The sequence below is a fragment of the Streptomyces rugosispiralis genome (genome assembly GCF_024505145.1).
Classification (GTDB): domain Bacteria; phylum Actinomycetota; class Actinomycetes; order Streptomycetales; family Streptomycetaceae; genus Streptomyces; species Streptomyces rugosispiralis.
In genome coordinates, this window is the sequence record NZ_JANIAA010000047.1 from 1 (window position 1) to 57,269 (window position 57,269).

The 57,269-nt window shown below is 69.7% G+C and carries 45 protein-coding genes, 1 tRNA gene and 5 pseudogenes (1 of these 51 running past the window's edge); 17 read left to right on the plus strand and 34 right to left on the minus strand.

The window, feature by feature from the left end; all coding sequences use genetic code 11:
- Positions 1–211: pseudogene (locus tag NP777_RS40500) on the plus strand (hypothetical protein); the annotation flags it as partial.
- Positions 212–612: 401 nt separating this feature from the next.
- On the opposite strand, the gene NP777_RS40505 reads toward NP777_RS40500, so the two are convergent.
- The 7 genes from NP777_RS40505 to lanKC form a co-directional block, all read right to left on the minus strand.
- On the minus strand, positions 613–1,407 hold the full coding sequence (locus NP777_RS40505) for an ABC transporter ATP-binding protein (RefSeq protein ID WP_256655185.1): 795 nt from the start codon (positions 1,405–1,407) through the stop codon (positions 613–615).
- Positions 1,404–3,554, minus strand: a complete 2,151-nt coding sequence (locus NP777_RS40510) for a prolyl oligopeptidase family serine peptidase (RefSeq protein WP_256655186.1) — start codon at positions 3,552–3,554, stop codon at positions 1,404–1,406. The genes NP777_RS40505 and NP777_RS40510 overlap by 4 nt, the downstream gene beginning before the upstream one ends.
- Positions 3,547–4,782: an MFS transporter gene (locus NP777_RS40515; RefSeq protein WP_256655187.1), complete on the minus strand. Its 1,236-nt coding sequence runs from the start codon at positions 4,780–4,782 to the stop codon at positions 3,547–3,549. The genes NP777_RS40510 and NP777_RS40515 overlap by 8 nt, the downstream gene beginning before the upstream one ends.
- A gap of 10 nt (positions 4,783–4,792) precedes the next feature.
- Complete coding sequence (locus tag NP777_RS40520) at positions 4,793–6,703, minus strand: FtsX-like permease family protein (protein ID WP_256655188.1); 1,911 nt, start codon at positions 6,701–6,703, stop codon at positions 4,793–4,795.
- A gap of 168 nt (positions 6,704–6,871) precedes the next feature.
- Entirely contained in the window at positions 6,872–6,961 is a 90-nt protein-coding gene (locus NP777_RS40525; protein WP_256655189.1) for a class III lanthipeptide, read from the minus strand.
- 44 nt (positions 6,962–7,005) lie between these two features.
- The gene (locus NP777_RS40530; protein WP_256655190.1) at positions 7,006–7,095 is read right to left on the minus strand and encodes a class III lanthipeptide; all 90 of its coding nucleotides are present in this window, start codon (positions 7,093–7,095) and stop codon (positions 7,006–7,008) included.
- A gap of 59 nt (positions 7,096–7,154) precedes the next feature.
- The gene (gene lanKC, locus NP777_RS40535; protein ID WP_256655191.1) at positions 7,155–9,794 is read right to left on the minus strand and encodes a class III lanthionine synthetase LanKC; all 2,640 of its coding nucleotides are present in this window, start codon (positions 9,792–9,794) and stop codon (positions 7,155–7,157) included.
- Between the two features lie 267 nt (positions 9,795–10,061).
- On the opposite strand from lanKC, the gene NP777_RS40540 reads away from it, so the two are divergent.
- The gene (locus tag NP777_RS40540) at positions 10,062–10,736 is read left to right on the plus strand and encodes a response regulator (protein ID WP_256655192.1); all 675 of its coding nucleotides are present in this window, start codon (positions 10,062–10,064) and stop codon (positions 10,734–10,736) included.
- A 99-nt stretch (positions 10,737–10,835) separates the two neighbouring features.
- Here NP777_RS40540 and NP777_RS40545 read toward each other — a convergent pair whose 3' ends face one another.
- The 3 genes from NP777_RS40545 to NP777_RS40555 form a co-directional block, all read right to left on the minus strand.
- A complete protein-coding gene (locus NP777_RS40545) occupies positions 10,836–11,822 on the minus strand; it encodes an ArsR/SmtB family transcription factor (RefSeq protein WP_256655193.1) in 987 nt (328 codons plus the stop codon).
- Positions 11,823–11,931: 109 nt separating this feature from the next.
- Positions 11,932–12,282, minus strand: a complete 351-nt coding sequence (locus tag NP777_RS40550; RefSeq protein WP_256655194.1) for a hypothetical protein — start codon at positions 12,280–12,282, stop codon at positions 11,932–11,934.
- 70 nt (positions 12,283–12,352) lie between these two features.
- Positions 12,353–13,645 carry a sensor histidine kinase gene (locus NP777_RS40555; protein ID WP_256655195.1) on the minus strand — a complete coding sequence of 431 codons (1,293 nt, stop codon included), beginning with the start codon at positions 13,643–13,645 and terminating at the stop codon, positions 12,353–12,355.
- Between the two features lie 820 nt (positions 13,646–14,465).
- On the opposite strand from NP777_RS40555, the gene NP777_RS40560 reads away from it, so the two are divergent.
- Positions 14,466–16,655 (plus strand): polysaccharide lyase family 8 super-sandwich domain-containing protein, encoded by a 2,190-nt coding sequence (locus NP777_RS40560; RefSeq protein WP_256655196.1) that lies wholly within the window; start codon positions 14,466–14,468, stop codon positions 16,653–16,655.
- Between the two features lie 269 nt (positions 16,656–16,924).
- Here NP777_RS40560 and NP777_RS40565 read toward each other — a convergent pair whose 3' ends face one another.
- From NP777_RS40565 to NP777_RS40580, 4 genes are all read right to left on the minus strand, one after another.
- Positions 16,925–18,004, minus strand: coding sequence for a glycoside hydrolase family 130 protein (locus NP777_RS40565; protein WP_256655197.1), 1,080 nt, complete (start codon positions 18,002–18,004; stop codon positions 16,925–16,927).
- 2 nt (positions 18,005–18,006) lie between these two features.
- Positions 18,007–18,840, minus strand: a complete 834-nt coding sequence (locus NP777_RS40570; protein WP_256655198.1) for a carbohydrate ABC transporter permease — start codon at positions 18,838–18,840, stop codon at positions 18,007–18,009.
- Position 18,841: 1 nt separating this feature from the next.
- Entirely contained in the window at positions 18,842–19,744 is a 903-nt protein-coding gene (locus tag NP777_RS40575; protein ID WP_256655199.1) for a carbohydrate ABC transporter permease, read from the minus strand.
- A 128-nt stretch (positions 19,745–19,872) separates the two neighbouring features.
- The gene (locus tag NP777_RS40580) at positions 19,873–21,147 is read right to left on the minus strand and encodes an extracellular solute-binding protein (RefSeq protein WP_256655200.1); all 1,275 of its coding nucleotides are present in this window, start codon (positions 21,145–21,147) and stop codon (positions 19,873–19,875) included.
- Positions 21,148–21,451: 304 nt separating this feature from the next.
- Here NP777_RS40580 and NP777_RS40585 point away from each other — a divergent pair, with 304 nt between their 5' ends.
- From NP777_RS40585 to NP777_RS40595, 3 genes are all read left to right on the plus strand, one after another.
- Positions 21,452–22,495, plus strand: coding sequence for a LacI family DNA-binding transcriptional regulator (locus NP777_RS40585; protein ID WP_256655201.1), 1,044 nt, complete (start codon positions 21,452–21,454; stop codon positions 22,493–22,495).
- Between the two features lie 236 nt (positions 22,496–22,731).
- Positions 22,732–22,875 carry a hypothetical protein gene (locus NP777_RS40590; protein ID WP_308405362.1) on the plus strand — a complete coding sequence of 48 codons (144 nt, stop codon included), beginning with the start codon at positions 22,732–22,734 and terminating at the stop codon, positions 22,873–22,875.
- A 576-nt stretch (positions 22,876–23,451) separates the two neighbouring features.
- Entirely contained in the window at positions 23,452–24,072 is a 621-nt protein-coding gene (locus NP777_RS40595) for a hypothetical protein (protein ID WP_256655202.1), read from the plus strand.
- Positions 24,073–24,301: 229 nt separating this feature from the next.
- Here NP777_RS40595 and NP777_RS40600 read toward each other — a convergent pair whose 3' ends face one another.
- The gene (locus NP777_RS40600) at positions 24,302–24,928 is read right to left on the minus strand and encodes a hypothetical protein (RefSeq protein ID WP_256655203.1); all 627 of its coding nucleotides are present in this window, start codon (positions 24,926–24,928) and stop codon (positions 24,302–24,304) included.
- A 176-nt stretch (positions 24,929–25,104) separates the two neighbouring features.
- Positions 25,105–25,542, minus strand: coding sequence for a VOC family protein (locus NP777_RS40605; RefSeq protein WP_256655204.1), 438 nt, complete (start codon positions 25,540–25,542; stop codon positions 25,105–25,107).
- Between the two features lie 605 nt (positions 25,543–26,147).
- Between NP777_RS40605 and NP777_RS40610 the strand changes: the two genes are divergently transcribed.
- Entirely contained in the window at positions 26,148–27,017 is an 870-nt protein-coding gene (locus tag NP777_RS40610) for an alpha/beta fold hydrolase (protein ID WP_256655205.1), read from the plus strand.
- Here the strand turns inward: NP777_RS40610 and NP777_RS40615 are convergent.
- Both NP777_RS40615 and NP777_RS40620 read right to left on the minus strand, forming a co-directional pair.
- A pseudogene (locus tag NP777_RS40615) lies at positions 27,012–27,185 on the minus strand (IS5/IS1182 family transposase); the annotation flags it as partial. The gene NP777_RS40610 and the pseudogene NP777_RS40615 overlap by 6 nt on opposite strands.
- A 317-nt stretch (positions 27,186–27,502) precedes the next feature.
- Positions 27,503–28,402: an NADP-dependent oxidoreductase gene (locus NP777_RS40620; RefSeq protein ID WP_256655206.1), complete on the minus strand. Its 900-nt coding sequence runs from the start codon at positions 28,400–28,402 to the stop codon at positions 27,503–27,505.
- A gap of 203 nt (positions 28,403–28,605) precedes the next feature.
- Between NP777_RS40620 and NP777_RS40625 the strand changes: the two are divergent.
- Positions 28,606–29,319, plus strand: a pseudogene (locus NP777_RS40625) (nucleotidyltransferase); the annotation flags it as partial.
- Positions 29,320–29,437: 118 nt separating this feature from the next.
- On the opposite strand, the pseudogene NP777_RS40630 reads toward NP777_RS40625, so the two are convergent.
- A pseudogene (locus NP777_RS40630) lies at positions 29,438–29,896 on the minus strand (transposase); the annotation flags it as partial.
- A 245-nt stretch (positions 29,897–30,141) separates the two neighbouring features.
- Here NP777_RS40630 and NP777_RS40635 point away from each other — a divergent pair.
- The 3 genes and pseudogenes from NP777_RS40635 to NP777_RS48725 all read left to right on the plus strand — a co-directional run.
- Positions 30,142–30,480: an ArsR/SmtB family transcription factor gene (locus NP777_RS40635; protein ID WP_256655207.1), complete on the plus strand. Its 339-nt coding sequence runs from the start codon at positions 30,142–30,144 to the stop codon at positions 30,478–30,480.
- A gap of 34 nt (positions 30,481–30,514) precedes the next feature.
- A complete protein-coding gene (locus tag NP777_RS40640; RefSeq protein ID WP_256655208.1) occupies positions 30,515–31,195 on the plus strand; it encodes an NAD(P)H-dependent oxidoreductase in 681 nt (226 codons plus the stop codon).
- A gap of 32 nt (positions 31,196–31,227) precedes the next feature.
- Positions 31,228–31,699: pseudogene (locus tag NP777_RS48725) on the plus strand (helix-turn-helix domain-containing protein); the annotation flags it as partial.
- 69 nt (positions 31,700–31,768) lie between these two features.
- Here the strand turns inward: NP777_RS48725 and NP777_RS40650 are convergent.
- Positions 31,769–32,191 carry a phosphotransferase gene (locus NP777_RS40650; protein ID WP_256655209.1) on the minus strand — a complete coding sequence of 141 codons (423 nt, stop codon included), beginning with the start codon at positions 32,189–32,191 and terminating at the stop codon, positions 31,769–31,771.
- 290 nt (positions 32,192–32,481) lie between these two features.
- Between NP777_RS40650 and NP777_RS40655 the strand changes: the two genes are divergently transcribed.
- The gene (locus NP777_RS40655) at positions 32,482–32,943 is read left to right on the plus strand and encodes a pyridoxamine 5'-phosphate oxidase family protein (protein ID WP_256655210.1); all 462 of its coding nucleotides are present in this window, start codon (positions 32,482–32,484) and stop codon (positions 32,941–32,943) included.
- A gap of 326 nt (positions 32,944–33,269) precedes the next feature.
- Positions 33,270–33,632, plus strand: coding sequence for a hypothetical protein (locus NP777_RS40660; RefSeq protein WP_256655211.1), 363 nt, complete (start codon positions 33,270–33,272; stop codon positions 33,630–33,632).
- Position 33,633: 1 nt separating this feature from the next.
- On the opposite strand, the gene NP777_RS40665 is transcribed toward NP777_RS40660, so the two are convergent.
- From NP777_RS40665 to sucC, 4 genes are all read right to left on the minus strand, one after another.
- Positions 33,634–33,718, minus strand: a tRNA-Leu gene (locus NP777_RS40665).
- A 133-nt stretch (positions 33,719–33,851) separates the two neighbouring features.
- Positions 33,852–35,396: an aldehyde dehydrogenase family protein gene (locus NP777_RS40670; protein ID WP_256655212.1), complete on the minus strand. Its 1,545-nt coding sequence runs from the start codon at positions 35,394–35,396 to the stop codon at positions 33,852–33,854.
- A 150-nt stretch (positions 35,397–35,546) separates the two neighbouring features.
- The gene (gene sucD / locus NP777_RS40675; protein WP_256655213.1) at positions 35,547–36,443 is read right to left on the minus strand and encodes a succinate--CoA ligase subunit alpha; all 897 of its coding nucleotides are present in this window, start codon (positions 36,441–36,443) and stop codon (positions 35,547–35,549) included.
- A gap of 13 nt (positions 36,444–36,456) precedes the next feature.
- Positions 36,457–37,725, minus strand: coding sequence for an ADP-forming succinate--CoA ligase subunit beta (gene sucC / locus NP777_RS40680; protein ID WP_256655214.1), 1,269 nt, complete (start codon positions 37,723–37,725; stop codon positions 36,457–36,459).
- A 214-nt stretch (positions 37,726–37,939) separates the two neighbouring features.
- Between sucC and NP777_RS40685 the strand changes: the two genes are divergently transcribed.
- From NP777_RS40685 to NP777_RS40700, 4 genes are all read left to right on the plus strand, one after another.
- Entirely contained in the window at positions 37,940–39,655 is a 1,716-nt protein-coding gene (locus NP777_RS40685; RefSeq protein ID WP_256655215.1) for a thiamine pyrophosphate-binding protein, read from the plus strand.
- Between the two features lie 12 nt (positions 39,656–39,667).
- Positions 39,668–40,915 (plus strand): formyl-CoA transferase, encoded by a 1,248-nt coding sequence (gene frc / locus NP777_RS40690; protein ID WP_256655216.1) that lies wholly within the window; start codon positions 39,668–39,670, stop codon positions 40,913–40,915.
- 2 nt (positions 40,916–40,917) lie between these two features.
- A complete protein-coding gene (locus NP777_RS40695) occupies positions 40,918–43,053 on the plus strand; it encodes an acetate--CoA ligase family protein (protein ID WP_256655217.1) in 2,136 nt (711 codons plus the stop codon).
- Positions 43,054–43,314: 261 nt separating this feature from the next.
- Positions 43,315–44,706, plus strand: a complete 1,392-nt coding sequence (locus tag NP777_RS40700; RefSeq protein WP_256655218.1) for an OFA family MFS transporter — start codon at positions 43,315–43,317, stop codon at positions 44,704–44,706.
- A 24-nt stretch (positions 44,707–44,730) separates the two neighbouring features.
- Here the strand turns inward: NP777_RS40700 and NP777_RS40705 are convergent, their stop codons facing one another.
- From NP777_RS40705 to NP777_RS40750, 10 genes are all read right to left on the minus strand, one after another.
- Positions 44,731–45,777: a sugar phosphate isomerase/epimerase family protein gene (locus NP777_RS40705; RefSeq protein WP_256655219.1), complete on the minus strand. Its 1,047-nt coding sequence runs from the start codon at positions 45,775–45,777 to the stop codon at positions 44,731–44,733.
- On the minus strand, positions 45,774–47,204 hold the full coding sequence (locus NP777_RS40710) for a nucleotide pyrophosphatase/phosphodiesterase family protein (RefSeq protein ID WP_256655220.1): 1,431 nt from the start codon (positions 47,202–47,204) through the stop codon (positions 45,774–45,776). Before NP777_RS40710 ends, NP777_RS40705 begins: the two co-directional genes overlap by 4 nt.
- Positions 47,201–48,379 (minus strand): metabolite traffic protein EboE, encoded by a 1,179-nt coding sequence (gene eboE, locus NP777_RS40715; protein WP_256655221.1) that lies wholly within the window; start codon positions 48,377–48,379, stop codon positions 47,201–47,203. The genes NP777_RS40710 and eboE overlap by 4 nt, the downstream gene beginning before the upstream one ends.
- A gap of 10 nt (positions 48,380–48,389) precedes the next feature.
- Entirely contained in the window at positions 48,390–49,274 is an 885-nt protein-coding gene (locus NP777_RS40720; RefSeq protein WP_256655222.1) for a TatD family hydrolase, read from the minus strand.
- Complete coding sequence (locus NP777_RS40725; RefSeq protein ID WP_256655223.1) at positions 49,274–50,077, minus strand: EboA domain-containing protein; 804 nt, start codon at positions 50,075–50,077, stop codon at positions 49,274–49,276. The genes NP777_RS40720 and NP777_RS40725 overlap by 1 nt, the downstream gene beginning before the upstream one ends.
- Positions 50,071–50,964: a sugar phosphate isomerase/epimerase family protein gene (locus NP777_RS40730; RefSeq protein WP_256655224.1), complete on the minus strand. Its 894-nt coding sequence runs from the start codon at positions 50,962–50,964 to the stop codon at positions 50,071–50,073. The genes NP777_RS40725 and NP777_RS40730 overlap by 7 nt, the downstream gene beginning before the upstream one ends.
- Positions 50,961–52,154 (minus strand): SCO3242 family prenyltransferase, encoded by a 1,194-nt coding sequence (locus NP777_RS40735; protein WP_308405364.1) that lies wholly within the window; start codon positions 52,152–52,154, stop codon positions 50,961–50,963. Before NP777_RS40735 ends, NP777_RS40730 begins: the two co-directional genes overlap by 4 nt.
- 71 nt (positions 52,155–52,225) lie before the next feature.
- Positions 52,226–53,431: an inositol-3-phosphate synthase gene (locus tag NP777_RS40740; RefSeq protein WP_391858675.1), complete on the minus strand. Its 1,206-nt coding sequence runs from the start codon at positions 53,429–53,431 to the stop codon at positions 52,226–52,228.
- Positions 53,432–53,690: 259 nt separating this feature from the next.
- The gene (locus tag NP777_RS40745) at positions 53,691–55,121 is read right to left on the minus strand and encodes a ThuA domain-containing protein (protein WP_256655227.1); all 1,431 of its coding nucleotides are present in this window, start codon (positions 55,119–55,121) and stop codon (positions 53,691–53,693) included.
- A 78-nt stretch (positions 55,122–55,199) separates the two neighbouring features.
- Positions 55,200–57,269 carry the 3' portion of a PQQ-dependent sugar dehydrogenase gene (locus NP777_RS40750; protein WP_256655228.1) on the minus strand. It continues 375 nt past the right edge of the window, so only the last 2,070 of its 2,445 coding nucleotides appear in the window; the start codon falls outside the window, past its right edge; the stop codon is at positions 55,200–55,202.

Consider the following 57,269-nt stretch of genomic DNA (forward strand, 5'->3'; position numbering starts at 1 on the left):
CACAGGCGGAGGCTCGGGGACCAGCGGAGGCTCCGGAACGGGCGGAGGCTCGGGGACCAGCGGCGGCTCGGGGACCAGCGGCGGCGGTGGCTCGCTGGCCAACACGGGTACGTCCGGCCTGCTGAAGATCGTCTCCCTCAGTGCCCTGCTGGCCGGTGCGGGCGCGGCAGCCGCGTTCGCGACCCGGAAGCGTCGCGCCGGGCAACACTGAGACAACACGGAAAGTCAGGTGATCTGCCCGCCCGCGATATCGCAATGACGCGGGCGGGCAGACCACACCTGCCGGATCTGATCAGGCTGCTGAGCTGGGTGTTTCCTATGGAGCGCGCTGTGCGTATCCATCGTTCGGCGAACGCGACGTTCACGTGGCTTGCGCGCTGTGGTGCGGGCGGCAGACCGAAGCGGCGTAGAACGCGCCGGATTGCGGCGGCGGCAACTCTATGACCGAGCCGTCGGAGCTCCCTTGGATTCTGACGTACGCCCAGGTCGGATTCTCTCGCGCGAGGCGCTGGATGAGCGCGACTCTTCTGGCAACGACGGACGACCGGGCGGCAGGTGCCGTGCGAGAGCGGAGAGCACCGCACGATCGGCCCACGAGAGCCTGGCCACGGGTCAGCGACCTGGGGCCCCGCCCGGGAGGTCGAACTGCTTCATGCGCTCCAGTACCTGATCCGTGTCGGGCTGCCGGATCTCGTCGACGATGCGACCGTCGGCCAGGAATACCACACGATCCGCGTAGGTCGCGGCGACCGGGTCGTGCGTGACCATGACGATGGTCTGCCCCATGTGCCTTACCAACTGGGTGAGAAGCGACAGGACTTCGGCGCCCGAACGGGAGTCCAGATTGCCCGTCGGCTCGTCCGCGAAGATGATCTGCGGGCGGCCGGCGAGCGCTCGTGCGCAGGCAACACGCTGCTGCTGCCCTCCGGACAGCTGACCGGGGCGGTGGGTGAGCCGTTGGGTGAGACCGAGTGCGGTGATGACCTGGTCCAGCCATTCCGGGGCGGGACGTCGACCGGCGATGACCAGGGGAAGGGTGATGTTCTCGGCCACGGTCAGCGTGGGCAGGAGGTGGAACGCCTGGAAGACGAATCCGATCCGCTCCCTGCGCAGCTGGGTCAACTGCCGGTCCGAGAGCCGGGACAGTTCCTGGTCGCCGATGCGCACCGACCCGGAAGTGGGAGAGTCGAGCCCGGCGAGGCACTGCATGAGCGTGGACTTGCCCGAGCCCGAGGGGCCCATGATGGCGGTGAACTGGCCTTTGTGGAACGAGACCGTGACGTGGTCGAGCGCCGTTACCTCGCCGGCGCCGCCGCAGTGGACCTTGGTGAGATCAACGGCGGCCGCGGCAGGCGGGAGCCCGTGTGGCGGATACCCGGTCTCGTGGCGGGAGTGGGCCGAGGTCATGTGGCGCTCCTCGTGGCCGGTGCGGGCGCGGGAGACTGTCCGGAGCACGGCAGAGGGGGTGCCTCGGAGCGGTGGCTGACGGAGAGACCGGTGTGCGCGGCCAGCAGCGCGAGGACGTGGGCGCCCAGGGTCCGGGCCTCGTCCGGGGCGCGTCCGTAGTGACCAGTGTCCTCCCGGTGGTCGAGCAGGATGGGCGCGCTGCCGGACGTGGCGTCCTGCAAGGCGGCACAGAGTTTCCAGGCGTGCCAGGGGCGCACCCGGGCATCGTTGCCGCCTGTGATGAAAAGGGTGGCCGGGTAGCTGTCGCCGTCGTGCACATGGTGGTACGGGGAATACGTCATCAGGGATCGCAGCGAGTCGGGGACGGCGGGATCCCCGTACTCCTCGAGCCACAGTTTTCCCAGGCCGCCCTGGTCGTAGCGAGCCATGTCCGTCAGTGGCGCCGCGCAGGCCACGGCGGAGAAGAGCCGGGGTATGCGCACCAGGGCGGCCGACACGACGAGACCTCCATTGCTGGCGGCGAGCGCGGCGAGTTGTCCGGGGCCCGCCTCGCCCAGTTCCTGGAGTGCCCTGCCCGCCGCGCACAGGTCATCGACGGTGTCGGACTTCCCTGCCCCGCGCCCCGCCGCTGCCCAGCCGGGGCCGTACTCGCCACCTCCCCGGGCGTGGACCCAGGCGATACGTCCGCCCGCGGCGAGCCATGCGGCGAAGATCGGGTCCCAGGAGGGTTCCAGGGGCACGCCGAAACCGCCGTAGACCGTGATCAAGGTGGGAGCCGGCCCCTGCCGGGTTCCGGATGACGGGTCGCAGACCGTGACGGGGACGGAGGTGCCGTCGCGACTGGTGGCGGTCACGGTGCGCAGGGCCGAACGGCGAGCCGTCGGTATCGCCGGGGCCGCCGCGCTGACGCGGTGGCCGAACGCTCCGTACTGGGGGTCGTCGGCGAGGATCCAGCAGGCGCTGCCGGGTTGTCCCGTGCGGTCGTAGGTCGTCGGGCCGAGGCGCAGCCGGGCGGACCAGGTGAAGCCGAAGGGCTCGCCATCGCGGGCGTTCGGCTTCACGGGGGCGGCCGGCATGTCGGTCACCTCGCCGTCCGTGGCGATGCGCCGGACTTCGAGTCGGCGGGTAGTACCGGACTGGCTGAGTACAGCGAGTCGGGGCTCCGTGTCCGGCCCCATGACGCGCAGCGCACGGATGTTTTCCGTCCCAGTGGCCGCCTGCCATGCCGGGGAGTCAACCGGTGCGGACTCGAACGGGACGGGGTGCGTCACGCGCCCCTGAGCGGCGCAGGTGAGGTCCAGTGCGGACAGGGCGAGAGCCTCGCCGGCGATGTACAGCCGTCCGGTGCCCAGGGCGAGGGCGGTGATGCGCAGGTCTTCGAGCGGGAGCTGTTGCCAGTCGGGAGTGTCCTGGCCGGTCCAGCGCGTGTACCACCAGCGTGTCCCGGACGCGTCGGGGGTCCGGGTCCGCAGCAGTACGTGTCCTCGGGGACCGGCGTGGAGGGACAGCCGTGCCGCCCCCACGACGGGGAGCCCCACGGTGCGGTTCCTGCCGTCGCGGAGATGGTGTGCGCGCAGGGTGTGTTCAGTGCGGGTGCCCGAGGCGTACAGCAGTGTCTGGCCGATGAACGCCACGCCGGTGTGCGGTGCGGCGTCAGGGAGTCGCCGTGGTTCCTCCGTGGCGTCGACCGGGACGACGAGAAGACCGCCGTTCTCGTGCCCGCCGTGATGGAGTTGCGCGACGACCACCCGACCCATGGGGTTGGGCTGCCAGCCCGCCAGGCGGTTGACCGACGAACCGCCACCGGTGTCCAGCAGCACCCGGTCGCGGCCATCGGCCACCGAGGCGGTCAACCGCTCACCACCCTCAGCGGTGAGTTCATGCCGGAAGATCGTCCCTCCTGCCTCGGCGGGAGGGGAGAGCAACCGGCCCGCCGAGGCGGCTTCGATGTCGGCCAGACAGTGTTCCCATGCCCTCTCCGCTGCCTTCTGCTGTCGGCTGCGCCGGTGCAGCAGTGCCTCCTGGGACGCCAGCCATGAGCGGGTACGCGGGGAGGACCGGTCCTCCAGCCAGCGGTACGGGTCAGGTGCGCGTTCGGTGTCCCGATCCGGTGTCCGATGGTGAGTTGTCGATACGCGGTCAGCCACGCCGTACCTCCACACGTCCCGCTTCGGCTGTCCGGACCTCGTCGCGCGGTGTCCCGTGCCGGGCCGCGACGAAGGCCCCGCCGATGGCGAGCAGGACGACAGCGGCAGCGGCGCAGGCCACGGTGGGCGTGAGACCGAAGGTGTGCGCGCTCGCCCCGGCCAGGACCGGTCCGAGGGGGGCGATGGCCTGCGAGAGGAAGCCACTGCCGCTGTGCACCCGGCCTTGGAGATACGGGGGAGTGATACGCATCTGTGTGGCGGAGATGACCACGGCGATCACGGGCCCGGCCGCCGCGGCCAGAGCCAGCAGGAGGGTGGTGGCCCAGGTGGTGCGGATTGTCGCGAACCCGAGCAGTGCCCCGGCGACGACAGCCGTGGAACCGGCGATGCCCGGCCCTGGCGGCAGATGCCGTGCCACCGGCGCCGCGGCGAGAGAGCCAACCAGTGCGCCGGCCCCCAGGGCCGCGGTCTGTACACCGACGCCGAGATCGCCCGCTCCTGAATCCTCGGCCGAGGCGATGATGACGATCAGGAGTCCGTTGAAGACCAGGTTGAGTACGGTCGCGTTGAGCGCCCCGTAGCGCAGGAACGGAGAGCGCCACAGGAAGCGGAGCCCTGCGACCGCGGCCTTCACAGGGGGTTGCTGGTCGCTCGTGGTACCGGCGCCCGCCGGCAGCAGGGCGACACACCACACCGCCACCAGGTACGTGCCGGCATCGGCGGCGAACACCCAGGCGGCATCGACCTTGAGCAGGACACCGCCCGCCAGTGGACCCGCGATCATCGCGACAGCCGCGCGGCTCTGGATCAGTGCCAGTGCCCGGGGCACGAGGTCGGCGTCGACGAAGTTGCGTACGGCCACGTTCTCCGCGGGAGCGAGTGTGCTGCCGACCGAGCCCAGCAGAAACGCGGCGACGAGAAGAGCGCTTGTCCCGGTGGCGTCGGTCGCTTCCAGGACGGCGAGTGCTCCGAGCACGAACGCGCCGATGGTGTTGCAGGTCAGAAGTAGCGTGCGGCGTTCGTACCGGTCCGCGAGGACCCCGGCGGGCAGCCGCGCCAGCACGATTCCGAAGGACAGTGCGGTGCTGATGAATCCCGCCTGACGCACGTCTCCGCTGTGGTCGAGGGCGACCACGGGCAGGGCGATGACCGAGGCGGCCGTCCCGATGGCGGAGGCCGACTCACCGCAGTACAGGAACCAGAAAAGTCTGCCGAACCTCTTCTTCATGCGGCCTGCCTCATGTGGTTCGCCTCGCGAACTGTTCCTGGACACCTGACAAGGGATGTGCCGTCATCACGGACGGCACGGCGACCGCGAGGGCGGCGGCGGCCAGTACCCCGACCGTCCAGGGGACGTCGAAGCCGGGCACCGCTCCGGCCCCCAGCACGATGGACAGTGGAACGAGACAGGCCACGGCTGTGATGGCCGCCAGGCCCACGCCCACGGCAGTCGCGCCGAACGCCTCGTAAAGGACGCAACGCAGCATCTGGAACCTGCTCAGGCCGAGGGCCCGCAGATGGGCGCGCTGAGCACGGCGGTCACGCTGAGCGAGTGAGCACGTGTTCGCGGCGGCCAGCAGCGCATAGCCCGCGACGACGGCCACGATCAGACGGGAGGCCAGGTCGTCCGCCGGGTTACGGGGGTTGAAGTCGGCCAGGTACTCGGTCCGCGAGGCGAACTTCTGACCCCGTTGAGGGGGCCAGGACCGAGTCTGGCCGGTGAGCAGGGTTTGGTCCGCGTACGGGGACGGGGTGTGGCCGAGCGCGGTGGCACGCGGGATCACAAACTCCGGGAAGGCCAGGTCGCGTTCGTAGACGGCGGCGAGCGTCAGCGTCCGGCGTGCGCCGTCCGCGAGGGTGAGCCGCACTTTCTGGCCGATGCGCCAGTGGTGCCCCTCGGCCTGCATGGCTCCGGCCGCGAAGGTTCCATCGCGCAGGGCGGAGAGCCGGCCCTCCCGCACCTTGAGGTCCACGACCTCGGCCAGCGGCGCTCCGTCCACCCCCCAGGCGCGGGTGGCGGCAGGCTGGTCGTCGTAGGAGGTCGGCGGGGCGGTCACCTCCGTCGCCACGAGCGCCGTGGCCCGTCCTCCGGGGAACGTCCGGGGGGTGACAGGGAGGCGGGTGCCCGGCTCGGCGGTGACCACCGCGTCGGCCCGCAACCCTTCGCTGGTCTGCCGGTCGATCGCACGCCCCATGGTCGCGCCCGTGCCCAGCAGGGAGGCGGCGATTCCGACCGCCAGGAGCACCGGTACCGCCATCGCCGTCGTACGCGCGGGAGTGGACCGTAACCCGGCGGCCGCGATGCGGCCCACGCGCCGGTCCAGCAGACACATCGTCCAGCACGCGGGACGGACCAGAACCGGCACGATCCACGGAGCGAGCACGGCGAGCGTGGGGATCACGACGAGGGCGAGTCCTGGCGCCATGGCGCCACGCACCGTCATGGGAAGGTTCATGAAGGCCATGACGAACAGCAGGGGAGCACACAGCACCCCGATCATGAAGAGGCCCGTCGCCCCTCGCGCGCGGCTCCGGGACGAGGCCACGGACAACTCCGCGTCCTTCAGCAGCCTCCCCGGGCTGACCCGCCCCGCGGCCAGAACACTGGCCCAGGCGGCCAGCACGCCCACACCGGCAGTGGTCAGACAGACAGCGATAGCGATCCACCACGTCTGGTCGGACGCCGGCAGTGTTGCCGCCTCGGGGAACAACTGCCGTTTCACCAGCAGCCGCCTCCCAGCGCGGGCCAGCGGAACCATACCCACGGCGGCGCCCACCGCCGCCGATACGAGCGCGAGGCTCACCACGTCCAGGGCGACCATTGCGCGCAGTCTGCCCGCTGTGACTCCCAGGGCACGTAACACGGCGAACTGGCCGAGCCGTTGACCCGTCCACAGTGAGATGGTCGATCCGATGACCACAACCGCGCACATCAGGAGCATGGACAGCAGCAGGGACAGCAGGTCCCGGGCGTCCCCGGCCTGATCGGCGGCGACGGAGTGCTCGGGGAAGGACGGCAGGCTCACCCCGGTGAACATCAGGGCGCACGCGCCCACACCCGCCGCGGTTATCGCGCACGCGAGCGCCGCCCCTGCCACTCTGCCGGGGTACGTCCGCAACTCGGACGCGAACAGGCGGCGCATGCGCATCGGTCCGACAGGGGGGTACAGGGTGCGAGCCGCTGCAGGCAAGGTTCTCTGTCCTCCACAGGGAGCGTAGGCTGGATGGAGCCCGGGGAGGCCATCCTGATCGTGGCCTCCCCGAACTCGCTTCCCCAAGCGGGTGTCGTAGGGGTCACTGCCCTACGAGGCTGTGTCTCAGTGGCAGGACACAGCGCTGAAGGTGCTGATGGGGGCGTCGAGGACGGTCTCCTCGTCGAGCTCCTGCAGAGCGAGAACATTCAGCATGCGAGTCACCTCCCTTCATCACGTCGACTGGATCCCCGGGTGGTTCAGTGGCAGCCACCAATGCTGATGGTGCTGATGGGGGCGTCGAGGACGGTCTCCTCGTCGAGCTCCTGCAGAGCGAGAACATTCAGCATACGGATCACCTCCCTTCAACGCGTGGTCCCGGCGGTGCGTCGGCCTGGCCGGCCGGGGTTCACCCGTGAGTCGGATGAACACCGGGGAGCAGGCGGCTCCCCGGGGTCTGTGCGGCTTTCAGCGCGATGATCGCGCCGGCGGAGCCGGTCGCCAGGTCCGTCGAAAGACGGACCAGTTGATCTCCGTGCAGCACCTGGGCGCCGTCGAACGGCGCGAGGTGCAGAGCCAGGGCTCTGAGGTGGGCCTCCAGCTCTCCTCGCCAGTCAGGTAGCCGCACAAGGGCATGGGAGAGCACGTATGCGAGTCCGGACCGCCCATTGAACAACCCTCCCTGTACGACGACTTGGACCGCTCCCGCCCGCAGAGCGCCGACGACGAGAGCGTCGGAGCCGATGCTCGCGGCCTGGGCGGCGGGTAGCGCCATGGCCGCCAGGGCGACACCTCCGGAGCCCTCGGCGAGGTATGGCAGCAGCCGATTCGAGCTGTGCATCTGCAGCATGCCGTCCAGCTCTCTGGCGTGGCGCAGGTCATGGCGCACCGCCTGCTCGGCGGCCTCGGCCCACGCCACATCACCTGTGGACATGGCACAGCGGGCGAAGAGCACCGAGGGGCCCGACCAACCGTGCATCAGGCCGGGACGGTCCAGCACTCCTTGCTCCCCCATGCGCTCCCGGACCCGCGCCGCCAGGCCGGTACCTTCGTCCTTCAGCCCGACGTCCAATAAGAGATGGGCGATGCCGGTGAGCCCGCCGAACAAGCTGGGCGAAGTCGGGAGCGGCGCGGTAAGCAGTCGGTCGACCAGGTCGGCCGCCGCCGGATGACCGAGCTTGTGCAGCATCCATGCAGTGCCGGCGAGTCCGTCGTAGAGACCTTTCGGCCCGTCCACGGGGGCCCGTCGCGCGGCGGATACGAGCCAGTCCACGTGTTCGTCCGAAGGGGCGGTACCGGCTGCCCGCTGTGCGAGCAATACGCCGGGGGTGCCGTACGCAAGACCGAGCGACGTCCCGGGCCGATGTCCCGAGACGTCACCTGGGAACAGGCGGTCCGTACGGTGCGGGGCGGCCGCGCGGTCGATGCCGTGCAGCAGGGCGCTCACGGACGGTGCGGGAAGGATGGCCAACGCGGTGCCGTCGGCGCCCGGAAGAAAGGGCCGCAGGGCGGGAGAAAGCGCGAGCCGCCCGAGCATCCTCCGGACGAACCCCGGTGGCAGTGACGGGAACGCCGCGGTGGCCTGCTCTATGAGGGACGACACCGCGGCCGGGTTGCGATGCGTCAGCACGGTGAGCGGGACCAGCGCCGCGAGTTGGCAGCATCCCAAGGCGTACAGATCCGCGTCCCGCGGATCCGCGATCGTCGGATCGGTGAATCCGGGCGCCCCCAGCGCAGCCGTACGCACGGAATCCAGTGGCATGGCGAGTTCGAAGTCGATGAGCGTGACGGTGCCATCGGGACGGACCAGGATATTGCGGTGGTGCAGGTCTCCGAACGCCACTCCGGTCTCGTGTATCGCCGCTACGCACTCCTCGACCCGCTCCATCCTCCGGACCGCGAGAGCGGCGAACTCGGCACGGGCTTCCGCCGTGGGCCTGTGCCGGGTCAGGGGGTACTCGCGGCCCAGCCAGGCGTTGATGGTCTCGCCCTCGACGTACTCCATCGCCAGGTAGTGGTGCTCCCAGGCAGAGAAGGCACGGTACATCCGTGGCACGAAGGGCAGGTGGGCGAGGTGCTTGAGCATTGACTCCTCGTTACGCAGACGCTCCACCGCATCGCGGCCCTGCGCGTCGAGTCCCGCGTGGGGTCGGGCTTCCTTGAGGACCACATTCCGCCCCCGCGCGTCCTCGGCCAGGTAGATGCCTCCTGCGTTGGAGAAGTGCAGCGCCTTGCGGACCCGGTAACCATCCAGCGTTCCCTCACCGTGTCCCCCGCCGCCCGACGACAGCCGCTGCTTGAGAAAATCCGGTACGTCCGCCCATTCGGGCGTGGTGAAGAACGGTCGGCGATGGTCCGGTTCCAAGCGCCCCTCAGGCCCCCGCAGCGCAGGAACACGGGTACCATCCGGCAGTTCGCACCACAAGAGGGTGAAGGCTCCGTACCGCACAGAGACCGGGCCCTGGTTCCAGCGGTGGTCGGACAGCACGTAGGGACCGGGGCGGCCGTGTAACTCGCCATCGAGCTCCGCGAGTGCGAGGCGCAGTTCGTCCGCGGTCCGTGGATACACGGTGACCGTCTTACCGCTCGTCGCACGGTTGGCGTACTTGGTATTCATCGCGGAGACGATGTGCCGGCTCCGTAGGAACTTCCACGGCAGCGCAAGCCGCCGGCATATCTTCCAGGAGGCTTCGATCGTCTCCTCGGCAGTGGCCGGGGTCGCGCTGACATGGATCTTCCAACCCTGCTCGGGCAGTACCGTCGTATCGTCCGGGGAAAGGAACTCCCATACCCCCTGGTGATCCCGGCTCCAGCCGTCCGGAATTTCCCTGGTAGCCAGCGAGAACCGCGATGACAGGTCGTCGCAACGGTCCAGCGGTTCGTACCACGTGGAATCGGCGATGGTAAACGCCTCATACCTGGGGTCCATGCGCCCTCCCGTTGTTCGACTTTGGCATCCCTCCTGGGCGCTCGGCCGACGAGGAATCCGAACCATCGATAAGCAGGTAGTCGAGAAATCGCTTTCTCGTGACAAGTTCTGATCTTTCATGCAGCTCCGTCGATTGGCAACTGCGGAAAGCTGGAACTTAATCGGATCGCTGCTCTCCGGTTGCCGTTCCGGACGGTCGTCTCCAGGACGGTTCCTGGTAAAGAGGGTAGTGCCGCACACCTTCGGCACCAGGGCGGTCCGGAGTGCCGAAGGTGTGCCCTGCCGGGGCCCGCCGTGCGCCCCGACATGAACTGGCCGAAATAGCCTGGCTGCTGGCTGAAATGGCCTGCCTCTCCGGACTCGCGCGAGCGTGGCACCATAAAACGCATGGCGACACGGATCATACTGGCGGACGACCAGGCAAGCATAAGAATGGGATTCCGGCGGATTCTGGACGCCCAACCCGACTTGCAGGTCGTCGGAGAGGCCGACAACGGAGTTGCGGCACTGCAGGCGGCCCGCTCCATGACTCCTGATGTGCTGCTGGCGGACATTCGCATGCCGGAGATGGACGGTCTCCAACTGACGTGCGAGATTACCCGCAGCCTCCCCTCCGTGCGGGTGGTGGTGGTCACCACATTCGACCTGGACGAGTATGTGTACACCGCCCTGCGCGAAGGGGCCTGTGGCTTCCTTCTCAAGCGGTCCCGGTCCGCCGTCCTCGTCGAAGCCGTACGGGCCGCGGCGGCCGGGGATGCGATGATCAGCCCTGAGATCACCATGCGGCTGCTGAGCCGTTTCCGGCAGGAGCGCCGAACAGTGCCCCGCCCCGGCGAACCGCTGACGCCGCGGGAACAGGAGGTGGCCAGGCTCGTGGCGGAAGGACTGACCAACTCTGACATCGGGGCCGAACTCTTCATCTCAGCAGGAACGGTCAAGACCCATCTCGCTCGGCTGCAGAAGAAGCTGAATGTGCGCAACCGGGTAGGGATCGCCGCATGGGTCTGGGGGTCCGGACTGGTGGACGAGGTGCACCAGTCCGCATCAGGGGAGTCGGACTGATCTGCCGAACGGCCGATACCGTGGAGCTCCGCGCTGCGACACCATGAGTGGCATGCCGAGTACATCAGCGGCTTATGCCGGTGCGACAGCCTGGCCCTCTCACACGGATGTCGGCTGGCGGGTGGTGAAGCGCACCGTCGGCAGCGGCGGGTGTGCCACCACGCTGCCGCCCCGTAGCAGCTGCCGCCCCAGGGGGGTGAGCGTGTGGACGGCCTGGCCGCGCTTGCGCTCGGTGAGGATCAGGCCGGCCGCACGCAGGATGGCGGTGTGTTGGCTGACTGCCGCGGTGGTCACGCCGAGCCGTTCGGCCAGTTCGATGTTGCTGCAGCCTTCCCGCAGTTCCCGCAGGGCGGCAGCTCGCGTCCGGCCCACCAGTGCGGCCAGGCGGTCGGGCTCCGCACGGCGGCAGTCCTTGCGCGTGAGGTCGGCGGCCGTGAGCAGACCAGGAAGGTCCTCCGGACGCGGACGGACCGGAAACACCAGGAATGGAGCGTTCTGCGGGTCCCGTGGGTCGACCCCCACCACATGCCCAGCACGCTGCAGGAACAGAGAAGGAGCCAGAACGATGCCACACCCGCCCGGCCGGAGTTCCCCCGCGCCCACACCCGAGATCTCCAGCGCGGGCGCATTCCATCTGATGCCGGGGCCAAGTCCGTTGAGCAGCGCGCCGACACCGTCGCGCCACATCACGTCCCGCATCAATTCGCGCGCAGCGTCCAGATGGGCGCGGATCCGTTCCCAGTACGGTGCCACGGCGATTGCGGAGAAGTCTTCTGCGGCAAGCAGGTGCCGCACCTCTGGTGCGACCGTAGCGTCGCGGAGCGTCACGTCCGAACGCCCCGTGTTGATACAGTGATCCAATAACTCGGCATAATCCCCTGCGACGCGAGGCAGCCGCGCTATGCGGTCCGCTCTTGGGCCGAGCTGTATCAATTGCCCGCGCACGCGCCGACGCCAGTCCTGGAATCCGATGTCATTCTTTGCATTCAGTGCTTCGAAAGCGAAGATCGTCTCGATGATGGGGAGTGGCCTCTCGGCAATCCGGATTCGAGTCAGATCGTCGACGGACAGGATGATTCGATACATGGAGACGCAACTCCTTTATGAGGTGAGTAGCTGCCGACGGAAAGGTAGGCAACTGGCATACAGGTCCGTAATTGGTTCCAACAAGCGCTGTGCGTCCGCTATCCGTACGTCATTTGCCCGTCTTCCCGATACTGACGCCTCCCTCATCGGGGGAGGTGACAATGATCCGACTGGCCGTTGCAGAGCTCGCGAAGCTGATGCGCTCGGCGGCGCCGTCGCGCCCGTGGCCGTTCACACGGTAATCACTGTGGAGTCCCGGCACTCTCATACTGATATCCGCGGCCTGCGAGGCGACTGGTAAGCGTACGGGCACCAGCCGCACGGTGCCGCATCGGCCCACAGCAACGGAGAGCCGCGGGCTGGTGCGGTCGAAACGCCGCCCGTCATCTCGGGAAGCGGCGTTCAGGGCGTCCATCGCCCTGGTGTTCACCACGGCTGGCGCGATGTCCATCACCGCCACTGCGCCGACGATTCGCCCCCGTACATTCAGACATGCGCGTCAGGCTTTCAGAGGAACGCCGACACCGGTATCAGCCGTTTGGCAGATTGCGCCGTTCCTGTGTGCCGCACGAGCCGGCAAGAGGGAACGTGGCCATGACACGCCAGCCGCCACCCTCGTGCGGCCCCGCCGTCAACGTGCCGCCCAGGTTGGAGACCCGCTCGGACAGGCCGCTGATGCCTGTGCCACCGGCCCCTGGTGCGCGCTCCGCCAGGGCGGGGGCGCTCATGGGCTGCGGTGCGTCGTCCGTGACCTGTAAGCGCAGTGCGGGAGTGTCGTCGACTTCTTCGCGGCGCAGCAGGATCTCCACCCGCGATGCGGTGACGGCGTGGCGGCGCACATTGGTGAGCGCCTCTACGATCACCCGGTATCCCACCACGCTCACGTCCGCCGGAACACTCTCCACGAGCGCATCGGCCAGGACAAGAACGGCTTCCGGTGGGCCCGTCCGGTTGAACCGGGTGACGAGCGGGGCGAGTTCGCTCAGGTCTCGACGCTGGCCTCGATGTCCGTGCGGCCCGGCGCCGCCTTCCGCGTTGTCCCGAGTTTCGGAAGCGAGTGCCCGTCGACTGGGCGGCTCCAGGATCCGCTCCTGCTCTTCGGGCGACGGTGCGTCCCCCAGAAGCTGGAGCGTGTGGTCCATCGCCTGCAACGCCTGCGTGCCCGCGGAACCTATCTCCGGGAGCAGCGCCAGCGCCTGCTGAGGATCTTCCTTCGCCAGAACTTGGGCGGCCTCGACGAGCACGACGACCGCCGTGACGTCATGGGCCGCGTAGTCATGCAAGTCTCTGGCCAGCCTGAGACGTTCGGCGCGCCGCTCCGCTGCGGCAGTCGCGCGGCTTCTCGCGTCAAGTTCCCGCAGATACGCTCCAACGCCCAAGGCGATCAACGCCAGGATTGCCCAGATCAAGCAGAGCTGGAGGGTTTCACCCCTGCTCGACGGAGGGACGACGTTCAGGGTGATACGCAGCGGCGAGAGCACAAGCGCCGTTGTCAACAACACCGCGAGACTCTTCGCTGTCCAGGCATGCGCCCGGCGTGCGCCGACGACCAGCAGAAGCATCAGCGCCACCGTCTCCGCGGTCCACCAGTTCGCAGCCGCAGAATGGGCCGGCCCCTGGTAGAAAAAGGTGACCGCCAAGGACACCGTGGCGGCCAACACCAGGGCCACCGGTACGGCTTTCGTCGAGCGCGGACTCCACATCGTCAAAGTCAAGGCAGCGATCACCGATACCGCGCCGGAACCACTGATGAGGGGCCCGACCGACTCGGTCGTCATCCCGGTGATCACCAAGGCCGCACCCACCAGAAAGGAATACAGCAAGCGGCGTAGTCCGATCTGGACTCGCTCCCCCAGGTACTTCCGCCTCGTCACAGGCACAGACGCTACTGCCCGCAGGCTGTCGCGTCACAGGAATGTCACTGCGTGTCGGGCCGTGCGCCGCGCTGCGGCCACTGCGCGCACGAGAAAGTCTCAGCTCAGCAAGATCTCCTCGCCGCGACGGCAATCCAGCCCGAGATCCTCACAGAGGGCCAGATCAAGCACATGGTCTCCGAACTCGGGTCGATGACCGACCGGCTCCTCGCCACTGCCTCCGAGCACAAACGCCCCCTGTACGAGAGTTTCGGTCTCGCCCTGACCCTCGACATACAAAAGCGGGTTGTGATCGTAGAATCACAACCCACTCATGCATGTACATATGGTAAGTGTCCGAGGACCGACACGCACCATACGTACACGCCGGTGTTGCGGGGAGAGCTGCTTCTGTCGTAGCCACGGGGCCGAGTACGCGGCGGGATTCACGCTGAAGGTGCGTGGAACATGAGCCCGGCGACCATCGGCAGGAAGGCACGCCCGGTCTTGGGGGCCAGCGGAGCCCCAGACCGACCCCGCCGGAAAACCACCTGAATCACTGGTATTGCCCCTAGGGAGCCGAAGCCGCCCTCGCCCACCCGGCGTCGCGACTGTTGACGTACCCAGGCCGTAGCCGGTAACTGTTTACGAGTCGGCTTCAAACCGGTTTAGAAATCGGTACGCACCAAGCCGAAGCCGTGGCCGAATCAGCACCCGGAAGACCTCGTCAACCGACGCACGCCCCCCACGGCAGCGTTGTCAGGATCTGGGCGCGCCCAAAGGAGTCCGCATGACGGAAAACGGAGTCGTACCCCTGCCCGATCGACGTCGCGTCCTACTCGGGGGCCTCGGGATCACCGCCGGTGTCGCCGGGCTGGCGCTGTCGGTGCCAGCCCTCGCGCGGGCCGCGGAGGCCGGTGGGAGTCGAGCGGTCACGGATGACATTCAGCTCATCATCGAACGCCTGCAACGGCGGTTCCTTGCCCAGGGCGACCAGGTGAGGATCGCCAATGGCATCTTCCTGGCCCGTACGTCCGAGGCCCTGACCTATGTCGAGTCCCTGCGCGCCGACGGCTCGTGGCCCGATGTGGACTACGGCGACACCACCAGTTCCGCCAACGGTCGGGTCTGGTCGCCCTATCACGCGCTGTACCGCATGATCGCAATGGCTCACGCCTACCGTGACCCGGATGCCGCGGGCTACGGCAAACCGGAGCTGATCGAGGCCCTGAACCGTGCGCTTCTCTACTGGGACAGTGTCAAACCGACCAGCACGAACTGGTGGGAAGTCGAGATCGGCAAGTCGATGGCCATGGGCCGGGTGTCAATCTTCGCCGGCGACGAACTCAGCACCGAGGCCCGGGAGGTGACCTACGCCCACAACACCGGCCGCCTGGACCCTGTCGGGGCGAACGGCTCCTGGAGGACCGAGAACTACCTCTATGAGGCCGTCGCGAAGCACGCGACCGCCGACATCGAGCAGGGTTACGCCACCATGTCGCAGACGGTCGCCGTCGACAGCAGCGGTAAGGTCACCGAGGCCGTGCAGGTGGACTCGTCCTTCTGGGCACATGGGGCGCAGCTCTACAGCGAGGGCTACGGCATGGCCCTGTTCACCATCGTGGCGGCCTGGGCCGATGTCGCGCGCGGCACCAGCTTCGCCTTCTCGCCCGAGGACATCGACGCCATCGCCTTCTACATCCTCGACGGGACCCGCTGGCTGATCCGCGGGGAGATCGGGATGATGTATCTCGGGTACCGTCCCCCCAATACCATCGATGGCATCACGAGTTACGCGGCCGACTTCCTCGAGCCGCTCGACCGGATGGTGCGGGCCGATGAGACGAACTCGGCGGCGTATCAGCGACTTGCCGACAATATCCGCGGGAAGATCCGGGAGAACGGCGTCACCGGGCATAAGTACTTCTGGCGCTCGGAGTTCTCCTCACATCTGCGGGACGAGTATGGAATCTTCACCAGGGTCAATTCCCCTCGCATGAAGGGCAGCGAGTACCGCTCCACCTTCCGGCCCGAAGTCGGCAACGAGATCGACTGGAATGCGGCGGGAGCCACCTCGATCCAGGTCACGAACCGGGAATACGATGACCTCGTACCCGCCTTCGACTGGTTCCACTACCCGGGCGTCACCGCGCCTTACACCAAGGTGACGACGCAGTCGAGTCCCGCCAACCGCGGCGCCTTCACCGGCGGCGTCTCCGACGGGCGTTACGGGGCAAGCGTCTTCACCCTCGACCGGTTCTCGACGACGGGGCGCAAGAGCTACTTCTACTTCGACGATGAGATGGTCGCGCTCGGCGCCGGGATCAGTTCCACCTCGCGGCACGCCGTCCATACGACCGTCAACCAGGGAGCGGCCCGGCCCAATGCCTCCGTCGGCGGCAAGGCCGTACGCCCGGGGACCGATTCAGCTGCCACCGGCGCCTCTTGGGCGTACAACGACGAGATCGGCTATGTCTTCCCGGAGGGTGGGCCGTTGAAGGTCTCGAACAAGGAGCAGACCGGGAGCTGGCTCGACCGTGATCCGGTGCAGCGGAATGCCTTTACCCTCTTCTTCGACCACGGCACCACCCCGGACGGAGCCAAATACGCCTACGTCCTCCTTCCCGGCGCGACACCCGAAAAGGTCCGATCCTATGCGGCCAAGCCGGTCGTCAGGATCCTGCGCAACGACGAGCAGGTCCAAGCAGTCCGCCACCCGCGGCTGCGGCTGACGATGGCGACCTTCCACGCCGCGGGCTCCCTCGACCTGGGATCAGGCCGCACGCTGCGGGTCGATCAGCCCGCCATCATCATGCTCGACGAGGACGGCAGCTCCGCCGTGGTGAGCGTCGCCAACCCCGACCAGCCCGGCCTGACGGTCTCCGTCACCCTTGCCGCCCCCGGCCGCACCCGTCGCGCCAGCTTCCCGCTGGGCGCCGGCCCTAACCTCGGCAAGACGGTGACGCAGCCCCTCAGATGACCCGAAGCGCAGACATGAACCGGCTTGCGGCCGACGGCTTCTCTCCGCCGGCCGCAAGCCGGTTCAGCCTCGGTCCACCGACGCGGCTTGTGAACGCGCTGTTCTTCGCCCCGCTCAGCTTCACCTCGTCCACGGCCAGACGGGCGAGTCCGCGACCCGAAGCGCCCATCGCACGTCGTACATCGGCTGCTGAGGTGGCGGCCGAGGTGCCGACCATCAGCCCGCGCCACGCCCGCAGCGGTGAAGTACCGGTTCACAGGTCAGAGGCGTCAGTCCGCGGTCCGCTCCAGAGCGGCTACGCCGATCGCGCTGTCCGCCATCCCGTAGAACACATAGACAGTCCCCGCGATGCGCTCGATCGCAGTCGGGAAGACAACGTTGCCAAGCGTTCCTACCGTCTCCTCGCGGGTCTCCGGAGACAGCCACGGCTCCTGCGAGCGCGCCAGCACCCGCGCCGGATCGTCCGGGTCCAGCAGCATGCCCCCGGCCCGGTAGACGGCGCCATGGCTGAGCTCAAAGCCCCTTGCGACCGGACCGGTCACACCGTGGTGGATGAGCAGCCAGCCCTCGGGCACCCGCAGCGGCGGCGGACCCGCACCGATCTTCGCCACCTCGAACGGCATCTCCGGAGCGGCCACCGGAGCGGAGTGCCGCAGCGAGGTCAGCGCCGAAAGATCGCGGCGGGCCGCCTCGGCGTCTACGTACGCGATCCAGATCGACGGGCGGCCGTCGGCCACCCCGGCCGGGGCCGGGGCGCCCTCGCCCGCGCGCAGCCAGTCCAGGTCCCACATCGGCCGGTGCAGCATCGCGAAGCTGGCACGGCCGTCGGGGCCGGGCACGATCTCGGGGAAGAAGACGAGGTCTTTATTGGGGAAGAAGTTCAAGTCGGTGGACAGGTGCGACTGATACGTAAAATGCAGTGGGCCCAGACGGCGCCAGCTGATCGTGTCCGTAGAGACGGCCAACGCGGGCCGCGGGCCGAGCGGCCCGTAGGCGACGTACGTCATGACGTGCACGCCCAGGTCGGGGATGAAGGTGATGCGGGGGTCCTCCACGCCGGCATTGTGTGCACCCCGCTCGAAGCCTTCGTCCGGGGACAGCACCACGCCCTGGCGCTCGACGCCGACCGGTACGCCGTCTTCGATCACGACACGGGCGCGGCCGATCCGGGAGACATTGCCTGCCGCGACCATGCGGGGGAAGAGATAGAGCTCGCCGTCGGGTCCCCAGGCGGTGGCCGGATTGAGGACGCCCTCGGCCTCCAGGGGGTCGGCGGGGTCGGCGTTCATGAGCACGCCGACCCGGTTCAGTGCATACGGGAGCGCGCTTTCGGTGTTGAGCCGGGTCATACCTAGCCTTTGATCGCGGATCCGAGGTTGGCGGAGGTGAAGTGGCGTTGGAAGAGCAGAAAGAGGACGACGGCCGGCACCGCCAGCACGCAGGCACCGGCGAGCACAGCGCCCATGGGATTGGCCTGGAAGGTGGAATTGGCCTGCGAGAAGTTCGCCAGGCTGACCGCGAGGGGCTGCATCCCCTGGTCCTTGGTCACCAGGAACGGCCAGAGGAACTCGTTCCACGGGCCGATGAAGGTCACCAGCATGGCTGTGAGAATCGCCGGGCGCACCAGTGGCACCGCCACGGAGCGCAGGATGCGCAGCTCACTCGCTCCGTCCATGCGCGCCGCGTCGAAGATCTCGCGCGGGATCTGGAGGAAGTACTGGCGGAAGATGAGCACGGCGACGGAGTTGATGGCGAACGGCAGGATCATTCCGGCGTAGCTGTCGGCGAGGCCGAAGTAACGCACCACCATCACGTACAGCGGGATCATCAGCAACTGGAACGGGATCGCCTGGACCAGCAGGACGAGCGCGAACACCAGGCCACGGCCGCGGAAGCGCAGGATCGCCAGGGCGTAGCCGGCCAGCAGGCCGAAGACCAGCGTGCAGACCACCACCCCGACCGTCATGATCAGCGAGTTGGCCAGGGCGCCCCACAGGCTGAAGGAGTCGTCGATACCGGCGAGGTTGTCCAGGGTCAGGTTGCTCGGCTTCGGCAGTAGGCCGCCGAGGCCGGTGTCGCGCTTCTTCTGTAGCGCCCCGATGAGCATGTAGTAGAACGGCAGCAGCGCGGCGACGGCGCCGAGGCCGAGCGCGGCGTAGCGCAGGATGCGCAAGGTGCGGGCCATATCAGTCCCTCTCCATGACGCGCCGGGCGACGGTCGCGATGATGAGCACGCCGGTGACGAGAATCAGTCCGATGGCGGCCGCGGCATCCGGCTCACCCTGCTCGATGCCCCGCTGGTACACCAGCAGCGCGGGGGTGAGCGAGGCGCCGCTCGGGCCGCCGCCGGTGAGCAGGAACGGCTCGGTGAAGATCTGCCCGGCGGTGATGATCGACAGCAGGATGACGAGCGAGGTGACGGGCCGGACGGCTGGCAGGGTGACGGCCCGGAACGCCTGCCAGCGCCCGGCTCCGTCGGTCAGTGCCGCCTCGTGCAGTTCCTTGGGCACGTTCTGTAGCGCGGCGAGGTAGAGCAGGATGTAGAACCCGAGCTGCTTCCAGGTGACGTAGACGGCGATGAGCGGCATCACCAGGTGCTTGTTCGCCAGCCAGGACGGGTCCGGGGCCCAGGGGCCGAGGACGTTGTTGACGGCACCGGAGCCATTGAACAGAAACAGCCAGACCGCCAGCGTGGCGACCGAGGCCGTCACGTACGGCACGTAGTACGCCACCCGGAAGAAGCCGCGCCAGTGAGTCGCGGCATTCAGTGCTGACGCCAGCACGAGCGCCAGCACCACGGTCAGCGGAATGTTGATCGCCATGAACAACCCGAGGTTGGCGAAGGCGCGCTGGGTCTTCTCCTCTCCGAGGACCTCGGTGAAGTTGTCGAACCCGACGAACGGGTGCGGCACGGAGACGCCGGGCGCGGTGAAGAAGTAGTCGTGGAAGGCCATCCATACGCCGACCCCGAACGGGATGATGAACACGACCAGGACGTAGGCGGTGTACGGCGCGGTCAGGACGAGCCCGAGCGGGCTGTTGCCCAGCCAACGCTCGAGCCGCGAGGCGCCGGGCCGGCGACCCGGCATACGGCGTGCGGGTCCGGCTGCCGGCGGTGCGTGCCGGGTCGATGGCCGGGGACGCCGGCCGCGGGGCGGATCACCTGCGGCCTGAGTCCCATCGCGGCTGTCGCGGAGTGATTTCATGGTGTGCCTCGTCAGCCGGCGATCTGGTCGTCGATCTGCTGCGCGGCCTTGTCAAAAGTCGACTTCACATCGCCCTTCCCGGGCAGCACCGCGTCTTCCCAGGCTGTGCGGAACGTCTTCCACACCTCGGTCGAACCAGCGACGTTCGGCACGTCCACCGCCCGCGGCACCGCGTCGGCGAAGGGCTGGTAGAAGGGATTGTCCTTGAGATAGCCGCCCGCGACGGCGGCCACGTCACTGCGGGTAGGGAACTGTCCCGTCTCCTCCAGCAGTGCCGCGTCGTTCTTCGCGCTCATCGAGAACTTGGTGAATTCCCAGGCGGTCCGCTTGTGCTTGCACGAGGTGAACAGGCCGACGTTCTTGGAGTCCGCGAACGTCGATGTCTTGTCTGCCGGTATCCCCGCGGCCGTGGGCAGCGGCACCACGCCGTACTTCACCTTGCCGTCGAACTGTCCCTTGCCCCACGGCCCGGCGATGCCCATGGCGGCCACCCCGTCGGCGAACGGGCCCGCCCACATGTCGCCGCTGTACGCCTCCGGGGACGAGTAGCCGTTGGCATACATCTGCTGCCAGAAGCCGAGGGTCTGCCGTCCGGCCTGGGAAGTGAAGGTGGCCTTCTTGTCCTTCACCAGTTGCTTGCCGCCGGAGTTGGCCAGGTACAGCGGATAGAAGTCGAACAGCGCATTGGTGTAGTCACTGGTCGCCGGCGGATACAAGGTGAACTTCGCCGCTTTGCTGCTCTTGATCTTCTTCGCCGCGGCCAGCACCTCGTCGTACGTGCTCAGCTTCGGATTCTCAGCGTCCAGACCGGCCTTTTTGAAGACGTCCTTGTTGTAATAGAGCATGAACGGGTTGGTTTTCCAGGGCACTTGATACAACTTGCCATCCGGGGAACGGAAGCCGTCCGCGGCACCGCCGGAGCGCTTCTTGATGAAGGACTCGGCATCGCCGAAGGTGTCCGAGAGATTCACCAGACCGCCCTGCTTCTGGAATGCGGCGATCGCCGCCGGAGCGGTGTTGTAGACGAGGCACGGGGTGTTGCCCGCGGTGATCGCGGCCCCGATGACGTCTTCGGTGGACTTGCCCGACGGCACCGCCTTGGCGGTGACCTTCTCCTTGGGGTGCTCGGCGTTCCAGGCAGACACTGTGGCCTTGGCCCAGGCTTGCTCCTGCTCATTCGTCGAGTACCAGATGTCGATCGGTCCCGAGGTCGGCTTGCCGCCGCCGGCGTCGCCCGAACCGCAGGCGGACAATGGCAGGACAAGCGCCGCGGCGGCGGCCAGCACCCTAACGCGTGGAAAACGCCTCATTGTGCCCAACTCCCTTCCATGCGGGTGAATGAGGGTCCGAAGCGACTCGCCTCCCATCGCCGCCGACCCGCCCCGCCAGAATGATCACCGCGGGGTTACGAGCGTCATCAAACCGGTTTAATATCTAAGCGTCAAGGACGGGTGCGAAACGTTTCGGTAACCTGGGTGGCGCAGAACTGCGCCACCCAGGAGCCGTACGTCCCGAATCAGTGGAAGGCGAGGCGGTATGGTGCGGGACCAGGGCAAAGCGGGTGGATCGGCGGGCGGTTCCCGCCAGGCGATGCCTCCGCCGTCACGCCGGGGCGGGGGCAGTCGGCCGACGATCGGTGATGTCGCCGCGCTGGCTCAGGTCTCCAAGGCGACGGTCTCCTTCGTCATCAACGACCGCCCCGGGGTCAGCCCGCAGGCGCGCCAGCGGGTCCTGGACGCGATCGACCAGCTGGGCTGGCAGCCCAACGCCGGCGCCCGGGCGCTCTCCACCAAGCGGTCCCAGACCCTCGGCCTGGTGATGCGCCGGCCGCCGGAACTGCTGAGTACCGACCCGTTCTTCCCGCAGTTCGTCGCCGGCATCGAGACCGGCCTGGCGCCGCTCGGCTACGCGCTCGTGCTACAAGTCGTCCCCGACGAGGAAACCGAACGGCAGGCGTATGAGCGGCTGGCCCGTGACGGTCGGGTCGACGGCGTGTTCCTCACCGATCTGCGCACCGACGACCCGCGGCCGGCACTCGTGACGGAGCTGGGCATCGACGCACTGATCGTCGGACCACCGCAGCACGGCGGCCAGGTGCCGGCCCTCGGGGTCGACGACGGCAGCGGGGTGCGGCGTGCGGTCAGCCATCTGCGCTCACTCGGCCACCGGTGGATCGGACACGTCTGCGGCGCCGCGGGGTTTGTGCACACCGAGGCCCGGTGCGACGCTTGGCGCGGTGCGCTCGCGGATGCCGACCTGCCCGAGATCCCGCCCGTGGCCGCGGACTTCACCGGCGCGGCCGGCGCCCGAGCCACGCATCAGCTGCTGGACCTGGACCGTCCACCGACCGCCATCGTGTACGCCAACGACCTGATGGCCATCGCCGGGATCACCGCCGCGACCAGCCGCGGGCTGCGGGTCCCCGAGGACCTGTCGGTGGTGGGCTTCGACGACATCCCGCTGGCCGACTGCATCGCGCCACCGCTGACGACGGTGCGCCAGGATGTGCTGACCTGGGGGCGCGCCGCCGCACAGGCGCTGGTTTCGCTCACCGAGGGAGGAGAGTTCCACGCTGCCGAGCTCCCGCCGGTGGAATTCGTGGTGCGGGCGAGCACCGCGCCGCCGCGGAGTTGAGTGTGGAGCCGTCAGCGGGGGCGGGCGGCAGGCTCTCAGCTTCGGCCGACCGGTCCCGTCGACGTCCGTCGCGCTCGCGGCGCGGCCACAGATCAACGCCGTTCGGTTTCCAGCCTCGCCACCGCGCCGAAATCGGGCAGCACCTGCCCCTTCAGGGTGCGCTCGACACTACGACGGCTGACCCCGGTGATCCCACCCGCGCCGCCCTGCGCCGCCACGCCGCGGTGGACGAGATCATGACCGGCTACCAGCGGGCCTACGCCACCGGCCGCTGGACGGTCTGGGCCAACCCGCCCCCGGCCCACGTCTGGCACCTTCAACACCCCCAGACCGAGACGGCCGACCGCCCCGCTGAGGCCGTCGGCGAGGCGCGACAGTGAACTCGATTGTCCAGGGGCTTGGCCAGCGGGGACCGGGCGCCGGACGCGTTCAGCGCGATCAGCAGCACGTCTTCGGCGTTGATGTTCCACTCACGGGCCACCTGATCAAGGTGGCGGACGGATTCGAGCATGAGCTGTCCCTTTCAGGTGGGGAGAGATGGTGTTCGGCAGCGGCGCTGTGGGCGCTTTCTGACGCGGGGGCCGTGCGGTGGATCAAGTGGCAGCGGGAGCCAGAGGAAGGTGGATGACGATCCGCTTGCCGCCTGTGCCGGTGTCCGAGAGGACCTCGGCTCGGCCATGGACTTCCCGCACCAGAGCGCTGACCATGAACAGACCGCGACCGCCGACGCTGTGGGCAGCGGGCAGGGGCTTCGGCTTGAGTGGGTGCATCGCAGTGCTGGACATCGTGGGGCTCACCCTCTCTCCGGGCGGCAGCCACCCGGACCGTCACCGAAGGTCAGGGTCCGGGCACACAGGGGTGTTCACGACGGTGAACCCACGATCTCCGAGCCACGAGTCAGGGGGCTCACCGCTACGAAACGTCCGACAGGAAGCGGCAAGCGCGTACACGCCCACGTGCTGACGCAGACGCAGGTGCCGGAGCCGGCGCCGATGCAGTTACCGCCCGCCGAGCTGCCTTGCACCCAGATCGTCGAACGGACCCCTCCACCGCTACGAGGACGTCCACCGGCTGCTGGAAGAGGGCTGGACGATCAGCGCCATCGCCCACCGGTTGGACTTCGACCACAAGACCGTGCGCCGCTTCCGCGACACCGACTACCTCAACCCAGCTGCTGGTCTCCGCCCGCGACCGACGACCCAACGGCGTCCTGGAACCGTTCAAGGGCGTACCTCAATGCCCGCTTCACCAAGGCAGAGGGCCAGGTCAGCGGCACCTGCCTCTTCCTGGAGATCCGTGAGCGCGGCTACCGGCGCAGCCGCCAGGTCGTCCGCAAGCATCTCGCCGCCCTGCGCGCGGGCACCGCCGAACCGGTCCGGGCAGACATCCCCAGCCCGCGGAAGATCATCTCGTGGATCATGCGTCCGCGCGACCCGCTCACCGAGAGTCAGGAGAAGCGGCTGCTTCAGGTCAGGCTCGCTTGCCCGGACATCACCCGGGCCTGCGACCTGGCCCGCGCGTTCGCCGATCTGATGCGTCACCAGCACGGACACCTGCTGCCGCAGTGGATCCGCTAGACCGGGCAGGATACTCCGAAGCCGATGAGCGGATTCGCCGGCTTCCTTCGCTGGGACCTCGACGCCGTCACCGCCGGCCTCACCTTGTCGTGGAGTTCCGGAGTTGCCGAAGGGCACCTATACCCGGGTGAAAACGCTCAAGCGAGCCATGTATGGCCGTGCCTCGTTCGAACTTCTCCGAGCCCGGATCCTCACCCAGCCATGACCTTCACGGAACTACAGTCAGTGATCAGTCGTGCGGCGAGTCGCCGGCAGCCGAGCGACGACCTCCGATGGAGGCGACCAATGCGTCTGCCACGATCGCCGCATCTGCCTCTGCAACATCTGCTGGGTATTCCGGCAGCAGATCGTCCCAGACAGGCATCCATGAACCGCGCAGCTGAGTCTGTCCCTCGGGCCGGGCGAAGAACCAGATGTGCAGGTGTGCGCCTCCATCTCCGATGCGGTAGACGTGGGCTCGCGAAATGTGTGGCAGGGCCTGCACGTGGCGGACGATGTGAGCGGACAGGACCCCCAGCTCGGCTGCCAGCTCATCGGGCAGGTCAGCCATGTCATAGTGCTCACGCGGATGCAACATCAGCACCAGCGGCACACCAACTCCCGTGATCCGGGCGAGCCGCCAACTGTCGTTGAACCAGATCCCATCGCTTCGGTCACGGCACGCCTCACAGTTCGACGGGTCCTCGTCGCGTCGCGGAGGCTCGGGCAGAACCGGAGGGCGCAGCGGCGCGACGCGCAATCCGTCCGGTTCGAACGGGCTGATTTCCCACCCTGTCATGCGCGCGAGCGGGAGCCGACGCTCACCATCCGCAGCGGCAAGCGCGTGGTCGTAGAACTCGTCAGGTCGTAAGGCCATAGCCAGAAGATTAGTTCGACATCGACACCCAGTGAGGACCGGGATGCCCTGACTCCTCCCTGGTGGGGGGAGACCTCGACCCTGGTTGTGGGTGACCTGCGGATTCCCGAAATCGCGGCCAGAGCCAAATTCAGCTCGATTGATCGGTCTGGAAAATGATCGGCTGCAAGCCTGGCTCACTCGGGGTGCTGGTCGTCCCGCAAGTCGTGTAAGGAGGGGGCGTAGGAGATTCCGACGATCAAGCCGTCCGTCGTGAGAAGTCTGGTCACCGTCTGGCCCCACGGTTCGGTGCGGGCCTGGTGCACCAGGTCGAAGCCCGCGCGCTGAAGCTCGGCACCGGCGGCTGTGACGGCTTCCACGTTCGCCACCTCGAACTCGATCGATGCCTGCGGGACCACCCGGTCGGCGGGCCACTGGGCCGTGCCGAAACATGCCTCGGCTGCCTGCGAGAGCGGCCACAGGCCGAAATGCTTGCTGCCGGGGACGCGCCCGCTGGAGTAGTAACCGTTGCCTTCTCCCTCCAAGGGGAGGCCAAGAGCCTCGATGAACAGCTTGCGGCTCAGGGGCGGGTCGGCGACGACCACCGCCACGCTCGTGATGAAGAGAACGTCCATGCCGGTGGTGGCACTCCCTGCTGCGACTGGACTGCGGGGCCGGAGATTCGGCCTCGTCGGCGCCGCTTTCAGCGATCGGATCCCGCTCAACCTATCCGCCTGTTCCCCAAAGGGCCGAGACGCCCGCGCCATCACCAGCGTTGAGTCACCCGATCGGGCCGACTCACATGCGCACTGCCGATCACGTCCGTGCCGTCATGCCACCGGTCCCCGGGCGGCCAACCGGGCGCGTTCTGGCGGCACCGCGAATAAGCGCACCCGCCGCCGCGACATTTCCCGGGTCACCAATCGAGCGGAGCCACTAGGGGGCGTCTCTTCGATCTTCGGCGGAGCGACGCCCTCAGAGGCTGTAGTCGGGCTTCCCGCTCACAGTGGCCAGGGCTACTGTGAAGCATCCGATGATGGGCAGCTGTTCGCAAGCCGCCCTCGTAACTCCGCGCTTGACCGCTGGCGCTTGCCATGCACGAAGACGCTTCTGCGGCGGGGATGGTGCGCTGCGGGACGACGACTCGTTCCCCGGCCTCGGCCGCGAGGCGGTTCGCGGCGCCGGAACGGGCGATGCGCGTGCTGCCGACGCCGCGGAGGACCAGAAAGTGAGCAGATAGATGCAACCGACGTTCGTACTGGTTCATGGAGCCTTCGCGAACTCCTTCTCCTTCGCGCCGCTCCAAGCCGAACTCGGCCTCCTCGGACACCGTTCCGTCGCCGTCGATCTTCCGGGGCACGGGTTCGCCGCGACGTACCCGCGGGCCTATCAGGCGCCGCAGGATCTCGGAGGGCTCGCCGCCGCGCCCGGGGTCATCAAGGGCGTCACGCTCGCCGACAACGCCGCGCACCTCATCGGGATACTGGAACGGGCCAAGCGGAACGGGCCCGTCATCCTCGTCTCACACAGCCGCGGCGGCATGACGGCCACCGTCGCAGCCAACCAGCGGCCCGACCTGATCGACCGCATCGTCTATGTCTCCGCCTGGTGCCCTGTCGACCTCGACGTCAGCGCCTACTATGCCGAGCCCGAGATGGCCACGGTCGACGCCACAGGGCTGGCATCGGCGATGGTCGGGAACCCTGCCGAGCTCGGGCTCCTGCGCTCCAACTTCCGCACCGCCGACCCCGACGTCCTCGCGGCCTTCAAAGCGGCTTTCCTCGCCGACGGGACGGATGAGGAGTTCATGGTTTTCCTCAACACCTTCCAGCCCGACGAGAACCTCGACGTCGGCACACCCGATGACCGGGCACAGGCCGACACCTGGGGGCGGATCCCCAAGTCGTACATCCGGCTGACCGAGGACACCAGCGTGCCGCTCGCCATGCAGGACCGGATGATCCGCGAGGGCGACGCACTGACGCCGGAGAACCCCTACGATGTCCGTACGCTCACCAGCAGCCACCTGAAATGGCTGGTAGACCCGGTACCGGCGGCCCGGGTTCTGGGGGAAATCGCCGTGCTCTCGCTCTCGCCTGCCGGATCATGATCGGAGCCAGATGAGGAGAGCGGCGGCGGTGACAGTGCCGAGGTAGACGTACCCTCGCTTGTCATATCGGGTAGCGACGGCTCTGAACTGCTTGAGCTTGCCGATGGCTCTCTCCACCGTGTTGCGGTCTTTTTACCGGTCCTTGTCGAAGCCCGGAGGCCGTCCGCCGTGTGAAAGAGCCCCTCACAATCTGATCCAACAGCAAGCGCGACCGCGCGCGTTTCGCGATGAACTTAGCTGTGGAGATTCAAGTTCCGCGTGCGGCCGCGCCTACGCATTCCCTGAGCGCGAACCAAAAACCCTAAGACAAGCCCTTAGCGGTGTGGGCTACGTCCTGCCATGGCGGCCGCGGCGCGGCCCCGGCGTGAGCAAACCTCGCCAGCACCTCCTCGATCGCCCACCCGGGCCTCGGCCTGACGGCTTCTCGATCGCGCGCCGGGCGGGCACTGTGGCCCAGCATCGGGGTCGGGCGGTGCCCGGTCGGGTCATGCTCGGGTGAGCACGATCTTCTTACCGCCGGCCTGTCCGGTAACCACCCGGGCGAACGCAGCCGGTCCCTCGCTCAGCGGCAGGGGTTCCGGTGCGAGTTTCAAGGTTCCCGCGGCGGCCTGCTCCGCCAGCTGGACAAGCTGCGCGGCGTTGGGCTCGACGTAGAGGTCCCAACTCGTGATGCCACGTTCCTCCGGAGGCGCGTCCGAGGTCAGGGAGCACAGTCGGCCGTCGTCCCGCACCAAAGGCAGGGCGGCGTCCGCCGTGCTGGTGGCGATGATGAGGGCGGCGTCGAACCCGCCGCGTACCTTGGCCGACCAGTTGGGGTCGTGGTAGTCGACGACCTCTACCGCTCCCAGACCCAGCAGGCGCTCTGCGGCGGCAGCAGACGCGGTCGCGGTCACCTCGATGCCCTTGGCCGCGGCGAGCTGGATGGCCAGGGCTCCGGTGGCCCCGCCTCCGTTGGTGATCAGGAGCCGCTGTCCTCGGCTGAGGCCCAGCTTCTCCAGGGCCTGAAACGCGGTGAGTCCGTTGACCGGCAGCGCCGCCGCGTGCACGGCGTCCAGCCCGGGTGGGCAGGCTGCCGCGTGATCCGCGTTGATCAGAACGCGTTCGGCCCAGAAGCCGCTTCCCCCGGGCAGCGGGGCCTCGTGTGCGAGCACCCGGTCGCCTACGGCAAACCCGGTGACACCCGCGCCGACGGCCAGCACCTTGCCCGCGCCCTCCACTCCCAGCGCCGCCGGGGGGCGCAGCCCCACGTCCCAACCAGCGCCGTTCAGCAGTTCGTCCCACGGGCCGACCCCGGCCGCCTCAACCGCCACCAGGATCTGACCCGGCCCGGGAGATGACGGTTCGGGCAACTCCAGCAGGGCGACTTCCTTCTCGGCCCCAGACACTCCGCACGCCTTCACAGCAGATCTTTTTCCTCTCACTCAGTCCGGCCGACCGGGAGGTACGGGCCGGAAACCCAAAGCAGGCACCAGTGTCGGCCTTGGGACCCCCTGCAAAGGTCGCTCGTGGTCTCAGCCGCATTGGTGTCGAGCGCGGACGCCGCACGGCCCTCGGAAATCCGATCGGCAGCACAAGGCACAGTGGCCCCATCAATGAACGAGGGCTGGACCGCGACGGAACGATCGCACGAGAAGGCGCACTGAACCGAGTGCCGGCAGCGTTCGTCCCCGTCGTCGAAGCCGCCCGCGCTCATATCACCGAGACGTTCGGCATGACGCGCCTGCACAGCGCCTACCTCTACGGCAGCATCCCGCGTGGCACCGCCATCCCCGGAATCTCCGACCTCGACCTCCAGCTCGCCCTCCACAACGAGCCCATCGAAGCCGACCGGGCTGACGCCAGAGCAGGCGAGGCCGCACTCGACCGTACATTCCCGCAGATCGATGGCGTCGGGATCTTGCTGACCAGCATGCGGTTTCTGCTCAGCGACGTCGAACGTCACGACGGCGGATTCTTCATGGCCTGCCTCTGCACCCCGTTGCTCGGCCCTGACCTCGCAGAACGACTGCCCCGTTACCGCCCCACAGCCCTACTCGCGCGGGAGACCAACGGTGACCTCGCCCGCGTGCTTCCGCACTGGCGTGCCAAGGCAGCCGAAACCACCACCGACGCCGATCGCCGGACCCTCAGCCGTCTCGTCGGCCGTCGCATCGTCCGCACAGGATTCACCCTGATCATGCCCCGCTGGGGCAGGACCAGCGACCTCGACCAGTCCGCCGAGCTCTTCGGCCGCTACTACCCCGGGCGCGTCGAACAGATGCGTGTCGCCGTGTCCATCGGCCGTGCACGGCAAGAAAGCCCTACGTCCCTGACCGCTGGCCCAGGCCATGATTCGACCGTGTCAGCAGCGGCTGACACTCCAGATATGGGCTGCTCCGTAAAAGGTGTCCGGTGTGCCGATTGGCCAGCCCGTTTCTCCATTACCCAGCCATGGTGGCGTTGTGGAGGCGGGCGATGCCGAACATCGCGTGATGGAAGCCGTCGCCTTCGAGACGGCAGTCGTGGAGGATCTCCCAGCCTTCATCCGCGCAAAGATGTGCTCAACGCGGGCGCGGACTTTGCGGTGCGAGGTGTTGTGCTTCTCCTTCCAGGCCGGCAACTCGGGCTGGCCTCGTTCACGGCAGTGCGGGATGACCAGGCCGGTGTCCTAGAGTCGCCGTCCGCAATAACCGTCGCCTTGCCGACGGTGTCCTTCGCGCCAGACAGCTCCCACGCCTTGCCGTCGTCGCGGCTGCCGGGCACGGGTCGGCCGACCGCGATGACCAGCCGAGTGTCGGCATCGAAGACAACCTGATGATTGGTCGAGTACCGGCAGTTCTTCGACTGCTCGGCGACCGTGTGGTCGCGGTAGGCGCCAAACTTCCGTTCACGATCCGCACGACTGTGGGTCGCGGAACGGCTCATCCGTATCCAGTTCCCCCTGCCTGTGCATGACGCGGCACGCGCGTACTTCCTCGGCCTCAACCGGACAGTGTGGGAAGGCTTGCCCGACGGCGAGAGCGTGCGGGACCACCTAGTGTTGCGGGACACGACGTTGTTGACGGCGGCGACCATCAGTGCGGCCGCCGCGGATCCGGTATCGAGATATCGTGGTGTGTCGGAGTGTCTGGCGAGGGAGGTGGCTATGGCCGTGACGGCCGGATCGGGGTCGGGGCCGGATGACCTGATCGAGGTGTTCAAGGCTCTGGGCAACCCTGCCCGTTTGCAGATCATGCAGTGGCTGAAGGATCCCGACACGCACTTCCGCGAGTACGAGCCGATCGCAGACCGCCAGTCGGTCGGGGTGTGTGTCACGCACATCCAGGCGAAGTCGGGGCTCGCACAGTCGACCGTCTCCAGCTACATGAGCACGCTGGAGCGGGCGGGACTCGTGCGTCCCACCCGGGTGGGCAAGTGGACTCACTACCGGCGCAACGAAGAGCGGCTGACGCAGGTGGCGCGAGCGGTCAACACTGCCATCTGATTGACGCATCGCAATACGTCGATATGATCTCCTCATGTCGACCTTTGACGCTGCCCCCACCGCCCTGATCGTTCACGCTCACCCTGAGCCCCACTCGTTCAGCACCGCCCAGATGGCCACCGCGGCTCAAGCTCTGCGCGACGGCGGCTACCGCGTCGACGTCCTCGACCTCTATGCCGACACCTGGGCCCCAGTCCTCGCCCGCGAGGAATTCGCACCGACGGACGGCCCGTTCAAGCCGCAAGCCGAGCAGATGCGCGCGGTCAAGGACGGAACGCTCGACGCCGCCGTCAAGGCCCACCTCGACCGGCTGCTCGCCGCTGACCTGCTCGTGCTGTCGTTCCCGATGTGGTGGTTCTCGCTGCCCGCCATCCTCAAGGGATGGGTGGACCGGGTCTTCGTGATGGGCGGGGTCTTCGGCGGGGACCACGGACTCTTCGGCGACGCAGCGCTCGCCGGGAAGCAAGCGATGCTGCTGCTCACGACCGGCGGGCCCAGTGAGTCGTTCCGGCCCGGTGGCGCCTTCGGCTCGATGGACGACTTCCTGTTCCACATTCACCGCGGAATGCTCGAGTTCGTCGGCTACCAGGTCCTCGACCCCGTGGTCACCTATGGACCGGCCCACATGTCTGACCAGGAAAGGGCAGCGGCGCTGGAGACGGTCAGCGAGTCGGTCGCGCTCATCGCGGCAGATTCGAAGTCCACCGCGCGCTGACCCCGACGTCGACGAAGGCCAGGAATTCGGACATGTCGCATCGCAATGCGCCTCTTTCCGTTGAGGGCAGGCGCCGTCTGGTCGAGCGCTGCCGCACGCGACCGATCGCCCACGTCGCGGCAGAGATGGGGATCTCCAGGGCGTGCGCGTCGAAGCGGGTCAACCGCTACGCCGCCACGGTGAACTCGGCCTGTTGGATCGATCCTCGACACCGCGCCGGCAGCCGACAGCGACGAACTCGGAGGTAGTAGCCCGGATCGAGGACCCCTCCGCACCCAGAAGTGGTCGGCATCGCGGATCGCCTTCGAACTCCAGGCCGAGGGCATTGCGATCGGGCGCCGCACGGCGTCTCGTCACCTGCGCGCACTTGGGCTGAACCGCCGCCGGTTCATGGACCCAAATGGCGAACCGAACCGGGAGCCGCGGAAGATCAGCGCCCGCCGCCCCGGGCACATGGTCCACGTCGATGTGAAGAAGGTCGGCCGGATCCCTGACGGCGGCGGGTGACGCAGCCACCGGGCGCGATCATGAGCTAGCCATTACCGGAGACAAGTGTGACTGACTCCCAGTCAGTCAGCGCAAGGCACGGTCCATGTGGTCCCGGTGCTCGGAGACCCACTGATACGCCTGCTGCACCTCTGCCACTACCCCGGCGTCACGGAGACGGATCATCGCCAGGTTTCCGGCGTCGGCAGCAGCCTCGATGCCACGCCAGCACCGGTCCTGCCACCACAAGATCACAGACACGAGATCACGCCGGTCTACGAGCTCATAAGTGTCAGCGATCAACCGCAACCGTCGCGCAGCTTCGGAGGCGTCTTGGATGCTCGGCCCGAGACTGAGGTACTGCCAACAAACGTGGGCGACGTCATGGATGCGCACGCCTGGCGCTGCCAGATCCCAGTCGATGAAGGCCACCGGGCGTAAGGCGCCGCTGACAGGTCGATAGACAGTGTTCTTGGGCGAGAGGTCGTTGTGGCAGACGACCTCAATCAAGCAACTTCAACAAGTCGCCGACGAACTGCGTGCTGGCAGACGCGGGACGGCGCACGGTGGCGCCGACACGCACTACGTGATTGATAAGGCCACCAGGCAGCGACGACTCGCACATCCCACCACTGTGCACGATGTTCACCGAACAATTTGCCGTTACCTCCCGTGTGCGCTTCACCGAAGTCGAGCCAGAACCCGTTCTCATGAACAAAGCCAGAGGGGTTCATCGGTCGCTGGGAGTAGGTCCTGCGCATCAGGCGCGCTTCGCGCCTGCTTGGCTAGGGTCAGTCCTCATGGAGACCACGGGAATCGTTCGTCGCCAGACGGCGGAGCGTATGCGCGACGCTCTGGAGCGGCTCGTCACCGAGCGGGATGTATGGATGTCGACGGCTCACCCTGATCACGGGCCGCACCAGGTGCCGCTGTGGTTCTTGTGGGATGGGCGGGCAGTGTGGATGTGCACCAGCGCCACTTCCGTGACCGCGCGGAACGTCCGCAAAGAGCCGCGCGTGCGCCTGTCGCTACCGGACACCTTCGACGTGGTGCTCCTCCAGGGTGAGGCGGAGTGCTTTCCGGACCAGGAGGTGCCTGGAGGCGCAGCGGAGGCGTTCGCCGAAAAGTTCGGGTGGGATCCACGCGTGGAAGAGGGTTCCTTTCTGTATGTACGCGTGGTCCCGAGGACTGTGCGCGCTTGGCGCGGCGAGCCGGAACTACGCGGGAGAGTCATCATGCGTGACGGGATATGGCTGGAATAACGGCCGTCTCTCGCCGACGCGCCTCTCTCGGATCACGATCTACAGCTGGAGTACTACCGGTAGTTCGGGTGCGAGGCGAGTGTCGATGCGAGGACCTCGATCATCCCCAAGTGGCCACGGCGTCCGCCCACCCGCAAGGTGCGGCTGATCTGGCCCTGCGGACTCGGGCGGACGATGGCAGCGGACGGCGTGTCCGACGTTGTGGATCCGGCGATGTATGTGAGGAGCTGGTTCCGGTCATCGGCACTCACGATCTTCCCGCCACACCGCGATGTAGTTGGCGTCAATGGGCAGAAGACACTTCTGCCGAGTATGGAAACTCGCCAGTGATCAACGACTGCGACACCAAGCTCGCCCCCCACCGCGCCGCCCTCGAAGCAGGCGCCGACCCCACCCTCGTCACCCAGTGGATCACCCGAAACCCAGGCCCGCCGGGCCAGGGCCGAAGCCGAGCTGCGCGCGTCATCCAAGGCGCGGGGACCCGGATGTCCCGCGACGAGATCGCCCGGCTCGTGCGCTCGATCAAGGATCTGGCCGCTGTGGTGCGCCAGGCCGAGCCCGAGCACAAGGCCGAGATCTACCGGCAACTGGGGCTGAGGCTCACCTACGACTCCGGGAAACACAAAGTGCTGGCCGAGATGAGACTCGACCAGCACTCTCACGAAACCCGTGGGGTATCAGTACGGTAAGTGTCCGAGGGGGGACTTGAACCCCCACGCCCGATAAAGGGCACTAGCACCTCAAGCTAGCGCGTCTGCCATTCCGCCACCCGGACCAGGTGTGCTCCGCGGCTCGGCCGCGGCGACATGGACCACGATACCAAGGTTTCGGAGTGCGTTTCACCTGCGTATGCCGGGCGCCCGCCCCCGCGCCGACCTGGGGGGACGCGGGGGTGGGCACGGAGGGTGTCAGGCGGGCATCAGGTGGTAGTCGGGGAAGTTGCCGGGGAGGCGCTCGGGGGCCGGGCCCTCGGTGACGGCGTGGACCAGGAGGTCGCCGCCGACGAAGGCGCCGCGCCAGGAGGCGCCGAAGCCGCCGAAGAGTTCGTCGCGGTCGCCGCGGGAGCGGGGCTTGCCGTGGCCGGTCTTGAAGGCGCGGATCTGGGGGGCCAGGCGGGCGTAGGTCTCGGGGTCGTCGCAGGAGAGGGGGGCGACGAGGGCGCCGTTGCTGGCGTTCATGGCGGCGAGCAGTTCGGCCTCGGTGTCGACCAGGACGAGGGTGTCGACCGGGCCGAAGGGCTCGGCGTGGTGGAGCGGGGAGGTCGAGGGCGGGTTGAGGAGGGTGACCGGGGCCGCGTAGGCGGAGAGGTCCTGGCCGGGGAGGAAGTGGCCGTCGGCGAGGTCGCCGCGGTGGAGCGGGACGGCGCCGCGGTCGATGGCCTCGGACACCTGGTCGGCGAGCTCCTTGGCCTTGGCCGCGTTGATCAGTGGGCCGAAGTCCAGGTCGGGGAGGTTGTCGGAGGGGCTCTCCACCGCCAGTGGGTGGCCTACGCGGATGGCGCGCACCGCCGGGAGGTAGACGGAGAGGAAGGCGTCGAAGGACGAGCGCTGGACGACGAAGCGCGGATAGGCCGTGCAGCGCTGCTTGCCGTAGTCGAAGGCCTTGCGGATCAGCGGGGCGAGGGCGTCCCAGTCGGTGAAGTTCCAGATGCCCCAGGCGTTGAGCCCCTCCTGCTCCAGGATGTGGCGCTTGCCGAGGTCGGCGACGGCGGTGGCGACCCGGGCGCCGGTGTCGCGGCCGCCGACGAAGGAGACGCAGCCGATCTCGGGCGAGCGGACCAGGGCCTCGGAGAGCTCACCGCCGCTGCCGCTGAGGAGGGTGACCGGAATGCCCTCGCGGGCGGCGAGCGCGCAGGCGAGGGTGAGGCAGGCCAGCCCGCCGTCGGTGGGCGTCTTGGCGATGACGGCGTTGCCGGCCAGCGCCTGGACGAGCATGGCGTGGGCGAGGACGCTCATCGGGTAGTTCCAGCTGGCGATGTTGGAGACCGGGCCGGGCAGCGGGGTGCGGCCCTCGGCCATGCGGTCGATCTCGTCGACGTACCAGCGGACGCCGTCGATGGCCCGGTCCACATCGGCCTGGGCCAGCCGCCAGGGCTTGCCGATCTCCCAGACCAGGAGGAGGGCGAGCAGCTCGCGGTGCTCGCAGAGCGCGTCGAGGGTGGCGGTCACCCGCGCCCGGCGCTCCGGGAGGGCGATGTGGCGCCAGCCTCGGTGCTGGTCGAGGGATGCGCGTACGGCCTGGTGGGCGGTGGTGGCGTCCAGCCGTGGCGGGCCCGCGATGGGGGTGCCGTCCACGGGGGTGGTGGCGGGGAGGGCCCGGCCGTCGCGGTGCCAGGTGCCGTCCCAGAGGTTGAGGACTCGGTCGTCCTGGAACGCCTCGGGGGCGACGGCCAGGCAGCGCTGCCAGGCGTCGGCCCAGGCGGTTCCGGGCTTGAGGGTGAGGGTGGGTGCCATCGGTGATCTCCGCTCTCGGTGCACAGGCGGGGCGGGATGTGGCGGGCCGTACGGGCAGGGACGCCCGTACGGCATGAGGGTGCGTACGGGGAGCAAGGTAGCGGCACGGAGCGTGACCGCGCCCCGGTCGCGGACCGGGTATGGCTCACATCACGCGAGGTTGCCGGGTGTTTCGGCCAGAAGGGCCAATACCAGCCCGGCGGTCTCCGTGGGGGTCGCTCCGACGCTCACACCCGCCGCCTCCAGCGCCGCCTTCTTGGCCGCCGCGGTGCCCGAGGAGCCGGAGACGATGGCGCCCGCGTGGCCCATCGTCCTGCCCTCGGGCGCGGTAAAGCCCGCGATGTAGCCGACGACCGGCTTGGTGACGTTGGCCTTGATGAAGTCCGCGGCCCGCTCCTCGGCGTCGCCGCCGATCTCGCCGATCATCACGATCAGGTCGGTGTCGGGGTCGGCCTCGAAGGCGGCCAGCGCGTCGATGTGGGTGGTGCCGATGACCGGGTCGCCGCCGATGCCCACGCAGGTGGAGAAGCCGATGTCGCGCAGCTCGTACATGAGTTGGTAGGTGAGGGTGCCGGACTTGGACACCAGACCGATCCGGCCCGGCTTGGTGATGTCGGCGGGGATGATCCCGGCGTTGGACTGGCCCGGGGAGATCAGGCCGGGGCAGTTCGGGCCGATGACCCTGGTGGCGCGGGTCCGGGCGTACGCCTGGAAGACGACCGCGTCATGGACCGGGATGCCCTCGGTGATGACGACGGCGAGCGGGATCCGGGCGTCGGCGGCCTCGGTGACGGCCGACCTGGCGTGCGGTGGCGGGACGAAGAGGACGCTCACATCGGCGCCGGTGGTGTCCATGGCCTCGCGTACGGAGCCGAAGACGGGCACCGTACGGCCGTCGATGTCGACCTGGGTCCCGGCCTTGCGCGGATTGACGCCACCGACGACATCGGTGCCCGCGGCGAGCATCCGCCGGGTGTGCTTCATGCCTTCCGCGCCGGTCATGCCCTGGACGATGACCTTGCTGTCCTTGGTGAGGAAGATGGCCATGCGAGGAGCCCCCTTAGACGGCGGACGGGTCTGACGCGGCGGACGGGTCGGATGTGGTGGACGGGTTGGATGTGGTGGATGTTGCGGATGCGCTGGATGTGCCGGATGCGCCGTACGCGGAGGCCGCGGCGGCCGCGGCGGTCACGGCGGTCACGGAGGTCGCCGCGAGTTCGGCGGCGCACGCGGCGGCGCCGTCCATCGTGTCGGCCTGGTGGACGAGTGGATGAGCCAATTGGCCAAGGATGGCCCGGCCACGAGCGGCATTGTTGCCGTCGAGCCGGACCACCAGCGGTTTGCCGAGGGTCACGGTGTCCAGGGCGCGCACGATGCCGTCGGCCACCGCGTCACACGCGGTGATGCCGCCGAAGACGTTGACCAGGACGGAGCGCACATCCGGGTCGTCGAGGACGAGGGAGAGGCCGTCGGCCATCACCTGGGCGGAGGCGCCGCCGCCGATGTCGAGGAAATCGGCGGGGCGGGCGCCGCAGCCGGCGACGACGTCCAGCGTGGACATCACCAGGCCCGCGCCATTGCCGATGACGCCCACCTGGCCGTCGAGTTTGACGTAGCCGAGCCCGGCGGCCGCGGCCCGGGCCTCCAGCGGGTCCCGGGCGCGGTCGTCGGCGTCGTCCCATGACGGCTGCCGGAAGCGGGCGTTGTCGTCCAGGGTGACCTTTCCGTCCAGGGCCACGATCGCCCCGTCACGGGTCACCACCAGCGGATTGACCTCGACGAGGAGGGCGTCGTGCGCGGTCAGGACGGTCCACAGCCGGCGGATGGTCTCGGCCGTCTCGCGCGGCAGTCCCCCGGCGACGGCGATCTCGGCGGCCTTCGCCTCGGTCACCCCCTCGGCCGGGTCGACGGCGATCCGGGCCACCGCCTCGGGGCGGCGCGCCGCGACCTCCTCGATCTCCATACCGCCCTCGGCGGAGGCGATGGCCAGGAAGCGGCCCGCCGCCCGATCCAGGGCGAAGCCGAGGTACATCTCCCGTGCCACCTCGACGGGTTCGGCGACCATCACCCGGTGGACGGTGTGGCCCTTGATGTCCATGCCGAGGATCCGGCGTGCGGTCAGCTCGGCCGCGGCCGGGTCGTCGGCGAGTTTCACCCCGCCCGCCTTGCCCCGGCCGCCGGTCTTCACCTGGGCCTTGATGACGACGCGTCCGCCGAGCCGTTCGGCGGCCGCGCGGGCGGCTTCGGCCGTGTCCACGACCTCCGCCCTCGGCACCAGGACACCGTTCTCATGGAGGAGTTCCCGTGCCTGATGTTCGTACAGGTCCATTGCCAGCTCCCTGTGCTCCCTGATGGCCCGTCAACAACACTTGATCCAGCGCTGGATGGAACGAGTGGCGCACGCCCCCTGGACATCGCTCGGCCGATGGTGGGATAACAAAGTTCATACAGGATAACGTCGACTGTATGCAATCCAGCGATGTGCAATCCAGCGATCCATCCGCGAGGCAGCACCGAACCCCTACGAAGGGACGCGATTCGCCATGCCCGACGACAGCCAGGACCTCATCTCCGGCGGGCACTTGGTCGCCAAAGCACTCAAGGCAGAAGGCGTCGAGGTCATCTACACCCTCTGCGGCGGCCACATCATCGACATCTACGACGGCTGCGTCGACGAGGGCATCGATGTCATCGATGTACGCCACGAACAGGTCGCCGCCCACGCCGCCGACGGCTATGCCCGGATCACCGGCAAACCCGGCTGCGCCGTCGTCACCGCGGGCCCCGGGACCACCGACGCGGTCACCGGTGTCGCCAACGCCTTCCGCGCCGAGTCACCCATGCTGCTCATCGGCGGCCAGGGCGCCCACAACCAGCACAAGATGGGCTCCCTCCAAGACCTTCCGCACGTCGACATGATGGCGCCGATCACCAAGTTCGCCGCCACCGTCCCGGACACCGCCCGCGCCGCCGACATGGTCTCCATGGCCTTCCGCGAGTGCTTCCACGGCGCCCCCGGCCCCTCCTTCCTGGAGATCCCGCGCGATGTGCTGGACGCCAAGGTGCCGGTGGACAAGGCCCGCGTCCCGCAGGCCGGGCACTACCGCGCCTCCACCCGCAACGCCGGCGACCCCGAGTCCGTCCAGAAGCTGGCCGATCTGCTGGTCCAGGCCGAGAAGCCGGCGATCCTGCTGGGCAGTCAGGTGTGGACCACCCGGGCCACCGGCGCGGCCACCGAGCTGGTGCGCACCCTCAACGTGCCCGCGTACATGAACGGCGCGGGGCGCGGCACCCTGCCACCCGGCGATCCGCACCACTTCCAGCTCTCCCGCCGCTACGCGTTCTCCAACGCGGACCTCATCGTCATCGTCGGCACGCCCTTCGACTTCCGGATGGGCTACGGCAAGCGGCTCTCCCCCGACGCCACCGTGGTCCAGATCGACCTCGACTACCGCACGGTCGGCAAGAACCGGGACATCGACCTCGGCATCGTGGGCGACGCGGGGCTGATCCTCGCCGCCGTCACCCAGGCCGCTTCCGGGCTAGGGGGGTTTGGGGGGGTACCCCCCATAAGGCACAGTAACGGGGGCGCGGGCAAGCGCAAGGAGTGGCTGGACGAGCTGCGCGCCGCCGAGCAGGCGGCGATCGAGAAGCGGTTGCCCAACCTCCGGTCCGACGCCTCCCCCATCCACCCCTACCGCCTGGTCAGCGAGATCAACGACTTCCTCACCGAGGACTCGATCTACATCGGCGACGGCGGCGACATCGTCACCTTCTCCGGTCAGGTGGTCCAGCCCAAGTCGCCCGGCCACTGGATGGACCCGGGCCCGCTGGGGACGCTCGGCGTCGGGGTGCCGTTCGTGATGGCCGCCAAGCAGGCCCGCCCCGACAAGGAGGTGGTGGCGCTCTTCGGCGACGGCGCGTTCTCCCTGACCGGCTGGGACTTCGAGACGCTGGTCCGCTTCGACCTGCCGTTCGTCGGCATCGTCGGCAACAACTCCTCGATGAACCAGATCCGTTACGGCCAGAAGGCCAAGTACGGCGACGAGCGCGAGCGGGTCGGCAACACCCTCGGCGACGTGCCCTACGACCAGTTCGCGCGGATGCTCGGCGGCCACGGCGAGGAGGTCCGCGACCCGGCGGACATCGGCCCGGCGCTGCGCCGCGCCCGGGAGTCCGGCAAGCCGTCGCTGATCAACGTCTGGGTGGACCCGGACGCGTACGCCCCCGGAACCATGAACCAGACCATGTACAAGTAGGGAGGCGCCACCATGTCCCAGGCTCTTGAGGCCCATCAGGCTCTGTCGGGCATCCGCGTCCTCGACATGACGCATGTGCAGTCCGGTCCCTCCGCCACCCAGCTGCTCGCCTGGCTCGGCGCGGATGTGATCAAGCTGGAGAACGTCACCGGCGACATCACCCGCAAGCAGTTGCGCGACCTCCCGGACGTGGACTCGCTCTACTTCACGATGCTCAACTGCAACAAGCGGAGCATCACGCTGAACACCAAGAGCGAGCGCGGCAAGGAGCTCCTGACCGAGCTGATCCGCCGCAGCGACGTCCTGGTGGAGAACTTCGGTCCGGGCGCGGTGGACCGCATGGGGTTCTCCTGGGAGCGCATCCAGGAGATCAACCCCCGGCTGGTCTACGCCTCGATCAAGGGGTTCGGCGACGGCCCGTACACCAAGTTCAAGGCGTACGAGGTGGTCGCGCAGGCCATGGGCGGGTCGATGTCCACGACCGGCTTCGAGGACGGCCCGCCGCTGGCCACCGGCGCCCAGATCGGCGACTCCGGCACCGGGGTGCACTGTGTGGCGGGCATCCTCGCCGCGCTCTACCAGCGCACCCACACCGGGCGCGGCCAGCGGGTCAATGTGGCGATGCAGCACGCGGTGCTCAATCTGTGCCGGGTGAAGCTGCGCGACCAGCAGCGGCTGACCCACGGCCCGCTCGCCGAGTACCCGAACGAGGACTTCGGCGACGAGGTGCCGCGCAGTGGCAACGCCAGTGGCGGCGGCCAGCCCGGCTGGGCGGTCAAATGCGCGCCCGGCGGCCCCAACGACTACGTCTACGTGATCGTGCAGCCGGTCGGCTGGGAGCCGATCACCCGCCTCATCGGCCGCCCCGAGCTGGCCGAGGACCCGGAGTGGGCCTCGCCCGAGGCGCGGCTGCCGAAGCTGGCCAAGATGTTCCAGCTGATCGAGGAGTGGTCCAGCACCCTGCCGAAGTGGCAGGTGCTGGAGCAGCTCACGGCGCACAACATCCCGTGCGGGCCGATCCTGTCCACCAAGGAGATCGTCGAGGACGCGTCGCTCGCGGCCAACGAGATGATCGTCGAGGTCGACCACCCCGAGCGTGGCTCCTTCACCACGGTCGGCTCCCCGCTGAAGCTCTCCGACTCCCCGGTCCGGGTCGAGCGCTCCCCGCTGCTGGGTGAGCACAACGAAGAGGTGTACGTCGGGGAGCTGGGGCTCGGCGACGAGGAAGTGCGGCTGCTCAAGACGAACGGAGTGATCTGACGGTGACGTATGACAACGATGCCGTGCGCGCGGTGCTGGACGCCGCCCGCGCCGAGGGGCGCACGGCGCTGACCGCCCCCGAGGGGAAGCGGATCACCGACGCGTATGGCATCCCGACCCCGGCCGAGGGGCTGGCGGAGTCCGCCGACGAGGCGGTGGCGCTCGCCGACCGGATCGGCTTCCCCGTCGTCCTCAAGATCGTGTCCCCGGACATCCTGCACAAGACCGACGCGGGCGGGGTCCGGGTGGGGCTGACCTCCTGCGCCGAGGTGCGGAGCGCGTTCACCACGATCGTCGACAACGCCCGTTCGTACGACGCGGACGCCCGGATCCAGGGCGTCCAGGTGCAGCAGATGATCCCGGACGGCGGGCAGGAGGTCATCGTCGGCGCGGTCACCGACCCCACCTTCGGGAAGGTGGTGGCGTTCGGGCTCGGCGGGGTGCTGGTGGAGGTGCTCAAGGACATCACCTTCCGGCTGGCCCCGGCGACCGAGGACGAGGCGCTGTCGATGCTGGACGGGATCCGCGCCGCCGAGGTGCTGCGCGGGGTGCGCGGCGGCGAGGCGGTGGACCGCGCGGCGCTCGCCGATCTGATCGTGCGGGTCTCCCGGCTGGTGGCGGACTTCCCCGAGATCACCGAGGTCGATCTCAACCCGGTGTTCGCCACCGCGAGCGGGGTGCTCGCCGCCGATGTGCGGCTGCTGATCGGCGACCCGGCCCCGCGGACCCGCCGCCGCTACTCGCGCGAGGAGATCCTGGGCTCGATGCGCCGGCTGATGCAGCCGCGCTCGGTGGCGGTGGTGGGCGCCTCCAACGAGCAGGGCAAGATCGGCAATTCGGTGATGCGCAACCTCATCGACGGCGGCTTCCCCGGCGAGATCCACCCGGTGAACCCCAAGGCCGACGACATCCTGGGCCGCAAGGCGTACAAGACCGTCACGGACGTGCCCGGCGAGGTGGATGTGGCGGTCTTCGCGATTCCCGCGAAGTTCGTGCCCGCCGCGCTGGAGGAGGTCGGCCGCAAGGGCATCCCGAACGCGGTGCTGATCCCGTCCGGCTTCGCCGAGACCGGTGAACACGAGCTCCAGGACCGGATCGTGGCCATCGCCGAGGAGCACGGGGTGCGGCTGCTGGGGCCCAACATCTACGGCTACTACTCCACCTGGCAGGACCTGTGCGCCACCTTCTGCACCCCGTACGACGTCAAGGGGCCGGTGGCGCTCACCTCGCAGTCCGGCGGCATCGGGATGGCCATCCTCGGCTTCGCGAGGACGACCAGGACCGGGGTCTCGGCCATCGTCGGGCTCGGCAACAAGTCGGACCTGGACGAGGACGACCTGCTCACCTGGTTCGGTGAGGACGACCGCACCCAGTGCATCGCGATGCACCTGGAGGACCTCAAGGACGGCCGGGCCTTCGTGGAGGCGGCACGGGCCACGGTGCCCCGGAAGCCGGTGGTGGTCCTCAAGGCGGGCCGTACGGCGGCGGGTGCCAAGGCCGCCGGGTCCCACACCGGCGCGCTGGCCGGGGACGACGCGGTCTACGACGACATCCTGCGGCAGGCCGGGGTGATCCGGGCGCCGGGCCTCAACGAGATGCTGGAGTACGCGCGGGCGCTGCCCGTGCTGCCCGCGCCCCAGGGTGACAACGTCGTCATCATCACCGGCGCCGGGGGCTCCGGGGTGCTGCTGTCGGACGCGATCGTCGACAACGGACTGTCCCTGATGGAGATCCCGGAGGACCTCGACGCCGCCTTCCGCCGCTTCATCCCGCCGTTCGGCGCGGCCGGGAACCCGGTGGACATCACCGGCGGCGAACCGCCGTCCACCTACGAGGCGACCATCCGGCTGGGCCTGGCGGATCCGCGGATCCACGCCCTGGTCCTGGGCTACTGGCACACCATCGTCACCCCGCCGATGGTGTTCGCCGAGCTGACCGCGCGGGTCGTCGAGGAGTTCCGCGCCCGGGGCATCGCCAAACCGGTGGTGGCCTCGCTCGCGGGCGACACCGAGGTCGAGGAGGCGTGCGCGTACCTCTTCGAGCGCGGGGTGGTGGCCTATCCGTACACCACCGAGAAGCCGGTGGCCGTCCTGGGCGCCAAGTACCGCTGGGCCAGGTCGGCGGGGTTGCTCACGTAAGCGCTCCGCTGGAGGTGCACCACTGGAAGTGCCCCGACCTGTCGTCGATCGTCTGCGGCGCCGTCGTGGCTGGTCGCGCCGCGTGGCGGAGCCGCATATCGACACGGCCCCGCGCCCCTTTGGGGCGCCACCGGACCGCGGCCGACTTCTACCGGACCGTGGCCTACTTCCACCGATTCGCTTAGCCAACCGCGTTTCCCGGAGCACGAAGAGTTTGGACAGGGGGCGCTGGCCGGGTTCCTTCGAAGCCAAGGGGACGACATGAGCACAGCAGAACGGCCGGAAGGGGTTCTCCCCTTCCGTGAAGTGCGGGACAGCAAGGGACGTACGTATCGCATCGGCGAGACCGACCGCGACATCCTGGGCCACAGCCGGAAACTGATGGTCTATCTGCCGTGGATCGCGATGATGGCCATCAGCGTGTCCGAGTACGCGTACGGCTCGGCGGAGGACACGCTCTCGGACGCGCACGGCTGGACCCAGAGCAATACCTTCTGGATCCTGAGCGTCTGGGTGTTCTTCCAGGCGGGCATCGCCTTCCCGGCGGGATGGCTGCGGGAGAAGGGGATCCTGACCGCCCGCAAGGCGATGTTCCTGGGCGCGGGGCTGTGTCTGATCGGCTTCCTGGCCCTCTCCCACCTCGACAACGTCTTCGCGGCGATCGTCGGCTTCGGTGTCATCGGCGGGCTCGGCTCCGGGTTCGTCTACGCCACCTGCATCAACATGGTGGGCAAGTGGTTCCCGGAGCGGCGCGGGGCGAAGACGGGGTTCGTCAACGGAGGGTTCGCCTACGGCGCGCTGCCGTTCATCTTCATCTTCAACTACTGGTTCGACACCGGGAACTTCGACGAGGTCCTGGACCTCATCGGGGTCTATGTGCTGATCATCGTGGCGGTCTGCGCCTGGTTCTTCAAGGACCCGCCGAAGAACTGGTGGCCCGCCGACATCGACCCGCTGAACTACGCGGGCAACGCCAAGGGCGCGGCGAGCCTGGCGAAGAACCCGCCGGCGGTGCGGCAGTACACGCCCAAGGAGGCCATCAAGACCGGGATGCTGCCGCTGATGTGGTTCTCCCTGGTGCTCACCGCGGGAGTGTCCATATTCGGCATCTCCTTCCAGGTCGACTACGCCAAGGAGGTGGGCTTCGGCCCGCTGGTGGCGGCCTCGTCCATGGGCATCATGTCCGTCATCAACGGTGTCGGACGTGGTGTGGTCGGCTGGCTCTCGGACCTGTGGGGGCGGAAGACGACGCTGGTCTTCGTCATCGTGGTGCTGGGCCTCGCCCAGTTCGGGGTGATCTGGGCCGGCAACATCCACAACGAGGTGCTGTTCCTCTTCTTCGCCTTCCTCTCCGGGTTCGGCGGCGGCGCCTTCTACCCGATGTTCGCGGCGCTGACCCCGGACTACTTCGGGGAGAACTACAACGCCACCAACTACGGCCTGGTGTACAGCGGAAAGCTGATCAGCGGGCTGTTCGGCGGCGGCCTCGGCTCGATGGTGGTCGACTCCTGGGGCTACGACGGCGCGTACGCGCTCGCCGGAGGCCTCTCCATGGTGGCCGCCGCGGTGGCCCTGCTGCTGCGGCAGCCAGGACGGCCGCGGGTCCGGGGCATCGCCCCGAACCCGCAGCCGATCAGCCGCGAGGCCGTCTAGCTCGCGCCGTGCGGGGACCCTCGCTCAGCCCCGTCCGCCGCAGCGCAACGACCGCAGATAGCGGGCGGAGCGGCGGGCGGTGGTGAGCGAATCGGCGGGCTGGTCGTGCTCCACCATCCAGTGGTGGTCACGCCGCCCGCCATGGGTCTTGCCCACCGCGCTCAGGAAGCGGCGGTAGTCCATGTCACCGTCTCCGACGTCCACCATCCGGTAGCCGTCGGGGACGGTTTCGTCGTGCTCCCCGTCCTTGACGTGGAAGAGCGGATAGCGGTGCGGGGCCCGCAGGACGTAGTTCAGCGGCTCGAAGGGCGCCGGGGAGCCGTCGGCCTTCTTGCCGAAGCGGTACTGGGCCACATACGCCCAGTAGATGTCCATCTCCAGATGGACCAACTCGGGGTCGGTCTCGGCGAGCAGCACGTCGTAGAGGCGGACGTTCGGCCGGTCGGTGGCGAAGGAGAACTCCTCGGCGTGGTTGTGCTGGTAGAACTTCATCCCGCGCGCCTTGGCCGCGGCGCCGTAGGTGTTGAACTCCTCAGCGCAGCGCTTCCAGCCGTCCACCGTGGAGCCGTAGCGCCAGGGCCCGGAGGCGGTGCCCACATGCGGCAGGCCGAGCGCCTGGGCGTCGTCGAGCACCTGGGTGAGGTTGGTGGCGAAGGTGTACGCCTTCGGGTCGTCGGAGTAGTAGCCGACGTGGCTGCCGATACCGCGCAGCCCGTTGTCCCGCATCAGCCGCTTGAGCTGCTTGAGGGTGAGGTCGCCGGTGCCCTGGGTGTAGCCGGCGAACTCCACCTGGTCGTAGCCGTACCGGGCCAGTTCCTCGAAGACCCGGCCGAAGCCGATGGACTGCACCTGGTCGCGGAGGGTGTAGAGCTGGATGCCGAGGTGGCCGCGGGGCACCAGCGGGCCGCCCCGGCCGTTCTGGGCCGACGCGGCGGTGGCGGTGCCGGTCTGGGCGGCCGTGGCGGTGCCGGTGCCGAGCAGACCGGCGGCCGTGGCGCCCGCGGCGACGCCGAGGAATCTGCGGCGGCGGAGGGTATCGGCGAGTTCGGGGTTGTCCTGGGCCCTCTTCACGGGGTGTCTCCTTCGGTTGCGTTCGTCAGGCCGGCGAGGCGGAGGAGCAGGTTCTTGACGTCGGTGGCGGCCACTTCGCCGCGCACCGCGCCGGGCTGGGAGCAGAGGAGGACGGGGCCGTCCTCCTCGCGGTCCGGGAGGCGGCCGTGGCTGCCGCGCACCGGGATCGGATCGAGCGGGACGACGGCCATGCGGTAGCGCATCCCGGTCTTCTTGCGGGCCAGCGCGGTGGCGGCCCGCACCCGCACATAGGGGTCCTTGGGGTCCATGAACAGCTCGGCCGGGTCGTAGCCGGGCTTGCGGTGGATCTCCACCAGCTGGGCGAAGTCGGGGGCGCGGGCGTCGTCGAGCCAGTAGTAGTACGTGAACCAGGCGTCCGGCGCGGCCACCGCGACCAGCTCCCCGGAGCGCGGATGGTCCAGGCCGTGGGCCTTCTTGCCCTCGTCGTCGAGGAGTTCGGCGATCCCGGGCAGTCCGGCCAGGGCGGCGCGGGCGGCGTCCAGGTCCTCCGCGCGCCGCACATACACATGGGCGAGCTGGTGGTCGGCGACCGCGAAGGCGCGGGAGGCGCCTGGGTCCAGATACTCCATGCCGTCCTGGGTGTGCACCTCGAGCAGTCCGGCGCGGCGCAGCGCCCGGTTGATGTCCACCGGCCGGGAGACCCGGGTGATGCCGTACTCGGACAGCGCCACGACGGTGCGGCCGCGGGCGGTGGCGTCGTCGAGCAGCGGGCCGAGGGCGGTGTCGAGTTCGGCGGCGGCGGCGTGGGAGCGGGGGTCGTCGGGGCCGTACCGCTGGAGGTCGTAGTCCAGGTGCGGAAGGTAGGTCAGCACCAGATCGGTGGGGCTGGTGCGCAGGATGTGGCGGGTGGCGTCGATGATCCACTGCGAGGAGACCAGATCGGCGCCCGGCCCCCAGAAGTGGAAGAGGGGGAAGGTGCCGAGCTTCGCGGTGAGTTCATCGTGCAGCGCGGGGGGCCGGGTGTAGCAGTCCGGCTCCTTGCGTCCGTCGGCGTAGTAGACGGGGCGCGGGGTGACGGTGATGTCGGTGTCCGAGCCCATCGCGTACCACCAGCAGATGTTGGCCACGGTGTAGCCCGGGTGGGCGCGGCGGGCGGCGTCCCACAGCTTGTCGCCGCCTACCAGGCCGTTGTGCTGCCGCCACAGCAGCACCTCGCCCATCTCGCGGAAGTACCAGCCGTTGCCGACGATGCCGTGCTCGGCGGGGGTGGTGCCGGTGAGGAACGTCGACTGGGCGGCGCAGGTGACGGCGGGCAGCACGGTGCCCAGCGCGGCGCGCGAGCCGGACCGGCCGAGCGCCCTGAGCCGGGGCATATGGTCCAGCAGCCGGGGGGTGAGCCCGACGACGTCGAGGACGAGGAGCGGGGTCGGGCCGGTGCTGTCGCCCCGGTGGCTCGGGTCGCTCATGGCAGCTCCTTGAGGCCGAGGTCGGTCAGCAGGTCGCGGGCGAGGGCGAGTTCGGCGGCGATGCCGTCGGCGAGCCGGTCGCGGGTGCGCGGGCGCAGCTCGGGCGGGAGCGCCTGCCAGGTGTAGGTCTCCACTTCGAGGTGGCGGGTCAGCGGGGCGGGCCCGCCGACGAGCCGGGCCAGGGCGTCGGCGAGCACCGGGAGGGTGGAGGTCAGCGGGGGCTCCGGCGGGGCGTGCAGCGGCACATGGAAGTGGGAGCGCCAGGGCGCGGTGTCCGCAAGACCGCCGCCGAGCGCCTGGTCGAGGTCGTCGGTGCCGGTGACGCCGCCCTCGGGGGCCCGGGTGCGGGTCTGGTGGAGGAAGCGGGGCTCGGCGAAGGCCGCCAGGGCTTCCCGTACGGCGGGCCGCCCCGGGTCCTCGGCGTGCAGCGCGGCGGACAGCTGCGCCTTGACGACCGGGACCCCGGCGGCGGTGAGCGCGTCTGTGGCCGTGTGCGGATCCTCGAACTGCGTCGCCAGATGGCAGGTGTCCAGGCAGACGCCGATGCGGTCCAGGGGCGGGCCGCCGGGCGCGGTGAGCGCCTCGATGGCCTGCGCGGTCGTCTCCACCGTGCAGCCGGGCTCGGGCTCCAGGCCGATGCGGACGGAGCGGCCGGTGAGCTCCTGGATGGCGTCGAGCCGCTGGGCGAGGGTGGTCAGGTGGCGGCGGGCGGCGCGGGCGGCGTCGGCGTCGAAGGGGGCGCGCCAGGCGAGCGGCAGGGTGGAGACGGAGCCGTCGGTGATGTCGTCCGGGAGCAGCGCGGCCAGCAGCCGGGCCAGATGGGTGGTGTGCTCAAGACGCTCCGGGTCGGTCCAGTCGGGCTTGTAGACGCGGTACTTGACCTCCTGGGCGCCGAACCCCTCGTAAGGAAAGCCGTTGAGGGTGACCACCTCGAGGCCGCGGGTGTCCAGCGCGGTGCGCAGCCTGCGCAGTTCGCCGGGGTCGGCGCTCAGGGTGCGGGCGGCGTCGCGGGCCAGCCACAGGCCGATGCCGAGCCGGTCGCGGCCCAGGCGGCGGCGGACGGGTTCGCAGTGCAGCCGGAGCTGGTCCACGACGCCGTCGAGGTCTTCGGCGGGGTGGACGTTGGTGCAGTAGGCGAGGTGGACGGTGGAGCCGTCGGGGTGGCGGAAGCGCATGGGGTCCTCCTCACCGTTCCGTCGGCGTGGCGGCCGGGGCGCCGCCGCGCAGGATGGAGTTGCCCTCGTGGGTGGCGGTGGCCTCGGTGTCCTCGACGTCGAGGTCCAGGTCCAGGCGGCCGCTGAGCCCGTAGAACGCGACCGGGTTGCGCCACAGCACGAGGTCGACGTCGTCCTCGGTGAAGCCCTCGGCGAGCATCAGGTCGCCGACCCCGCGGGTCTTGAGCGGGTCGCTCCGCCCCCAGTCGGCAGCGGAGTTGACCAGCACCTTCTCGGGCCCGTACGCGCGCAGGATCGCGACCATCCGCTCCTCGTCCATCTTGGTGTCGGGATAGACGGAGAAGCCCAGCCAGCAGCCGCCGTCCTTGGCCTCCTTGACGGTGGTCTCGTTGAGGTGGTCGATCAGAACGCGGTCCGCGGGCAGCGCGGACTCCCCGACGACGTCGAGGGTGCGGCGCAGCCCGGCCAGCTTGTCGCGGTGCGGGGTGTGGACGAGGGCGGGCAGCCCGTGGTCGGCGGCGAGCTGCAACTGGGCGGCGAGTGCGGTGTCCTCGGCGGGGGTCATCGAGTCGTAGCCGATCTCGCCCACGGCCACGACGCCGTCCTTGACGAGATAGCGCGGCAGCTCGTCCAGGACGGGGGTGCAGCGCGGGTCGTTGGCCTCCTTGGGGTTGAGCGCGAGGGTGCAGTGGTGGGCGATCCCGTGCTGGGCGGCCCGGAACGGCTCCCAGCCGAGGAGGGAGTCGAAGTAGTCGTAGAAGCTGGCGGGCGAGGTGCGGGGCTGCCCGAGCCAGAAGGACGGCTCGACGAGGGCGCGCACCCCCGCGGCGTACATGGCCTCGTAGTCGTCGGTGGTGCGGGAGGTCATATGGATATGGGGATCGAAGATGCGCATCAGGACTCCTCGCGGGTCAGGGCGCGGGGCGCGTCGGGCAGGGCGCGGGTCAGGGCCAGTACGCGGTCGAGATCGCCGGGCACGGGACGTCCGGCGGCGGTGCGCTCACGGGCGTAGTCGCCGAGCATGCGGCCCAGCTCGCCGTCCCCGCGCGCCCGCCGCTCCCAGTCGGCCACGGCGGTGAGGGGGACGCCCGTGAACAGGCACTTGAGCACGGCCTGCCGCCAACTGTGCGGCGGGAGGTGCCGAGCGGCGTACGGCCCGACGGCGGCGGCCACGAGCCGGGTGTCGTTGGTCCGCAGGGCGTCCTCGACGAGCGGCACGGCGTCGGGCCCGGCGAACAGCCCGAGATGCGGGAGCGCCCGCAGCACGGCCCGGCGCTCGGCGCCCGTGCCGTGCGCGTACAGCCTCGCGACGGCAGAGGCGTCGGCCCGCGCGGCGTGGAGGATGAGGATGCGGGCGGCGTCGGGGAGGTCGTGGGGGGCGAGTTCGTGGGGGGCGAGGTCGTCGGCGGCGGGGCTGTCGGTCGCGGGCCGGTCGGTGGCGGCGGGCCGCCCCGCGGAGGCCGGGCCACCGGGGGCAGGCCGGTCGGCGGAGACGGGCCGGCCGGTCGTAGTGGCGGGTCGGGGGTTGCGGACGTGGCGGCCCGCGGAGGCGAAGTCCAGTTCCCAGCGGGCGGGGCCGGGAGCGTCCGGGCGCGGTCCGGATTTTGCCGCGTCCGTCAGGGCGCCGTCCAGCCAGGCGCGGCCTGCCTCGTCCAAGCGCCGCTCCACGGCGGCGCGCAGCTCGGTCACGGTCAGCATCGGACGCCTCCCTCGCTCGCGGCACGTTCGGCGTCCTTGAGGAACCGCAGGGAGGCACGGGCCAGTTCGGGACCGGCGTGGGAGTGGCGGGGCAGCTCGACCCCGACGAGTCCCCGGTACCCCGCCGCGCGCAGCGCCTCCAGCACCGGCGGGAAGTCGATCTCCCCCTCGCCGAACGGCAGATGCTCGTGCACCCCGCGCCGCATGTCCTCGATCTGCACATGCCGCACCCAGGGCGCCGCCGCCCGGACGCACTCGGCGGGCGGGTCGGGTTCCAGGCACTGGCAGTGGCCGATGTCGAGGGTGAGGCCGAGGGCGGCCGGATCGCCGAGCGCCGTGCGCAGCCGGTGGAAACCGGCGAGGTCGGCGAGGAGATGCCCCGGCTCCGGCTCGATCGCGAGGGAGACGCCCACCGCCCCGGCGGCCACGACAACCGGCCCGAGGGCGTCCGCCAGCCGCCGCCACGCCGTCTCCCCCGACTCACCGGGCGGCAGCACCCCGCTGAAGCAGTGCACGGCCGGGGCCCCGAGGTCGGCCGCCACCCGCACGGCGCGCAGCAGCAGATCGACCCGGGCGCCGCGGGCCCCGGGGTCCGGGTCGAGCAGGGTGGGGTGGTGCTTGCGCCGGGCGTCGAGCACGTACCGGGCACCGGTCTCGATCGCGACGCCGAGACCGAACCGCTCGAGGTCGCGCGAGACGCGGCGGGTACGGACGGCGAGGTCCGGGGCGAGCGGATCGAGGTGCATATGGTCGAGGGTCAGCGAGACGCCGTCGTAGCCGAGGTCGGCGAGGAGGGCGAGGGCGTCGCTCAGGCGGAGGTCGGTCAGGCCGTTGGTGCCGTAGGCGAAGCGCAGGGGTTCCGGAGTGGGGTTGCCGGTGCGGCTCATGTCGCGCTGACCTTTCTCGACAGCCGGCGGGCGACGGGCATGAGCGCGAGCAGCCCGGCCGCCGTACGGTGCGCCCCGGCGCGGGAGGCGAGCACGGCCTGAAGCGGGATCATCGCGCGGATGCCGCTGCCGACGGCACGCTGGAGCAGGTACGGGGACGGGTTGAGCGCGGCATGCGCCAACGGCCGGGCGACCGTGGCCACGTACCCGCCCACGAGGGCGACCCCCGCGAAGCGGCTGACCGCCGCGCCGCGCGAGGGGCCGCTCCGGGGCAACGCGCCCCCGGCACGGCCGCCCACGAGGCCGACCCCGGCCACGGCGGCAATGCGGCCGACCGGACGCGTACGCTCGGCCGCCGCGCCGCCCGGGGCGACGGTCGGGCGCAACCCCGCCCCGGCACGCGGCCCGCCCGCCGGACCGCCACGGCCGGTGGCAGCCGAGGTGAGCCGCCTCGCCGGACCAGCACGGCGTGGCCCCGCGGGGGAGAGCCTCCTGGCGAGGGCGGCGGTGGCACCACCGGCGGCCACGCTACCCACCGGAGCGCCACTGGTGGCCCCGTTCACCACCGCGACCGGCGCGCCGTGGCCCACCCCAGGGCCGCGCCCCGAAGCGGGGACCGGGCCTCTGGTCGTGGACCAGGCGATCATCGCTCCCGTCGCGAGGGCGCCGAGCGGGGCCGTCGAGGAGCCGCCGGTCGCCTCGCGGCGGGAGACCGTGGTCACCGCGAGGGTGTGGGCGCCCAGGAGGGCGGCCGGGCGGAGGGCCGGGCGGAGGTGCCCGGCGGAGGCCGTGGCGCCGAGGAGGAGGTCGAGTGCGCGGGCGGCGGCCATGGTGGGCGGGCCCGCTGGCGTGTTCTTCAGCCCCAGGTCGTACGCCCACACCGTGCCCGCCAGGGCCGTCGCCGTGGCGAGGGCCCGGGGACCCGCGGCGGCGGCGCAGAGCAGCCCGGTGGCGGTCAGCCCGGTCGCGGCGGTCAGCGCCGCGGCCGGGGCGATACGGCCCGACGGCAGCGGCCGGCCGGGGCGTTCCACGGCGTCGATGTCCCGGTCCGCCCAGTCGTTGAGCGCCATGCCCGCCTCGTACAGGCACAGCGAGGCGCAGACCGCGAGCGCCGTGCCCCGGTTGGGGCCGCGCCGGGCCGCGGCCGCGCCCGCCAGGGCGTCACCGGGGACGGTGAACAGGGCGGACACCCTGAGCAGTTCGGCCCAGTCGCCCCACGTCCCGAGCGGCCCCCGTTCCCCCCCCTCGCCCGCCCCGCCCGTCACGACCGGCCCCGCAGCCGCCCGGCGAAGCCGACGAGCGCCGCGTACTGGTCGGCGAGGGCGGCGGGGCCGCCGTCCGGGTCCTTGAAGTAGAAGCCGAGTTCGGGGAGCGGCCCGGTGCGGCCGACCTCATGGGCGCGGGCGGTCAGCCGGGCCAGATCGAGGACGAGCGGTGCGGCGAGGGCCGAGTCGCAGCCCTGCCAGATGGTCTGGAGGACCATCCGGGAGCCGAGGAAGCCCTCGAAGGAGACGTGGTCCCAGGCGGTCTTCCAGTCGCCGAGCGCGGGCACGTTGTCGATGTGCAGCTCGCCGTCGGGGAGTTCGCCGAGGGTGTCGGAGAGGACCCGCGCCTTCCCCGCGTTCTTGGCCGCCGCGGCGCCCGGGTCGGCGAGCGCGGCGCCGTCACCGCCGCCGAGGAGGTTCGTGCCCGACCAGCTCCGCACGGCCAGCGCCCGCTGGGCGAACATCGGCGCGAGAACGGACCGCAGCAGCGTCTGCCCGGTCTTGCCGTCGCGCCCCGCGTACGGCAGCCCGGAGCGCTCGGCCGACTCGCGCAGGCGGGGGTGGTGGAGCCCGGTGGAGGGCGTGAAGTTGACGTACGGGCATCCGGCGCGCAGCGCGGCGGCCGCGTAGAGGGAGCTGGGCGGCAGCGCCCCGGCGTCCTCCGGCGCGGCCTCGGTGGAGGCGACGTTGACGACGACGGCGCGGGCGAGGTCGTGCGTACGGAGGAACTCGGCGAGGTCGGCCGCGAAGGCCGCGATCAGCTCCTCCTCCTCACGGCCGTCGCCGGGCTGTGGCCCGCCCGGCCGGACGGCCGCGTCGGCGGCGGCCAGTTCGCCGCGTACGGCGGCGGGCAGCCCATGCGGCAGCACCCCGTCGGCGGCCAGTGCCTCGGCCCGCTTGGGCAGCGGGGTGGCGGCGGTGTCATGGCCGCCGAAGACGAGATCGGCGAGCGCGGGCAGGCCGCTGTCCGCGAACGCCGCGGTCTCGGTGACCATTCCGGTCGCCGGTTGCAGCCCCCCGGCGACGGCGGCGCAGCCCGCCACGGCGGTGGTGGCGACGGAACCGCGGGCGCCGATGAGCCAGACCCCCGTACGGGGTGCGTCGCGGAGTGGGGTGATGTCGTCGGGACGGGTGGTCACTGGCTGCCTCCCGGGGGCTGGGCGTGGGTTGCGCAGGTGGTTCGGGGTGGCGCGGATCCGCATGGGCGGCGCCGGTTCGGTCGTGGCGCGGGGTGGGGTGGGGTGGGGTGGTCGGGCGAGCGTGGCCGAGGCCGCCCCGCGCCCGGGAGTCGGGGCCGGGGCGGGGCGGCCGGAGCCACCGGGCGGGTGACCCGGGGCCGTCGGGGTCGCGGCGTCGGACAGGTGGTGGGGGTGGCGGCGGGAGGAGGCGGCGTACTCCTGCCCGCCGCCACGCCGTCCCCACGGCTCCCCTCGGGCCGTCGGGACGGCGGACCGGGGGCGCCTAGCCGTCGTGGTGGTGCTGGTGGTGGCCGCCGCCCTTCGCCGGCAGGTCCTTGACGCGGATGTCGCGGAAGGAGACCTCGTCCCCCTCCCCGTGGTTCTGGATGCCGACGTAGCCCTGGCGCAGACTGCGCACCGGGTCCCGGTTGGTGAAGTCGTTGATCTTCACGCCGTTGAGCCAGATCCGCAGCCGCTCGCCCTGCACCCGGATCTCGTAGGTGTTCCACTCCCCCGGCGGGTTCAGCGCCGCGTCCCGCTTGGCGAGGTCCGCGGACTGGAAGCCGTAGACCGAGCCGGTGGTGTGATCGGGGGTGTCCGTGGCGTCGATCTGCACCTCGTAGCCGTTGTTGACCGCCGACCAGGGGTCGTCGGAGGCCGGGAAGCCGACGAAGACGCCGGAGTTGTCGTCGCCGGCCATCTTCCAGTCCAGCTTGAGCGAGTACGAGTGCAGCTCGCGCGCCTGGTACCAGAGCATGCCCATGCCGCCGGTCGAGGTGAGGGTCCCGGACGCGGCGTCGAGGGTGAAGCTCCCGGGGCCCGCCTGCTTCCAGCCGTCCGTCGAGGTGCCGTCGAAGAGCGGGCGGTAGCCCTGCTCGGGGCGGCAGTCGGCGTGGGCGGCGCCGGTGGCGTAGCGGATGCCGCCGAGCAGATGCTGCCGGAAGGCGGGGTCGGCGTAGGACTCCTTGGTGTGGCCGAAGCCGGTGTAGAAGGCGCGGCCGCCCCGGTAGTCCTGGCACCACGAGATGGGGTGGTCCTCGCCCATCGCGCCACCCTGGTACGAGGATTCGTCCAGCGTGGCGAGGACCTTCACCCGCTCCCTCGGGTTGGTGCGGTAGTTGTACCACTCATCCGTCCGCTCCCATGTGGGCGCCAGATGCGCGGTCGCGGGGTTGGCCCGGTCCTCGACGTCCACGGTGGCCCGCTGGATCGCGGGGTGGGACTGGAAGTACGCCCCGGCCAGGCCCTCGTAGAAGGGCCAGTCGTACTCGGTGTCGGCGGCCGCGTGGACACCGACGTAGCCGCCGCCCGCCCGTACGTAGCCCTCGAACGCGGACTGCTGGGCGGTGTTCAGGATGTCGCCGGTGGTGGAGAGGAAGACGACGGCGTCGTAGCGGGCGAGGTTGCGGGGCGTGAAGGCGGCGCCGTCCTCGGTGGCGTCCACGGCGAAGCCGCTCTGCGCGCCGAGTTCCTTGATGGCGGCGATGCCGTCGGGGATCGAGTCGTGGCGGAAGCCGGCCGTCTTGGAGAAGACCAGGACCCGGTCGCCGTCGGCGGCGCCGGAGGTGGCGGCCCCGGACGCGGCGGCGGGCAGGGCCGTCAGGGCGAGCAGCAGCGTGGCCCCGACGGCGGCGAGCCGCGCCCCGCGCCGGGAGCGGGTCCCGGAGTCGGTTCCGGCGTGGGGTCTGGAGTGCGGAGTGGTGTGCGGGTGCATTTCCGTGGTGCTCCTTCCTCCCGGGCCGGGGGCGGCGGCCGGGTACGGCCGCCGCCCCGGGCCCCGGGCGTCAGCTCGTCAGCCGGTGCCGATCGTGAAGTCGTCCACGTCGAAGAGCGCTCCCGCTCCGCCCTTGAAGACGAGAGTCAGCGTGGTGGTACCGGTCGGGGGCTTCTTCAGCGTCGTCTTGACGTCCTGGAAGGTCTCCCAGTCGCCGGTCACCGGCACGGTGACGGTGCCGAGCAGCCGTCCGGTCGAGGATCCGCTGCGGATCTCCAGCGTGCCGCCGGCGCCCGCCGAGGAGACCCGTGCGGTGAAGTCCTTGGCGTTGCTCAGCACATACGGGGTGAAGGAGATCCAGTCGCCGTTCTCGATGTTGCCGACCGTCTTACCGCCGTTGGCCGGGGCGTGGGAGATCACCGATACGCCCTGGCTCTTCCCGTAGTGCTCGGCCTGCCGGTGCTTGGGCTGGACGATGGACTGGTCGTGGGTGGTCAGCGGCGGCTGGCCGCCCCCGCCGCCGTCGGTGTACTCGGCGTCGAAGACCCCGAAGATGTTGGCGTTGGGGTCGTGCTCGCCGTCCGCGTTGGTCTTGATGGTGCCGGAGCAGCCGTTCGCGGTGGTGACGGGGTGGCCGTGGCTGTCATGGCCGAGGATGTAGGTGACCTTGACCTTGGCGCAGTCGACGGTCCCGTCCTCCGGGTCGGTCACCTTGACCTTGAACGGGACCTCGTCGCCGAAGCTGAACAGCTGGCCGTCGGCGGGCAGTTGCAGTGTCACCTTGGGCGCGGTGTTGCCCACCGTGAGGTGCACATTGGCGCTGGCGGTGCGGCCGGTGGGGTCCTTGACGGTGAGGGTCGCGGTGAAGGTGCCGTTCTTCCGGTACGTATGGGTGGGGTTGGCGGCGGCGGAGGTCGTGCCGTCGCCGAAGTCCCAGCTGTAGGTGAGGGTGTCGCCGTCGGCGTCCGAGGTGCCCGCCGAGGAGAAGGCGACCCTCATGGGCGCCTGACCGGAGGTGCGGTCGGCGCTCGCCTCGGCGATGGGCGAGTGGCCGTCCGTGGCGTTCTCGATCCGGTAGAGCGCGGAGTGCTCGTCACCGTTGAAGTAGCCGAGACCGTAGTCGAGGACGTACAGCGCGCCGTCCGGGCCGAAGGCCGAGTCCATGACCTGGGTGCCGGACCACGGGAAGTCGTTGATCTTCTGCACGGCCCCGTCGGCGCCCTGCTCGATCCGCTTGATCCACTGGCGGCCGAACTCCCCCGCGAAGAAGTTCCCGTCGTAGACTTCCGGGAACTTCACCGGGGAGTCGAGCGAGGCGTCGTAGCGGTAGACCGGCCCGGCCATCGGCGACTCGGAGCCGGAGCCGAACTCGGGCACGGAGTCGTTGTCGTACGGGATCCAGGCGGGCTGGGCGGGCGGCAGATCGGTGAGCCCGGTGTTGTACCGCGAGGTGTTCTTGGGCGCGGCGCAGTCGAAGGCCGGGCCCGAGGTGCCGGTGGCGAAGTCGTAGTCGCGGTACGGCTTGTTGTCGGCGATGCAGTAAGGCCAGCCGTAGTTCCCGGGCTTGGTCACCCGGGCGAACTCGACGGCGCCACCGGGTCCGCGCTCGGGGTTGGCGGCGCCGGCGTCCGGTCCGTAGTCGCCGACGTAGACCGTGCCGGTCGGCTTGTCGACGCTGATCCGGAAGGGGTTGCGGAAGCCCATCGCGTAGATCTCGGGCCGGGTCTTCTCGGTGCCGGGCGCGAAGAGGTTGCCGTCCGGGATGGTGTACGAGCCGTCGTCGGCCACCTTGATCCGGAGGACCTTGCCGCGCAGGTCGTTGCTGTTGCCCGCGGAGCGCCGGGCGTCATAGGCGGGGTTGCGGTTCTCCCGCTCGTCGATGGGGGTGAAGCCGTCGGAGGCGAACGGGTTGGTGTCGTCGCCGGTGGACAGGTACAGGTTGCCGTCGGCGTCGAAGTCGATGTCCCCGCCTACGTGGCAGCAGATGCCGCGGGACGCGGGGACGTCCAGGACCTTCTTCTCGCTGCCGGTGTTCAGGGTGCCGTCGGCGTCGAGGGTGAACCGGGAGAGGCGGTTGACACCGTCGAACTTGGCGAAGTCGGCGGCCGTGCCCTCGTTGGGGGCGTCACCGGCGGGGGTGTCGAGCGG

Excerpts from the sequence above, each read along its gene's own strand:
- NP777_RS40505 (WP_256655185.1), bottom strand. The coding sequence starts at position 1,407 with ATGACCTCGGCCCACTCCCGCCACGAGACCGGGTATCCGCCACACGGG.
- NP777_RS40515 (WP_256655187.1), bottom strand. The coding sequence starts at position 4,782 with ATGAAGAAGAGGTTCGGCAGACTTTTCTGGTTCCTGTACTGCGGTGAG.
- NP777_RS40520 (WP_256655188.1), bottom strand. The coding sequence starts at position 6,703 with ATGCGCATGCGCCGCCTGTTCGCGTCCGAGTTGCGGACGTACCCCGGC.
- NP777_RS40525 (WP_256655189.1), bottom strand. The coding sequence starts at position 6,961 with ATGCTGAATGTTCTCGCTCTGCAGGAGCTCGACGAGGAGACCGTCCTC.
- NP777_RS40530 (WP_256655190.1), bottom strand. The coding sequence starts at position 7,095 with ATGCTGAATGTTCTCGCTCTGCAGGAGCTCGACGAGGAGACCGTCCTC.
- lanKC (WP_256655191.1), bottom strand. The coding sequence starts at position 9,794 with ATGAAAGATCAGAACTTGTCACGAGAAAGCGATTTCTCGACTACCTGC.
- NP777_RS40540 (WP_256655192.1), top strand. The coding sequence starts at position 10,062 with ATGGCGACACGGATCATACTGGCGGACGACCAGGCAAGCATAAGAATG.
- NP777_RS40545 (WP_256655193.1), bottom strand. The coding sequence starts at position 11,822 with ATGTATCGAATCATCCTGTCCGTCGACGATCTGACTCGAATCCGGATT.
- NP777_RS40560 (WP_256655196.1), top strand. The coding sequence starts at position 14,466 with ATGACGGAAAACGGAGTCGTACCCCTGCCCGATCGACGTCGCGTCCTA.
- NP777_RS40565 (WP_256655197.1), bottom strand. The coding sequence starts at position 18,004 with ATGACCCGGCTCAACACCGAAAGCGCGCTCCCGTATGCACTGAACCGG.
- NP777_RS40570 (WP_256655198.1), bottom strand. The coding sequence starts at position 18,840 with ATGGCCCGCACCTTGCGCATCCTGCGCTACGCCGCGCTCGGCCTCGGC.
- NP777_RS40575 (WP_256655199.1), bottom strand. The coding sequence starts at position 19,744 with ATGCCGGGTCGCCGGCCCGGCGCCTCGCGGCTCGAGCGTTGGCTGGGC.
- NP777_RS40585 (WP_256655201.1), top strand. The coding sequence starts at position 21,452 with ATGCCTCCGCCGTCACGCCGGGGCGGGGGCAGTCGGCCGACGATCGGT.
- NP777_RS40590 (WP_308405362.1), top strand. The coding sequence starts at position 22,732 with ATGACCGGCTACCAGCGGGCCTACGCCACCGGCCGCTGGACGGTCTGG.
- NP777_RS40600 (WP_256655203.1), bottom strand. The coding sequence starts at position 24,928 with ATGGCCTTACGACCTGACGAGTTCTACGACCACGCGCTTGCCGCTGCG.
- NP777_RS40605 (WP_256655204.1), bottom strand. The coding sequence starts at position 25,542 with ATGGACGTTCTCTTCATCACGAGCGTGGCGGTGGTCGTCGCCGACCCG.
- NP777_RS40610 (WP_256655205.1), top strand. The coding sequence starts at position 26,148 with ATGCAACCGACGTTCGTACTGGTTCATGGAGCCTTCGCGAACTCCTTC.
- NP777_RS40635 (WP_256655207.1), top strand. The coding sequence starts at position 30,142 with ATGGCCGTGACGGCCGGATCGGGGTCGGGGCCGGATGACCTGATCGAG.
- NP777_RS40640 (WP_256655208.1), top strand. The coding sequence starts at position 30,515 with ATGTCGACCTTTGACGCTGCCCCCACCGCCCTGATCGTTCACGCTCAC.
- NP777_RS40655 (WP_256655210.1), top strand. The coding sequence starts at position 32,482 with ATGGAGACCACGGGAATCGTTCGTCGCCAGACGGCGGAGCGTATGCGC.
- NP777_RS40670 (WP_256655212.1), bottom strand. The coding sequence starts at position 35,396 with ATGGCACCCACCCTCACCCTCAAGCCCGGAACCGCCTGGGCCGACGCC.
- sucD (WP_256655213.1), bottom strand. The coding sequence starts at position 36,443 with ATGGCCATCTTCCTCACCAAGGACAGCAAGGTCATCGTCCAGGGCATG.
- sucC (WP_256655214.1), bottom strand. The coding sequence starts at position 37,725 with ATGGACCTGTACGAACATCAGGCACGGGAACTCCTCCATGAGAACGGT.
- NP777_RS40685 (WP_256655215.1), top strand. The coding sequence starts at position 37,940 with ATGCCCGACGACAGCCAGGACCTCATCTCCGGCGGGCACTTGGTCGCC.
- frc (WP_256655216.1), top strand. The coding sequence starts at position 39,668 with ATGTCCCAGGCTCTTGAGGCCCATCAGGCTCTGTCGGGCATCCGCGTC.
- NP777_RS40700 (WP_256655218.1), top strand. The coding sequence starts at position 43,315 with ATGAGCACAGCAGAACGGCCGGAAGGGGTTCTCCCCTTCCGTGAAGTG.
- NP777_RS40710 (WP_256655220.1), bottom strand. The coding sequence starts at position 47,204 with ATGAGCGACCCGAGCCACCGGGGCGACAGCACCGGCCCGACCCCGCTC.
- eboE (WP_256655221.1), bottom strand. The coding sequence starts at position 48,379 with ATGCGCTTCCGCCACCCCGACGGCTCCACCGTCCACCTCGCCTACTGC.
- NP777_RS40720 (WP_256655222.1), bottom strand. The coding sequence starts at position 49,274 with ATGCGCATCTTCGATCCCCATATCCATATGACCTCCCGCACCACCGAC.
- NP777_RS40725 (WP_256655223.1), bottom strand. The coding sequence starts at position 50,077 with ATGCTGACCGTGACCGAGCTGCGCGCCGCCGTGGAGCGGCGCTTGGAC.
- NP777_RS40730 (WP_256655224.1), bottom strand. The coding sequence starts at position 50,964 with ATGAGCCGCACCGGCAACCCCACTCCGGAACCCCTGCGCTTCGCCTAC.
- NP777_RS40740 (WP_391858675.1), bottom strand. The coding sequence starts at position 53,431 with ATGCGGATCCGCGCCACCCCGAACCACCTGCGCAACCCACGCCCAGCC.
- NP777_RS40745 (WP_256655227.1), bottom strand. The coding sequence starts at position 55,121 with ATGCACCCGCACACCACTCCGCACTCCAGACCCCACGCCGGAACCGAC.